48 protein-coding genes (2 of these 48 only partly in view) are annotated in these 57,180 nt (G+C 71.9%); 18 read left to right on the top strand and 30 right to left on the bottom strand.

Annotated elements, in window-relative coordinates; all coding sequences use genetic code 11:
* A protein-coding gene (locus IFY26_RS09875; RefSeq protein WP_232548838.1) for an FAD synthase family protein crosses the window boundary here: on the bottom strand, positions 1-380 show its 5' portion. Its footprint begins 67 nt before the window's first position; the window shows 380 of its 447 coding nt (coding positions 1-380); it begins with the start codon at positions 378-380; its stop codon lies off the left edge, out of view.
* Positions 381-809: 429 nt separating this feature from the next.
* On the bottom strand, positions 810-1,031 hold the full coding sequence (locus IFY26_RS09870; protein ID WP_269779364.1) for a DUF1972 domain-containing protein: 222 nt from the start codon (positions 1,029-1,031) through the stop codon (positions 810-812).
* A gap of 325 nt (positions 1,032-1,356) precedes the next feature.
* On the opposite strand from IFY26_RS09870, the gene IFY26_RS09865 reads away from it, so the two are divergent.
* Positions 1,357-2,832, top strand: a complete 1,476-nt coding sequence (locus tag IFY26_RS09865) for a sugar transferase (RefSeq protein WP_232548837.1) — start codon at positions 1,357-1,359, stop codon at positions 2,830-2,832.
* A 795-nt stretch (positions 2,833-3,627) separates the two neighbouring features.
* On the opposite strand, the gene IFY26_RS09860 is transcribed toward IFY26_RS09865, so the two are convergent.
* From IFY26_RS09860 to IFY26_RS09845, 4 genes are read right to left on the bottom strand one after another with little or no spacing between them, the layout of a single operon-like run.
* A complete protein-coding gene (locus tag IFY26_RS09860) occupies positions 3,628-6,120 on the bottom strand; it encodes a glycoside hydrolase family 65 protein (RefSeq protein WP_232548836.1) in 2,493 nt (830 codons plus the stop codon).
* Positions 6,117-6,839: a beta-phosphoglucomutase family hydrolase gene (locus IFY26_RS09855; RefSeq protein WP_232548835.1), complete on the bottom strand. Its 723-nt coding sequence runs from the start codon at positions 6,837-6,839 to the stop codon at positions 6,117-6,119. Before IFY26_RS09855 ends, IFY26_RS09860 begins: the two co-directional genes overlap by 4 nt.
* 58 nt (positions 6,840-6,897) lie before the next feature.
* Positions 6,898-7,599 carry a ThuA domain-containing protein gene (locus tag IFY26_RS09850; RefSeq protein WP_232548834.1) on the bottom strand — a complete coding sequence of 234 codons (702 nt, stop codon included), beginning with the start codon at positions 7,597-7,599 and terminating at the stop codon, positions 6,898-6,900.
* On the bottom strand, positions 7,596-8,564 hold the full coding sequence (locus IFY26_RS09845; protein ID WP_232548833.1) for an aldo/keto reductase: 969 nt from the start codon (positions 8,562-8,564) through the stop codon (positions 7,596-7,598). Before IFY26_RS09845 ends, IFY26_RS09850 begins: the two co-directional genes overlap by 4 nt.
* 294 nt (positions 8,565-8,858) lie before the next feature.
* On the opposite strand from IFY26_RS09845, the gene IFY26_RS09840 reads away from it, so the two are divergent.
* Positions 8,859-9,182, top strand: a complete 324-nt coding sequence (locus IFY26_RS09840) for a hypothetical protein (protein ID WP_232548832.1) — start codon at positions 8,859-8,861, stop codon at positions 9,180-9,182.
* A 15-nt stretch (positions 9,183-9,197) separates the two neighbouring features.
* Here the strand turns inward: IFY26_RS09840 and IFY26_RS09835 are convergent, their stop codons facing one another.
* Positions 9,198-9,425, bottom strand: a complete 228-nt coding sequence (locus IFY26_RS09835) for a hypothetical protein (RefSeq protein WP_232548831.1) — start codon at positions 9,423-9,425, stop codon at positions 9,198-9,200.
* Between the two features lie 218 nt (positions 9,426-9,643).
* Between IFY26_RS09835 and IFY26_RS09830 the strand changes: the two genes are divergently transcribed.
* The 4 genes from IFY26_RS09830 to IFY26_RS09815 all read left to right on the top strand — a co-directional run bounded on the left by IFY26_RS09830 (position 9,644) and on the right by IFY26_RS09815 (position 13,341).
* A complete protein-coding gene (locus IFY26_RS09830) occupies positions 9,644-10,249 on the top strand; it encodes a TMEM175 family protein (RefSeq protein WP_232548830.1) in 606 nt (201 codons plus the stop codon).
* Between the two features lie 91 nt (positions 10,250-10,340).
* Complete coding sequence (locus IFY26_RS09825) at positions 10,341-11,135, top strand: histidine phosphatase family protein (RefSeq protein WP_232548829.1); 795 nt, start codon at positions 10,341-10,343, stop codon at positions 11,133-11,135.
* Positions 11,135-12,022 carry an NAD(P)H-hydrate dehydratase gene (locus IFY26_RS09820; protein WP_232548828.1) on the top strand — a complete coding sequence of 296 codons (888 nt, stop codon included), beginning with the start codon at positions 11,135-11,137 and terminating at the stop codon, positions 12,020-12,022. Before IFY26_RS09825 ends, IFY26_RS09820 begins: the two co-directional genes overlap by 1 nt.
* 59 nt (positions 12,023-12,081) lie before the next feature.
* On the top strand, positions 12,082-13,341 hold the full coding sequence (locus IFY26_RS09815; protein ID WP_232548827.1) for a glucose-1-phosphate adenylyltransferase family protein: 1,260 nt from the start codon (positions 12,082-12,084) through the stop codon (positions 13,339-13,341).
* 48 nt (positions 13,342-13,389) lie between these two features.
* Here IFY26_RS09815 and IFY26_RS09810 read toward each other — a convergent pair whose 3' ends face one another.
* Positions 13,390-14,859, bottom strand: coding sequence for a DUF1593 domain-containing protein (locus IFY26_RS09810; protein WP_232548826.1), 1,470 nt, complete (start codon positions 14,857-14,859; stop codon positions 13,390-13,392).
* Positions 14,860-15,044: 185 nt separating this feature from the next.
* Between IFY26_RS09810 and IFY26_RS09805 the strand changes: the two genes are divergently transcribed.
* The 3 genes from IFY26_RS09805 to IFY26_RS09795 are packed head-to-tail and all read left to right on the top strand — an operon-like array spanning position 15,045 to position 18,186.
* Positions 15,045-15,392 (top strand): hypothetical protein, encoded by a 348-nt coding sequence (locus IFY26_RS09805; RefSeq protein ID WP_232548825.1) that lies wholly within the window; start codon positions 15,045-15,047, stop codon positions 15,390-15,392.
* Entirely contained in the window at positions 15,392-17,872 is a 2,481-nt protein-coding gene (gene nirB, locus IFY26_RS09800) for a nitrite reductase large subunit NirB (protein ID WP_232548824.1), read from the top strand. The genes IFY26_RS09805 and nirB overlap by 1 nt, the downstream gene beginning before the upstream one ends.
* A complete protein-coding gene (locus IFY26_RS09795; RefSeq protein ID WP_232548823.1) occupies positions 17,869-18,186 on the top strand; it encodes a Rieske (2Fe-2S) protein in 318 nt (105 codons plus the stop codon). The genes nirB and IFY26_RS09795 overlap by 4 nt, the downstream gene beginning before the upstream one ends.
* 52 nt (positions 18,187-18,238) lie before the next feature.
* On the opposite strand, the gene amaB is transcribed toward IFY26_RS09795, so the two are convergent.
* From amaB to IFY26_RS09770, 5 genes are all read right to left on the bottom strand, one after another.
* Positions 18,239-19,846, bottom strand: coding sequence for an L-piperidine-6-carboxylate dehydrogenase (gene amaB / locus IFY26_RS09790; RefSeq protein ID WP_232548822.1), 1,608 nt, complete (start codon positions 19,844-19,846; stop codon positions 18,239-18,241).
* The gene (gene hglS / locus IFY26_RS09785; RefSeq protein ID WP_232548821.1) at positions 19,847-21,238 is read right to left on the bottom strand and encodes a 2-oxoadipate dioxygenase/decarboxylase; all 1,392 of its coding nucleotides are present in this window, start codon (positions 21,236-21,238) and stop codon (positions 19,847-19,849) included.
* 11 nt (positions 21,239-21,249) lie between these two features.
* Positions 21,250-22,563 (bottom strand): L-lysine 6-transaminase, encoded by a 1,314-nt coding sequence (gene lat / locus IFY26_RS09780; protein ID WP_232548820.1) that lies wholly within the window; start codon positions 22,561-22,563, stop codon positions 21,250-21,252.
* A 281-nt stretch (positions 22,564-22,844) separates the two neighbouring features.
* A complete protein-coding gene (locus IFY26_RS09775) occupies positions 22,845-23,678 on the bottom strand; it encodes an aldo/keto reductase (protein WP_232548819.1) in 834 nt (277 codons plus the stop codon).
* A 64-nt stretch (positions 23,679-23,742) separates the two neighbouring features.
* A complete protein-coding gene (locus IFY26_RS09770; RefSeq protein ID WP_232548818.1) occupies positions 23,743-24,291 on the bottom strand; it encodes an NADPH-dependent FMN reductase in 549 nt (182 codons plus the stop codon).
* A 94-nt stretch (positions 24,292-24,385) separates the two neighbouring features.
* Between IFY26_RS09770 and IFY26_RS09765 the strand changes: the two genes are divergently transcribed.
* Positions 24,386-25,333: a DNA-3-methyladenine glycosylase family protein gene (locus IFY26_RS09765; protein ID WP_232548817.1), complete on the top strand. Its 948-nt coding sequence runs from the start codon at positions 24,386-24,388 to the stop codon at positions 25,331-25,333.
* 230 nt (positions 25,334-25,563) lie between these two features.
* On the opposite strand, the gene IFY26_RS09760 is transcribed toward IFY26_RS09765, so the two are convergent.
* The 3 genes from IFY26_RS09760 to IFY26_RS09750 all read right to left on the bottom strand — a co-directional run bounded on the left by IFY26_RS09760 (position 25,564) and on the right by IFY26_RS09750 (position 27,596).
* Positions 25,564-26,157 carry a DUF4870 domain-containing protein gene (locus IFY26_RS09760; RefSeq protein ID WP_232548816.1) on the bottom strand — a complete coding sequence of 198 codons (594 nt, stop codon included), beginning with the start codon at positions 26,155-26,157 and terminating at the stop codon, positions 25,564-25,566.
* Positions 26,158-26,261: 104 nt separating this feature from the next.
* Entirely contained in the window at positions 26,262-26,978 is a 717-nt protein-coding gene (locus IFY26_RS17860; RefSeq protein WP_269779331.1) for a transglycosylase family protein, read from the bottom strand.
* A gap of 336 nt (positions 26,979-27,314) precedes the next feature.
* The gene (locus tag IFY26_RS09750; RefSeq protein WP_232548815.1) at positions 27,315-27,596 is read right to left on the bottom strand and encodes a cell division protein SepF; all 282 of its coding nucleotides are present in this window, start codon (positions 27,594-27,596) and stop codon (positions 27,315-27,317) included.
* Positions 27,597-27,798: 202 nt separating this feature from the next.
* Between IFY26_RS09750 and IFY26_RS09745 the strand changes: the two genes are divergently transcribed.
* The 4 genes from IFY26_RS09745 (at position 27,799) to IFY26_RS09730 (ending at position 34,585) form a co-directional block, all read left to right on the top strand.
* On the top strand, positions 27,799-31,188 hold the full coding sequence (locus IFY26_RS09745; protein ID WP_232548814.1) for a hypothetical protein: 3,390 nt from the start codon (positions 27,799-27,801) through the stop codon (positions 31,186-31,188).
* A 137-nt stretch (positions 31,189-31,325) separates the two neighbouring features.
* Positions 31,326-31,979 carry a YiiX/YebB-like N1pC/P60 family cysteine hydrolase gene (locus tag IFY26_RS09740; RefSeq protein ID WP_232548813.1) on the top strand — a complete coding sequence of 218 codons (654 nt, stop codon included), beginning with the start codon at positions 31,326-31,328 and terminating at the stop codon, positions 31,977-31,979.
* Between the two features lie 14 nt (positions 31,980-31,993).
* Complete coding sequence (locus IFY26_RS09735; RefSeq protein WP_232548812.1) at positions 31,994-33,124, top strand: hypothetical protein; 1,131 nt, start codon at positions 31,994-31,996, stop codon at positions 33,122-33,124.
* A 12-nt stretch (positions 33,125-33,136) separates the two neighbouring features.
* A complete protein-coding gene (locus IFY26_RS09730; RefSeq protein ID WP_232548811.1) occupies positions 33,137-34,585 on the top strand; it encodes an MFS transporter in 1,449 nt (482 codons plus the stop codon).
* Positions 34,586-34,654: 69 nt separating this feature from the next.
* Here IFY26_RS09730 and IFY26_RS09725 read toward each other — a convergent pair whose 3' ends face one another.
* Entirely contained in the window at positions 34,655-35,668 is a 1,014-nt protein-coding gene (locus IFY26_RS09725; protein WP_232548810.1) for a zinc-binding dehydrogenase, read from the bottom strand.
* 101 nt (positions 35,669-35,769) lie between these two features.
* Here IFY26_RS09725 and IFY26_RS09720 point away from each other — a divergent pair, with 101 nt between their 5' ends.
* Both IFY26_RS09720 and IFY26_RS09715 read left to right on the top strand, forming a co-directional pair.
* On the top strand, positions 35,770-36,639 hold the full coding sequence (locus IFY26_RS09720; RefSeq protein ID WP_232548809.1) for a helix-turn-helix domain-containing protein: 870 nt from the start codon (positions 35,770-35,772) through the stop codon (positions 36,637-36,639).
* A 54-nt stretch (positions 36,640-36,693) separates the two neighbouring features.
* Complete coding sequence (locus IFY26_RS09715; RefSeq protein ID WP_232548808.1) at positions 36,694-38,064, top strand: carboxylesterase family protein; 1,371 nt, start codon at positions 36,694-36,696, stop codon at positions 38,062-38,064.
* 9 nt (positions 38,065-38,073) lie between these two features.
* On the opposite strand, the gene IFY26_RS09710 is transcribed toward IFY26_RS09715, so the two are convergent.
* The 3 genes from IFY26_RS09710 to IFY26_RS09700 form a co-directional block, all read right to left on the bottom strand.
* Positions 38,074-38,904 (bottom strand): SDR family oxidoreductase, encoded by an 831-nt coding sequence (locus IFY26_RS09710; protein WP_232548807.1) that lies wholly within the window; start codon positions 38,902-38,904, stop codon positions 38,074-38,076.
* A gap of 126 nt (positions 38,905-39,030) precedes the next feature.
* Positions 39,031-39,342, bottom strand: coding sequence for an AzlD domain-containing protein (locus tag IFY26_RS09705; protein ID WP_232548806.1), 312 nt, complete (start codon positions 39,340-39,342; stop codon positions 39,031-39,033).
* Entirely contained in the window at positions 39,339-40,061 is a 723-nt protein-coding gene (locus tag IFY26_RS09700; RefSeq protein WP_232548805.1) for an AzlC family ABC transporter permease, read from the bottom strand. The genes IFY26_RS09705 and IFY26_RS09700 overlap by 4 nt, the downstream gene beginning before the upstream one ends.
* A 103-nt stretch (positions 40,062-40,164) precedes the next feature.
* Here IFY26_RS09700 and IFY26_RS09695 point away from each other — a divergent pair, with 103 nt between their 5' ends.
* Entirely contained in the window at positions 40,165-41,895 is a 1,731-nt protein-coding gene (locus tag IFY26_RS09695; RefSeq protein WP_232548804.1) for an outer membrane protein assembly factor BamB family protein, read from the top strand.
* 49 nt (positions 41,896-41,944) lie between these two features.
* On the opposite strand, the gene IFY26_RS09690 is transcribed toward IFY26_RS09695, so the two are convergent.
* From IFY26_RS09690 to IFY26_RS09680, 3 genes are all read right to left on the bottom strand, one after another.
* A complete protein-coding gene (locus IFY26_RS09690) occupies positions 41,945-43,897 on the bottom strand; it encodes an ABC transporter ATP-binding protein (protein ID WP_232548803.1) in 1,953 nt (650 codons plus the stop codon).
* The gene (locus tag IFY26_RS09685) at positions 43,890-45,731 is read right to left on the bottom strand and encodes an ABC transporter transmembrane domain-containing protein (RefSeq protein ID WP_232548802.1); all 1,842 of its coding nucleotides are present in this window, start codon (positions 45,729-45,731) and stop codon (positions 43,890-43,892) included. The genes IFY26_RS09690 and IFY26_RS09685 overlap by 8 nt, the downstream gene beginning before the upstream one ends.
* A gap of 138 nt (positions 45,732-45,869) precedes the next feature.
* Positions 45,870-46,265 carry a cupin domain-containing protein gene (locus IFY26_RS09680; protein WP_232548801.1) on the bottom strand — a complete coding sequence of 132 codons (396 nt, stop codon included), beginning with the start codon at positions 46,263-46,265 and terminating at the stop codon, positions 45,870-45,872.
* A 460-nt stretch (positions 46,266-46,725) separates the two neighbouring features.
* Here IFY26_RS09680 and IFY26_RS09675 point away from each other — a divergent pair, with 460 nt between their 5' ends.
* The gene (locus tag IFY26_RS09675; protein ID WP_232548800.1) at positions 46,726-47,358 is read left to right on the top strand and encodes a Type 1 glutamine amidotransferase-like domain-containing protein; all 633 of its coding nucleotides are present in this window, start codon (positions 46,726-46,728) and stop codon (positions 47,356-47,358) included.
* A gap of 355 nt (positions 47,359-47,713) precedes the next feature.
* On the opposite strand, the gene IFY26_RS09670 is transcribed toward IFY26_RS09675, so the two are convergent.
* The 7 genes from IFY26_RS09670 to IFY26_RS09640 form a co-directional block, all read right to left on the bottom strand.
* On the bottom strand, positions 47,714-50,932 hold the full coding sequence (locus IFY26_RS09670) for a hypothetical protein (protein ID WP_232548799.1): 3,219 nt from the start codon (positions 50,930-50,932) through the stop codon (positions 47,714-47,716).
* Positions 50,933-50,937: 5 nt separating this feature from the next.
* Positions 50,938-52,707: a glycoside hydrolase family 3 protein gene (locus IFY26_RS09665; RefSeq protein WP_232548798.1), complete on the bottom strand. Its 1,770-nt coding sequence runs from the start codon at positions 52,705-52,707 to the stop codon at positions 50,938-50,940.
* 64 nt (positions 52,708-52,771) lie between these two features.
* Positions 52,772-54,298: a glucoamylase family protein gene (locus tag IFY26_RS09660; RefSeq protein ID WP_232548797.1), complete on the bottom strand. Its 1,527-nt coding sequence runs from the start codon at positions 54,296-54,298 to the stop codon at positions 52,772-52,774.
* Positions 54,299-54,338: 40 nt separating this feature from the next.
* Positions 54,339-55,160 carry a carbohydrate ABC transporter permease gene (locus IFY26_RS09655; protein ID WP_232548796.1) on the bottom strand — a complete coding sequence of 274 codons (822 nt, stop codon included), beginning with the start codon at positions 55,158-55,160 and terminating at the stop codon, positions 54,339-54,341.
* Positions 55,160-56,098 carry a carbohydrate ABC transporter permease gene (locus IFY26_RS09650; RefSeq protein WP_232548795.1) on the bottom strand — a complete coding sequence of 313 codons (939 nt, stop codon included), beginning with the start codon at positions 56,096-56,098 and terminating at the stop codon, positions 55,160-55,162. The genes IFY26_RS09655 and IFY26_RS09650 overlap by 1 nt, the downstream gene beginning before the upstream one ends.
* A gap of 5 nt (positions 56,099-56,103) precedes the next feature.
* A complete protein-coding gene (locus IFY26_RS09645) occupies positions 56,104-56,940 on the bottom strand; it encodes an extracellular solute-binding protein (protein ID WP_232548794.1) in 837 nt (278 codons plus the stop codon).
* Between the two features lie 159 nt (positions 56,941-57,099).
* Positions 57,100-57,180, bottom strand: partial view of a TRAP transporter large permease gene (locus IFY26_RS09640; RefSeq protein ID WP_232548793.1) — the 3' end only. Its footprint extends 1,233 nt past the window's final position; 81 of the gene's 1,314 nt are visible here — the last part of the coding sequence; its start codon lies off the right edge, out of view — the gene reads right to left on this strand; the stop codon is at positions 57,100-57,102.

The following is a 57,180-nucleotide window of genomic DNA, read 5'->3' as shown; positions in this document are numbered from 1 at the left end:
ACGCGCGCGCCCACCTCGGCCATCTGCTCTTCGAGCTGACGGCCCTTGACGGTGCCTCGCCAATCGTCGCCCTTGAACAGGACGTCGAAGTGGACGGCACGCCAGGCGTCCCGTTTGTCGAAGGAATGGTCGAGGATCGCGTGATCGACGATGCTCAGCGCCGTGACGATCTCCAGCCGCTCGTGCTCGGGGATGATCGGCGCGCGACCCTTGCCGGTGAGGAGCGCGTGATCGTCGGTGACGCCGACGACGAGGGTGTCGCAGTACTCGCGCGCCCGGCGCAGGATGTTGAGGTGGCCGATGTGGAACATGTCCCAGGCGCCGGGAACATAGCCCACGACACCGGGCCGCGGCGCCTCCCAGCGGCGGACGGTCGTCACGATCCTCACAACTCCCTTTCATCAAGCGCGCCAACCCTCGGGGCTGGCGAACCGAGGAGGTACCGGGCCAGGTGTTGTGGTCAGGACGAAGCGCAAGCGTCCCTCTGTCGTTTCCCTCGGTGGCAACTCCATCATGGAGACGCTCAGGGGGAAGTCTCCCTCGCGGAAGCTATCTGCGTCAATCAGATCTGGCCGCAAGAGGGGGTGGCATACCCCCCTTTCGGAGGAGGGTTGTCGTCAAGTCACCCACGCGGGCGACACCTGATGGACACCTTCTGGCAACCTTGTTGCCCAACCGGCCAGGATCAGCGGCCCAGCTCGGTCCCCAGGCCGGCCTCGGCCGCGGTCCCTGTCACGGCGTCGGCCACGTCGAGCAATTCGGCCGGGGGGTGCCCGCTGGCCACGCCCCGGCACCCCCAGGCCAGCAATTCAATGTCTTTGCGGCCGCCCCCACCGCCGGCGCATCGGAGGCGTCGATCCCCATCCGGCCCGACACGCGGGCTCCATGCCCTTGCGCTCGCGTTGGGCGGGGTCGCCGTGACGGCGGAACACGGTCACCCGGTGCCCGGAGTCCGCCAAGCGTGAGCCAACCTCCTCGATCGCCGTCTCGAAACCGCCGTACCGGGCCGGGACGCCGCGGGTGCCGATCAGGCCGATGTGCTTACGGGGAGGGCTCCTTCACATTCATCACTTCTCGCACGCGCGGCGTGCCTCGCAGGGGGATTCAGCGGGCGGCGACGTCGGTCACCCGCCTGAGGTCTTCCGCCGTGGCGCGGGACGAGCCAAGCTGGCTGTCGGACGGGACCGTCCGTCAATCCGACGGGCGCCGTCCCACAGATCCAGGCCCGGTTGCCACGTGTTGCCGCGCCCTGCCCAACTGGTGGAAACAGTTTGCTCCCCCAGTGGGTGCGTGAAACAATCGCTCGCGGAGAGTTGCTGGGGGGCAGTTCTCAACTTTGGGGGGGAATCCAATTTCATGACGACCGCATCAGTTCGGGGAAGGTCGGCCCAGTCACGCTGGCTGCGGCAGCTCGACGCCCGCCTGCTGTGGCCGAGCAAGGCACTTCGCAAGTCCGCGCTCGCAGCCATCGATCTCATCATCATCGCCATCTCCGTGACGCTGGCCGCTGTCGGCCGTTTCGGGATGGACCTGTACATCCACACCGTGAGCGGCGAGGTCACCGGTTGGCACTACGCCAGCATCGCCGCCGGTTGGCTCGTCGCCCTGTGGGTCATGGGCTCCTACGGCCTGCAGCTGCTGCAGTCGGGCACCGATGAGTACCGCCGCGTCATCAGCGCCAGCGCGCTGCTCTTCGGTGTGATCGGCACCTTCTGCTACCTCACGCAGAATGATTTCGCGCGCGGTTTCTTCCTGCTGCTGTTCATCGTGGGCGTTCCCCTGCTGTTGCTCGGACGTTTCCTGCGCCGGCAGGTGATGAACAACGTGCGACGCCGCGGCATGCTGCAGTCGCCGATCATCGTGGCCGGCTCGCCGACGTCCGTGGACGAGATCGCCAACGTCCTGCGCCGCGAGCGCTGGCTCGGCTACCGCGTCGTGGGCGCGCTGACGGCGGACGCGGTCGACGAGACCCCGGCCGGCCTGCCCGTCCTGGGCCGCGTCGACGATGTGGCCAACATCGTGCGCGGCACCGACATGTACGGCGTCGTGTTCACCGAGGGCGCCTTCCCCGAGGGCAGCAACAGCTTCCGGCGCACCGCGTGGCAGCTCGAGCAGATGGATGTCGAGATGATGGTCGTCCCGGCCATGACCGACATCAGCGCCGAGCGCATCACGCCGCGTCCGATCGCCGGGCTGCCGCTGGTCATGATCGACCGCCCGCAGGCCCAGCAGGCCGGCCGGTGGGTCAAGCGCCTCTTCGACGTGGTCGGTTCCGCCCTGTTCCTGCTGCTTGCGTCGCCGATCCTGGCGCTGGTCGCCCTGGCGGTCAAGATCGAAGACGGGGGCCCAGTGCTCTTCAGCCAGGTGCGCGTGGGACGCAACGGCGAGCTGTTCAACTGCCTCAAGATCCGCTCGATGGTCGTGGACGCCGAAGCGCGCAAGGCTGAGCTCATGAAGCAGAACCAGGGCGCGGGCGTCCTGTTCAAGATGGCCAAGGATCCCCGCATCACCAAGGTGGGCTCGTTCATCCGCCGCTTCTCCATCGACGAGGTGCCGCAGTTCTGGAACGTCCTGCGCGGCGACATGAGCCTCGTAGGCCCCCGCCCCGCGCTGCCCACCGAGGTGGCCCGCTACGACCAGGACACGAGCCGCCGCCTCGACGTGCGGCCCGGGCTGACCGGCCTGTGGCAGGTCTCCGGCCGCTCCAACCTGTCGTGGGAGGAGACGGTGCGCCTCGACCTCTACTACGTCGACAACTGGTGCTTCATGCAGGACGTGACCATCATGGCCCGCACCGCCAAGGCCGTCCTTGGCTCCAGCGGCGCATACTGAGCCCTCCCAAAGGGCCCGCCCCGGTCGAACTTCGGTTCGGCCGGGGCGTGGTGCGTTGTGGGGCTGCAGCCATCGCCCAAAGCTGACCTGGCAAGAGCCGCGACGCCCCACCCCCGCCGGCGATCTCTGCCTCCCTGCCGGAGTGGTTGCCTCCCTGCCGGAGTGGCCACCTCCCTGCCGGACCGGTCACCTCCCTGCCGGACCGGTCACCTCCCTGTCCGGAACCGACGACCCCAGCGTTGCACCGGCAGGGTCGTCGGGCTGGGATGGGGTGGCGCCAGATGCGGTAGGGAGGCGGCCAGCTCCGGACGGGCACCCAGCGCCCGCCGGCGTCGACAAGTCCGACATGTGCATGGGTACTCGACACGTTCACACCCCTGGGCGACGACAAGGGCCACATGTGCCTGGGTTGTCGACGCGCCATGGCACCGGACGAATCCGCTTGTGTCATCGACGCGGAACCCTGTGGCCAGGGCTGCGAGTCTCGAGCAAACCCAGCATGTAGTTCTACGGCGAACTTCGGCTTTCTCTCGTGACGGCACGGGAGTGGTGCGTCGACGTGCGAGTGTTCACCCAGGCAACAAAGTCGGCCGTCGCAGCGATTGCTGTCAAACGTTGTCGACAACGTTCCAGTTGCTGTGGAGCCGCTTCGGTGATCGCACCTCGACGGCGGACCGGGCGCCGCAGCGTCGACAACCCGGGCTTGTGCACGGGTTGTCGACGCAGATCTGCGCTGTGCCGTCGACAACCCATGCGTGTGCATGGGTTGCCGACAGCGAGGGCCCCCCGCAGCGCTCAGGCGTGCACGACCGGTTCGTCGGCGGGCACGGTGGGCACGTTGGCCACGATGGTCGACCCGTCGGCGCGGACGCCGGGGCCGACCTCGGACGGTGCCCGGCGGACGGGGCCCTGGTCGGCCAACGCCACGCGCAGGGGCGTCCCGGGCTCGACGACGTGGGCCACCCCGCGCACCGCGAGCGGAACCGGCGCGTCACCGGTCACGTCGAAGGTGATGGCGTCCGGCGCCAGGTCGACCCCGAGCCGTTGCCCCCGGAGCCGCAGGCTGAAGCGCAGCCCCTCCCACTCCCCCGGCAGACGCGGGTCGAAGGTGAGGCGTCCGCCGTGGTCGCGCATGCCGGCGAAGCCGTGCACCAACGCGGCCCAGGTGCCGCCCGCCGCGGCGATGTGGACGCCGTCGACGGCGTTGGCGTGCAGATCGGCCAGGTCGACGTACAGGCTCGACCAGAAGTACCGCAGCGCGAGGTCGGGGTACCCGACCTCGGCCGCCATGATCGCCTGCACGGCGGCCGAGAGCGACGAGTCGCCTGTGGTGATCGGGTCGTAGTAGTCGAAGTCGGCCTTCTTCTCCGCTGCGGAGAATTGGTCGCCCTGCAGGAACAGCGCAAGCACCACGTCGGCCTGCTTCAGCACCTGGAACCGGTAGATGACGAGCGGGTGGAAGTGCAGCAGCAGCGGCAGCTTGTCGTCCGGGGTGTTGGGCACGTCCCACAACTCCCGGCTCAGGAAGTGCTCGTCCTGGGGGTGGATCCCCTGACGCGCCTCGAAGGGAATCACCATGCGCTCGGCGCACGCCTCCCACTCCGCCACCTCGTGAGATCCGAGGCCCAGCCGCCCGCACAGGCGGGCGTGGGCGTCCGGGTCGTCCTCGGCGAGCTGGTGCACGACGGACGCCGCCTCGCGCAGGTTCGCCCGGGCCATGACGTTGGTGAACAGGTTGTTGTCGACGACCGTCGTGTACTCGTCGGGGCCCGTGACGCCGTGGATGTGGAACCAGCGCCCCTCGTCGCTCTCACGCCAGAACCCGAGGTCGGCCCACATGCGGGCCGTCTCGACCAACACCTCGACCCCGTCTCCGTGCAGGAATTCGACATCACCGCTGGCGCGGGCGTAGGTGAGGAGGGCGTGCGCCACGTCGGCGTCGATGTGGTACTGCGCGGTGCCGGCCGCGTAGTAGGCGGACGCCTCCTCGCCGTTGATCGTCCGCCACGGGAAGAGGGCCCCGCGCTGGTTCAGCTCCCGCGCACGGCGTCGCGCCGCGGGGAGCAGGCCGATGCGGAAGCGCAGGGCGTTGCGGGCCAGCCGCGGATGGGTGTAGGCGAGGAACGGGACGACGTAGATGTCGGTGTCCCAGAAGGAGTGCCCCTCGTACCCGTCACCGGTGAGCCCCTTGGCCGCAATGCCCAACTGGTCGGTGCGCGCGGCCGCCTGCGCGAGCTGGAACAGGCTCCACCGCACGGCCTGCTGCTCAGCCGGCTGCCCGGGCAGCTCGATGTCGGCGTAGGTCCAGAATTCGTCGAACCAGGCGCGCTGGCTCTCGAAGTAGGCGGACGCCGATCGCTCACGCACGCGGTCCAGCGTCCGGCGGCAGCGGTCGAAGAGCTCCCGGACGGGGGCCACGCGCGACGTGTGATAGGCCACGGCCTTGGTGACCCGGATGGTCTGGCCGGCCTTGGCGTCCACCCGGTAGACACGCTTGCCCACGTCGGGCTCGGTGGCCATGAGCGCCTCGTACTCGTTGTCGGTGTCGATCGTGTGGTCGGCCCCGACGGACAGCGTCATCTGCGAGTTCTTGGTGCGGAACCCCAGCAGCATCCGGCGCTCGCTGTGCCAGTGGTTCTCGCTGTGCAGCACGCGGCCGTTGCCACTGGAGCGGCGCGGGTCGCTCATGGCCCCCTGCCCGGTGGGGTCCATCTCCGTGCGCCCACCCTGCCGGTTCAGCACCTGGGAGCTGATCACCACCGGGGCGTCGCCGTCGAGCAGCGTGACCTCGAGCACCATCAGCGCGAGGTGACGGTCGGTCATCGAGATCATGCGCTCGGCCGTGATCTGGACCCGCTTGCCGGCCGGCGTCCGCCAGACGATGGAGCGGCGCAGGACGCCGTCGCGGAAGTCCAGCGCCCGCTCGTACTGCTCCAACTCCGCGGTCGACAGCACGAGCGGCTCGTCGTCGACGTAGAGCTTCATCACGGTCGAGTCCGGCACGTTGACGATCGTCTGGCCGGTGCGCGCGAAGCCGAAGGCGTTCTCGGCGTGACGGATCGGCCAGGTCTCGTGGAAGCCGTTGACGAACGTGCCGTGGGTGTGGGCGTCCCGGCCCTCGACGGGCGTACCGCGCATGCCGAGGTAGCCGTTCGCGACGGCGAACACGGTCTCGGACCAGCCGAGGTGATCGTGGTCGGAGCGGTACTCCCGCTCCACGAGGCGCCAGGGGTCGGCAGGGAAGCGGAGCCGGTCGAGCGGGTCGGGGCCGGCGGGGTGACGGGTCAACGTCGATCCTCCAGCAACTGCGTGAGGTCGCTGACGGTGATGTCGGCCCCGGCGCCACGCAGGGCGTCCGCCCCGGCGCCGCGGTCGACGCCGATCACGAGCCCGAACCCGCCGGCACGGCCCGCCGCGACGCCGGCGAGGGCGTCCTCCAGCACGACGCACCGGGCGACCGGGATGTCCAGCTGCGTGGCGGCGGCGAGGAAGGTGGCCGGATCGGGCTTGCCGGGCAGGCCTCGCTCGGCCGCGACGTTGCCGTCGACGACGAACGCGAACCGGTCGGAGAGCCCCGCCGCGGCGAGCACCGCCGTGGCATTGCGCGAAGACGACACGACGGCCCGCGCGACCCCGCGCGCCGCCAGGTCGTCGAGCAGGTCGAGGGTGCCGGGGTAGGGATCCATGCCACCGGAGGTGAGCAGGTCGTTGAAGAGTTCCTGCTTGGCGTTGCCCAAGCCGTGGACGGTCTGGGCCTCCGGCCCGTCGTCCACGCCGCCCTCGGCCAGCCGGACGCCCCGGGAGGCGAGAAACGCCCGCACCCCGTCGAAGCGCGGCTTGCCGTCGACGTGGGCGTAGTAGTCGTCCTCGGTGTACGGCTCCGCGAGGCCGTGCCGCTCACCGAAGGCGGTGAACATCTCGCCCCACGCGCGCCGGTGCAGATCGGTGGTCGGGGTCAGCACCCCGTCCAGATCGAAGAGGGCTGCGTTCCAGTCTTCCCAGTCCATGGCTCCAGCCTAATGGGGGTGACGCCCGCCCCCTGTCCCTCCGCCGGGCGACGCACCCTCACCGGGCGGCGACGAACTGCAGCGCGTTGGCGACGAACCGGCGTCGCGCGGCGGACTCATAGGAGCGGGCGTCGTGGCCGAGCCCGTCGTACACCACGCGGCCGAGCGTCCAGGCGCACGTCTCGTACGCCTCCCCCAACTCGTGCCGCAGCACCGGTTCGGACGCCGCCGCCAGCGTCAGCCGGCTGTAGCGCTCGTCGAAGCAGGTGATGCAGGGGGTGTCCGTCAGCGCGGGCAGCCCCACCGGCGGGTCGATGCCCGCCAGGAGGGGGTGGTTGGCCGTGCCGGGAACCGCCTCGAATGTGGCGAGCGACCGCTCCGGGTGCCACGACTCCCCGCGCACCCAGCGCCCGCCCAGCACCGACGGCCACGCCGGCCAGTCGGAAAAGGTGTTGGCCGCGGTGTGGACGCCCAGCAGCCCGCCGCCGGCGGAGACGAACCGGCCCAGCGCCGCATGGGCCTGCGCCCACGCGGCGTCGGGCGCGGGTGGGGCGTCCGGATCGCCGCCGCCGGAGTTCACCACCACGACGTCGACACCGCCGAGGTCGAGCAGGGACGCCGGCTCGCTCGGCCGGACCTCGGCCTCCCACCCCAGCTCGCGGGCGATCTCGGCGAGCGCCGCCGAGGTCTTGCCGAAGGGGTGCCAGGGGTCGGCGTACCGGCCCGAGCCGCTGACCACGACGGCCCGGCGGGCGGTCACCACGCGTAGGCCTCCGGAGCGGCGCCACCCGGCCCGGGGAAGATGTCGTCGAGCTCGGCCAGGGCGTCGTCGTCCAGCTCGATGTCGAGCGAACGGAGGTTGCCCTCGAGCTGCTCCATCGTGCGCGGGCCGACGATGGGGCCGGTCACCCCGTCCTGGTGGAGCAGCCACGCGAGGGCCACGTCACCGGGCTGCTGGCCACGGTCGTCGCAGAAGTCCTCCCAGCGCTGGAGCTGCTCACGCTTCTCCTCCACCTCCTTCGCCATCCGCTCGGCGCTGCGGCGGCCCTCGGCGGCCTTCTTGAGGACGCCACCGAGCAGGCCCCCACCGAGCGGCGACCAGGGGATGACGCCCAGGCCGTAGTGGCGCGCCGCCGGGAGCACCTCGAGCTCGATGGTGCGGGCCGTCAGGTTGTACAGCGACTGCTCGCTGACCAACCCGAGGCCGTGCCGGGCGCGGGCCGCCTCGGAGGCGGCGGCGATGTGCCAGCCCGCGAAGTTCGACGAGCCGACGTAGGTGATCTTGCCCTGGGCGACCAGGGTGTCCATGGCCTGCCAGATCTCGTCCCACGGCGTGTTCCGGTCGACGTGGTGCATTTGGTAGAGGTCGATGTGGTCGGTCTGCAGCCGCTTCAGCGAGGCGTCGACGGCGCGGCGGATGTTGAACGCCGAGAGCTTGGACTCGTTGGGTCGCGCGGTCATCTCTCCGTACACCTTGGTGGCGAGCACGATCTCGTCGCGTCGGCCCGAGGCGGCGAACCAGCGGCCGATGATCTCCTCCGTCCAGCCCCGGCGCTCCGCGCCGCCGTAGACGTTGGCGGTGTCGAAGAAGGTGATCCCCGCGTCGAGCGCGGCGTCCATGATGGCGTGGGCGTCGGACTCCTCGGTGTGCGGGCCGAAGTTCATGGTGCCGAGAACGAGCCGGGAGACCTTGAGCCCTGTGCGGCCGAGTTGGGTGTACTGCATCGTGCATCCTCTCGTCGGTTTCCCCATCGACCCTAGTCCCCCGGCCTGGGTTGGCGGCGGGACCGGCGGGGATCAGGGCCATCTCGGCTGGGATGCCTCTTCGCCGCGCCGGGGCCTCGGCGGAGGACCGGGGCTGCCGCGACGAAAACGTGACACTCGATTCATGTGCGTGCGCACGGGCACGCTCAGCGGCCGACCGTCGTGCAATCGAGTGTCATGTTTTCGTCGCCCACCCCGGGTACCGGAGGGTGACGGCGCCCCCCGGCGGGTTCTCGCGGTCCTAGACTGGCCGGCATGAGCACCGCGTACGAACCCGGCCACGACGACGACGCAGCCTGGTGGGCCGGGCTGTCCCCGGAGGCCCGTCATCTCACGATCGAAACCGTCCGCCTCGGCGAGGACGCCGACCTGCCGGGCGGTGAGGCGCCGACCGGGGAGCGCGCCGCGTTCGTGCGCCGCCAGCCGGAGTACTTGGAGCGCTTCGCGCACGCCGATCACAATGCCCGCGTCGACGACGCCGGCTTCGGGCGCGACGCGGTTCCCGACAGCCACGCGGACACCGCTCCGCTGGCCGACACCGCCCAGACGCGCACGGCGGAGTTCCGCCGCGACGTCTGAGGCGCTGGGGAGCCCTCAGACCTCTTTGCCGAGCGGGCCTCCGTCGCCGTGACCGGTCTCGTCGTCGATGAGGCCGTCCTCGGCGTCGTCCTGATCCGCGGCGGTGACGTCCTCATCACCCACCAGGGGGTCGGGCAGATCCGCATCCGTTCGGCGAGCGGCCGGCGCTGTGTCGCCGCCCATCCCGAGTTCCTGGTCCGTGGCGGGCCCGTCGGCCCATGCCTCGCTGTCACGTCCGGTCATGGCCGCCTCCTCCGCAGGTGGAGCTCCAGCATGGCGAATCGCCGCACCCCCTGACAAGGGGTGACGTGAACGGCGGTGGACAGCTCTGGGCCGACCCCCTCCTCCTGACTTAGATTGCCGGCCATGGACGACGCCACCGCCCCCACCGCTTCCGGGACCCCCGAGCTCTTCAGCGCCGAGCGCATCAAGTTCTTCAAGACGCGGTCGTCGCGATTGCGATGACGCTGCTCGTGTTGCCCCTCCTGGAGTCCATTCCGGAGGCGGCCGCCGAGCACATGACCGGCGGCGAGTGGCTGGAGGGGGGCTTGCCCCAGCTGATCGGGTTCGCCGTCAGCTTCGGCGTCGTGGCGTCGTTCTGGGCCGAGCACCACCGATTGTTCGAGCACGTGCGCGCCTACACCCGGCGCCTCGTCGGGCTGAACTTCGCCTGGATGTTCACGATCTGCTTCCTCCAACTGCCCAGCGCGATGGTCTACAGCCTGCCGAGCACACGTTCGGTCATCGGGCTCTACATCGGCACCATGACGGTCAGCGCCGTCGTCCTCACACTGCTGGTCGCGCACGTCCACGCCCACCCCGAGATCCAGGAGCCGGGCCACCCGCTGCCCCGGGCCAGGGTCTCGGCCAACGCGGCCGTCGCGGCGCTGTTCGGACTGGCCTTCGTCATCGCGATGATCGCCCCGCAGATCAACTACTTCGCCCTCTTCGTGCTCTTCCTGAGCCCCGTGGTCGAACGCCTGTCCCGGCGGGCGGCAGCCCGGCGCGACGCGTCTCTCGCGGCCGCCGCGTCCCCCGAGGACGCGCCGGAACCCGCGGCCACCTGATCCGAACCCCCCGGGACGCGCGGAACACACCCGCCCGGGGCGCGCCATGCCTAGGCTGTGCTGGCAAGCACTGACACCGAAAGGAACCCCCATGAGCCCCGAAACGGTCGCCAGCGAGGGCACGGCCCACGGCCCCGTCGAGCTGGTCCTGGTCCGTCATGGCGAGAGCCTCGGCAACGTCGCCGACCGCGCCGCGATCGCCGCCAAGGCCCACCGCCTCGACGTCACCGACAGCGACGAGGACATCGCCCTCTCCGAGGAGGGTGAGGCCCAGGCGGACGCCCTCGGTGAGCGGGTCGCGTCCCTCCCGGAGGACGAGCGCCCCACGGTCGTCGTCAGCTCCCCCTACCGCCGCGCGCGCTCCACCGCCGAGCGCGCCCTCGCGCAGCACCCGATCGACGTCCTGCTCGACGAGCGGCTGCGCGAGCGCGAGCTGGGCATCTTTGACGGCATCACCTGGTACGGCATCAAGGCCGACCACCCCGAGGAGTCCGACCGGCGCGACCGCGTCGGCAAGTTCTACTACCGCCCGCCGGGTGGCGAGAGCTGGGCCGACGTCGTCCTGCGCATCCGCAGCCTGCTGCTCGAGCTGCAGGCCCGCTACCCCGGCGAGCGGGTGTGGCTGTTCAGCCATGAGGCCGTGATCATGGCGTTCCGCTACGTGATCGAGGGGCTGGACGCCGCCCGCGTGGTCGCGCTGCAGAAGGAGGAGCCGATCGCGAACTGTTCGATGACCCGCTACGTGCTGACCGACGGTGCGCTCACCCTGGTGACGCGGGACGACACCTCCGCCGTCGAGGAGGGTGGTGCGGACGTCACGCACGAGGAGGGCGCGGCCCGCGAGCCGGACGCCGACGCCCCCGACCGCGCCGCCGGGGCGTCCTGATGCCCGACATCGCCGGGTCCGCCACCGTCGTCACGCCCGCCGTCCTGCGCGACTGGCCGCTGCCGCACGGAGCGGACAACAAGAACTCCCGCGGCCGCGCCCTCGTGGTGGGCGGCAGTGTGCCGAACCCGGGCGGTGCGCTCCTGTCGGCGCGCGCGGCCATGCGCGCGGGTGCCGGCAAGGTGCAGCTCGTGGTGCCCGAGCCCGTCGCCGTCGCGTTGGCGGTGGCCATGCCGGAGTCGCTGGTGCGCGGGGCGCCGCATTCCCCGCAGGGTGACCTGACGCCCGCGGCCGCTGCCGCGGTGGAGACCTGCGCGGAGAAGGTGGACGCCGCGCTCGTCGGCCCCGGCATGCTGGACGCCCGCGGCGCACCCGCGTTGGTCGAGGCCATCGCCGACCACCTGCCCGAGATCGTGGTGCTGGACGCCCTCGCCCTGGCCTGGCTGACCGAGGATCTCTCCCGTGGTGGCCGGTTCGGCTCATTGGTGCTGTCGCCCAACCTGAACGAGTTGGCCCTGACCCTCGGCGACGACCCCGACGAGGTGGAGGACGCCCCCGCCGCCGCCGTGCTCCGCCTGGCGGAGAAGACGGGCGCGGTGGTGACCTCGGGGTCGAGCAGCACGTGGATCGGCACCCCCGACGGCCGCCTGTGGCGCACCGACGAGGGCAACGCCGGCCTGGGTGTGAGCGGCTCGGGCGACGTGAAGTCCGGCACCATCCTCGGCCTGTGCGCCCGGGGTGCCGACCCGGCGCAGGCGACCGTGTGGGCGTCCTACCTGCACGGCACCGTCGGCGGACGCCTCGCCTCCCGCTACGGGGCCACCGGTTACCTGGCCAGCGAGCTCCCCGGGGAGATCCCCCAGGCGCTGCTGGAGCTGCGGGGCTGAGCGGCGGCGTCCGGGCGGCGGGGCGTCCCCGTGAGGGGCAACCGCCTAATCTGGAACCCATGCGTGGCTTCGGACGGGTACTCGGCATCGTGCAGGCGGGCGGCAGCGGCAGCCGGATGGACGTGCTGACCCGGGAGCGCGCCAAGCCTGCCTTGGCCTTCGCCGGTTCGTACAAGCTCATCGACTTCGCCCTGTCGAGCTTCGCCAACGCGGAAATCGCCGACGTGTGGGTCTCGGTGGCCTACCTGGCCTCGACGCTCGACGACCACATCGGCCACGGCCGGCCCTGGAACCTCGACCGCACCCGCGGCGGCTACCGTCGGCTCGTGCCCGAGCAGGGCCGGGCGAGCAGCGAATCGGGCTTCGCGAGCGGCAATGCCGACAATCTCGTCCAGGTCGCCGGCCAGATCCGCGACTTCGAGGCCGACGTCGTGATCGTGATGAGCGCCGACCACGTCTTCCGGCTCGACCTCGCGGACGTCATCGCGGACCACCTCCAACGCGGTGCCGAGTGCACCATCGTCACCGCGCAGGCGACCGCGACCCAGGCCTCCACCAAGGCCGTCGTCCAGGTCGGCGACGACCGCCGCGTCACGGGGTTCGACTACAAGCCCGACGAGCCCGAGGGGCGCACCGTCGCCACCGAGATCTTCGTCTACGACCCCGAGGTGCTCCTCAGCGAGCTGACCCGGCTGCGGCACGAGCTGGCCCATGCGCACGACAACGACGAGGCCGCGGACGAGGGGTGCGACGACGAGGGCTCGCGGCTGGGTGACTTCGGCGAGCACCTGGTGCCGGCCCTGGTCGCCCGCGGCAAGACGTTCGCGCACCCGATCGGCCACTACTGGCGCGACCTCGGCCGCCCCGAGGAGTACTACCAGGCCCACCGCGACGTGCTGGCCGGGCGGGTCGACGTCTTCGACGACCCCGGCTACCCCATCGGCTCGCGCTGGCCGGAGCTGCCGCCCGCGATGGTCCGCGCGGAGGGCGACGTCACCGACAGCCTGCTGTCGCCGGGCTGCGTCGTGCGCGGCGAGGTGGTGCGCTCGGTGCTCGGCCCGGGCGTCGTCATCGAGGCGGGGGCGGTGGTGCGGGACAGCATTCTCGGTGCCCACGTCCGCGTCTGCGGGGACGCCCACGTCCGCACCGCCATCCTGGACGAGTCCACCTGGGTCGGACGCGGCGCCCAGGTCGGCGCCACCCCGGCGGCCACCCGCGTCCGCGACGCCGACATCGCGCTGGTCGGGCGCGACAGCCGCATCTCCGGCGGATCGGTCGTGGACGCCGGCGCCCGGCTCGAACCGGGTTCGAGCGTCTGACCGACCCCCGCCCCGCGCGCCCCGCGCCGTCCCCGCGGGCGGGGCGGCTCAGCCGATCGTCACCACGACGCGCTGCCAGCGCGTGAGCGCCGGGGCGCCGACGTCGGTCACCTCCAGCAGCACGTGGATCGTCTGCCCCGCCCGCGCGTCGTCCGGCACCACGAACGAACAACTCAGCCCCGCCGCGCTCCAGGAGCTCTCCAGCGCCACCTCGCCCGGGTAGGTGCCAGCTTCGCGGTACTGCCACCAGCGCGCGCTCAGCGAATCGCCGTCGGGGTCGGACGCCTCCGCGACCACCCGAACCTCGTCCCCGGCCGACACCGTCCGGTCAAGATCCCCCTGCACCGCCACGACGGGATGGTGGTTGGCATCCGCGTACCGTTCGGTGACGCTCCAGCGCAGCCGCGCCGCGAAGTCGCGCTGGATGAACTCCCACCAGCGCGCCGCCGCGTAGTCCCGCCGCGGCTCGCCGTCCGGCCCCGCGTCCAGGGACGCCGCCGGCGGCTCCGGCACGGCGTCCGGCGGGCCCAGAACCAGGTGGTTCGTCCAGGTGTGCGGGTCGGTGTCGCTGCGCACCTGTCGCCCGCCCCACCCGCCCCACGTCGGGTCCTCGTGGGCGCGCAGGCCGTTGTCGACGAGCAGCGCGAACGTCGAGGAGTCCCCTTCCGAAATGAAGGCCCCCGCCGGCTCGGGGTCGATCCAGACCTCATAACCCTGCGCGCGCAACTCATCGGCGGTCTTCCCCGCGTGGCCGAAGTAGTCCTCCGTGTCGCCCGGTGCCATGAACTTCCCGTCGCCCCAGACCCGGTAGGCGGCCCCCATCGGGCCGACCTCGGAGACGTTCTGCCGCGTCCAGTCCGGTGCCAGGTAGTGGTGGTGCTCGGCGAGCACGCTGCGCCGCGTCCCGTACCCCCAGGCCATGGTCGCCATGTCCCGGAATTCCACGGCGGGCCAGTTCGGGCGGATGTACTCGGCGAAGGACGCGTCCTGCTCCCAGAACGCGGTGATCACCAGGGCGGCGCTGATGCGCGCATGCAGGGCGTCCCAGCCGTCCGTGCCCTCGAACTCGGTCTGGATCGAGCGCAGCGCGGACGCCAGCGTGGCCGGCCCGCCCCACACCTGCACGAACAGCCGCCGCGGGTCGTCGGCCAGCAGCGCCTCGCGGATCAGCAACGAACCCGGGGTGTCGGTGGCGTACTCGCCCTCCTGCGCCACGTTGCCCATCGCGATCAGCGAGCGCAGGTGGCCGGGGCTCGGGTAGCCCTCGGCGTGGACGCGCAGCCGGTCGTACACCTGCGCGTAGGCGTCCACCGCCTCGTCGATGTGCAGCCGGTCACCCTCGGCGGGCCAGCGGTGGGGCGCGACGCCGGCGTCCGGATCGCCCGCGTAGTGGAAGCGGCTCGACGCGTACACCAGCCCAAGGATCTCGACCTCGTTGCTGTACAGCAGGAACCGCAGCATCGAGTTCAGGTCGTCGAGCTCGGGATCGGTGGTCACGATGGTGCGCGGCGGGGCCACGGCGGGTTCCTCTCCTCGGCGGTTAAGGGGTGCGCCAGTGAGCCTAGCCGCCGCGGGTCGCCGGTGCGCCGCGTCCTCGTCCGGGGCGGCATCACTCCCCGCGCCGGCGGGGTGTGAGCCGCCCGTAACACGCACACAACACGGACGCCCCCGCCGCGTAACGCGTACCCAGCACGATGAACCGCATGGAATCGACCAACGTCTTCCTCCAGGGCGTGCGCACCGTCACCGGTGCCGGCCTGGACGCCCCCGCCCCCGCTAATCCCCCGCTGACCCACACCGTGGCGGGGGGATCGACGGCCCAGGCGCTGTACTTCCGCGGCGGCAACAGCACCGACGAGCTCGTGCTCGCCGTGCTGCTGAAGGACGGTGAGCCCATGCGCTACTTCCCCATCGGCGCGAAGGCGGACACCCACGTGCCGCTGCGCGTGGTCGAGGACGTGATGGGCGACTCCGTCCTGGAGCTCCAGCTCGCCGCCCCGGCGGGGGTGAGCGGCGCCGTCGTCGTCGACCTGGGCCTGGTGGAGTACTGATGGAGCGCCAGCGGCTCGTCGTCATCGGCAACGGCATGGCCGGGGCCCGGACGGTCGAGGAGATCCTGACGCGCGCGCCGGACCTGTTCGACATCACCATGTTCGGCGAGGAGCCGCACGGCAACTACAACCGCATCGCGCTCTCCCACGTGCTCGCGGGCGAGGAGGACTTCGACTCGATCTTCCTCAACTCGCTGGCGTGGTACGCGGCGAACGGCATCACGTTGCACGCCGGCGTCCGGGCCAAGCGGATCGACCGTTTCGCCAAGGTCGTCTACGCCGACGACGGCTCCGAGACGCGCTACGACAAACTCATCATCGCGACCGGGAGCCGGTCGTTCATCCCCGACATCCCGGGCATCCGCGACCGCTACTCCGAGCTGCGCTCGGGCGTCTTCGGCTTCCGCACCATCGAGGACACCCGCGCCATGCTCGAGCACGCGCGCGGCGGCGAGCGCCGCGCGGTCGTGATCGGCGGCGGCCTGCTCGGGCTCGAGGCCGCCCACGGGCTGCACAAGCAGGGCACCGAGGTCACGGTGCTGCAGCGCTCGGCGACGATCATGAACCAACAGCTGGACGCCGCGGGCGGCGAGGTGCTCGCCGGCATCCTGCAGAACATGGGCATCAGGGTGATCACCAACGCGCGCACCGTGGCGGTCGACTACGTGCCCCGCGTCGGCATCCAGGCCGTGCAGGTGGAGGGCCAGGATCCGATTCCGTGCGACATGGTGGTCGTCACCGCCGGCATCCGACCCGAGACGTCCGTCGCGCTCATCTCGGGCTTCACCGTCGCCCGCGCGATCGTGGTGGACGACCTGATGCGCACCGTGGACGACGACGACGTGTACGCCGTCGGCGAGTGCGTCCAGCACCGCGGCGAGGTGTACGGGCTGGTCGCGCCCCTGTGGGAGCAGGGCGCGGTGCTCGCCGCGAACATCACCGGCACCGACCCGTCCGCCCGCTACAGCGGCACGAAGACGACGACGAAGCTCAAGGTCGCCGGCATCGACCTGGCCTCCATGGGCGTCCGAACCCCCGAGCGCGAGGGGGACGAGCAGATGGTGTTCTCCGAGCCGAAGCGTGGGGTGTACAAGTCGGTCATCGTCCGTGAGAACAAGGTGATCGGCGCCACCATGCTCGGCGACGCCAGCCGCGTCCCGTTCCTCACCCGCGCGTTCGACCAGGGCCTCGACCTGCCCGAGACCCGCGCCGAGCTGCTGTTCGACCTGGGCACCACGCCCGAGCAGTCGGTGGCCGACCTGCCCGACGATGCCCAGATCTGCAACTGCAACGGCGTCACCAAGGGCACGATCGTCGGGGCCGTGCACGACGGCTGCACCTCGCTGGGTGCGGTGATGGACGCCACCCGCGCCGGCAAGGGGTGCGGGTCGTGCAAGGAGCAGGTCTGCGCGATCCTCGCGTGGGCCGCCGGCGACGCCGTCACGGTGGACGCCTCCGCGAACTGGTACGTGCCGGGCGTCCCGATGGGCAAGCCGGAGCTGATGGCGGCGATCCGGGAGCAGAACCTGCGCTCGGTGTCGTCGGTGTTCGCCGCGCTGGCCCCGGACGGCCAGCCGGACGCCCGCTCGAAGATGGGGCTGGCGTCCCTGTTGAAGATGATGTGGGGGCCCGACTACGTGGACGAGCGCGACGCGCGCTTCATCAACGACCGGGTGCACGCCAACATCCAGAAGGACGGCACGTTCTCGGTGGTGCCCCAGCTGAAGGGCGGCGTCACGTCGCCGGAGCAGCTTCGCCGCATCGCCGACGTCGCCGAGAAGTACGACGTGCCGATGGTGAAGCTCACCGGTGGTCAACGGATCGACCTGCTGGGCATCCGCAAGGAGGACCTGCCGAAGGTGTGGGCCGACCTCGACATGCCGAGCGGCTATGCCTACGGCAAGTCGTTCCGGACGGTGAAGACGTGCGTGGGCCAGGAGTTCTGCCGCTTCGGCACCGGCGACTCGACCAGCCTCGGCATCGACATGGAGACCCGCTTCCAGGGCCTCGAGTCGCCGGCCAAGATCAAGCTGGCCGTGTCGGGCTGCCCGCGCAACTGCGCGGAGAGCTTGGTGAAGGACGTGGGCGTCGTCGCCGTCGAGGGCGGCCGATGGGAGCTGTGGATCGGCGGCGCCGCGGGCGCCCACATCCGCAAGGGCGACCTGTTCGTCACCGTCGACTCGCGCGAGGAGGCCATCCTGCTCGCCGGGCGCTTCATCCAGTACTACCGGGAGAACGCGAAGTGGCTGGAGCGCACCTACACGTTCGTGCCGCGCTTGGGGCTGGAGGAGCTGCAGGCCATCCTCGTGGCCGACCGCGACGGGGTGTGCGCCGGGCTGGACGAACGGCTCCAGGAGTCGGTGGACAATTACGCCGACCCGTGGCTCGACCGGGACGCCCCCGCCACGCCGGGCCAGTTCCGCACCGCGCTGCCGCTCGTGGCGCTGCCGCTCGTGCCGGTGCGGGGCGGTGACGCATGAGCGACGCCATCGAGATCGACGTCTGCGCCCTGGGTGACCTGGCCATCGAGGAGGGCCGCACGTATGTGGTGGCCGACGAGCAGCTCGCGCTGTTCCGCATGCGCGACGACACGGTTCACGCCCTCGGCGCGGTCTGCCCCCACCGCGGCGGCCCGATCGCGGACGGCCAGTGCGACGAGGCGGTCGTGTGGTGCCCGCTGCACGCCTTCGGCTACGACCTCGCCACCGGCGCGTGCGTGAACGGCGACTTCCGCCTGCCCCGGTTCGACGCGCGCGTCGAGGACGGCCGGGTCGTCGTCACGGTTCCGGAATGACGCCGCGCCGACCTGAAGTGACGCCGCGCCGACCCGGGGTGACGGGGCCGGGTCAGCCGAAGTCGACACCCTGGGCGAGCTGCACCGACCCGGAGAAGTTGATCGTGTTGGTCGCACGCCGCATGTAGGCGCGCCAGGCATCCGAGCCGGACTCGCGCCCGCCGCCGGTCTCCTTCTCCCCACCGAACGCGCCGCCGATCTCGGCGCCCGAGGTGCCGGCGTTCACGTTCGCGATGCCGGTGTCCGCGCCGGAGGCCCCCAGATAGCGCTCGGCCTCGCGGACGTCGTTGCTGAACAGCCCGCCCGAGAGCCCCTGGGGGACGGCGTTGTGCAGCGCCAGGGCCTCGTCGAAGTCCTCGTAGGTGACGACATACAGGATTGGCGCGAACGTCTCGGCCAGCATGACGCCGTCCTGCGCCGGCAGCCGCACCAGCGCGGGGCGTACCCAGACGCCGCCCGCGTCCGCGCCGGTCTCTGCTTCTGCCTCTGCGTCGGCGCCGGCGTCCGGCTGGTTCCCCGGCACGATGCGCTCCCCACCCGTGATGACCTCCCCACCCTGGGCGCGCGCCCGGTCGAGCGCGGCCTGCATCGCATCGAACGACGCGTCGTGGATCAGCGGGCCAAGCAGGACGCCGTCGTCGAACGGGTCGCCGGCCGGCAGGGAGTCGAAGCCGCGCGCGACGCGTCCGACCACCTCGTCGGCCACGGACGCGTGCACCAGCAGCCGCCGCGTGCTCGTGCACCGCTGCCCCGCGGTGCCCGCAGCGCCGAACACGACCGAACTGACCGCCTGGTCGAGGTCGGCCGACGGCGTGACGATCACGGCGTTGTTGCCGCCCAGCTCCAACAGGCAGCGGCCGAAGCGGGACGCCACCCGCGGGCCCACCTCGCGGCCCATGCGCGTCGAGCCGGTCGCCGACACCAAGGCGACGCGGGGGTCGTCCACCAGGGCCTCACCGACCGCGCGCTCGCCGAGCACCACGGCGTGGAGCCCGGCGGGAGCGTCGTGCTCGCGCAGCGCGCGCTGCAGCAGGGCGTCGCAGCCGAGGGCGCAGAGCGTGGTGAGTTCCGAGGGCTTCCACACCACCGGGTCGCCGCACACGAGCGCGATGGCGGTGTTCCACGACCAGACGGCGACGGGGAAGTTGAACGCCGAGATCACCCCGACCACCCCGAGCGGCTGCCACGTCTCCTGCAGCCGGTGGCCCGCGCGCTCCGAGGGCATCGTGCGCCCGTAGAGCTGGCGGCTGAGCCCGACGGCGAAGTCGCAGATGTCGATCATCTCCTGCACCTCGCCGAGCGCCTCGGTGTGGATCTTGCCGGCCTCGATGGTGACGAGCGCGGCCAGATCCTCGTTGTGCTCGGTGAGGAGCTCGCCGAGGCGCTTCACGACCGCGCCGCGCTGGGGCGCCGGGGTCTCGCGCCAGGCGACGAAGGCATCGGACGCCGCCGCGACGGCCGCGGCCACGGCGTCCGCATCGTCGACCCGGACGCCGCACAGCGCCCCGCCGGTGATCGGTGATCGCGCGACGAGCCCGTGCGCCGCGTCGCCGGGCCGGCCGGCCGACCGGTCGTCGAGCGGGGTGGTGCGCGCGGGGTCGACGCCCAGGCGCTCGAGGGCGCCGAGGGCCAGGGCGGTCAGGTCGGCGGTGGTCCGCATTCAGCTCTCCTTGATGATCGTGGTGCCCAGGGAGGCCGCGGCGGCCTCGATGGATGCCTCCTGCTGGGCGGCGTACAGCGCCAGGGGGTCGTGCACGGGGCGTCCCATGGCCTCGGCGAGCCAGGCCTCGTCGCGCGCGGATCCTTCGCGCGAGGCGTCCCGGCTGCCCGAGGAGTCCAGGTTGGAGGCGAAGATACCCGCCGCCGAGCGGGGCAGGAAATCCTCGTAGACGATGGGTGTGCGCTCCAGCACCCCGGACGCGACCAGCTCCGACAGCGTGGCCGCGCCCCCGGCGTCCCAGCGCGCCCCGGGGGCGGGGGCGTAGGTGAAGAACGCCAACCCCGCGTCGGCGAGCCCCTGTTCGGTCGCGGGCAGGTGCGCGCGCCACACGTCGAGCTTGACGTCGTTGCGCTGCTCTCCAGAGAGGCCGGCGGAGCGGGCGTCCACCTCGGCGAGCATGCGGTCGTAGCGGTCACGCCCGGCGCGGGTCAGCGCGATGCCGCGCTGCTCGACCTCGCCGAAGCGCACCGACAGCGTCCCCTCGACGACGGTGCCGTCCGCTTCGCGGAAGCGGCGCCGCTCGGCCAAGGCCTTGAACGAGGTCTGGCGCAGCAGCACGTCGGGGCCCTCCCAGCGCGGCGGGCCCTGGATCTCGTCGATCATCGTGATGCCGAGGGCCGTCATGCGGGCGAACAGGTCGTCGATGTCGAGCACGCGCGGCGTCAGGTGGTTGATGTGGGTGGTGGTGACGCCGCCGATGTCGGCGGCCACGCCGGAGATCTCGGCGAGCTTGTCGTACCAGCGGCGGTCGACCGGCTCGTCGGAGAGCTCGAAGCACGCCGTGGCGCGCCGGAGGAATTCCTCGGCGTCGGCGTCCGGCAACCCGCCGTCGGCCTCAGCGCGGGCCGCGAGCTCGACCACGGCGTCGTCGAAGAGCTCACGGCAGCCGAGGAAGGCGTCCAGCTCGTCGGTGAGCTTGGCGTCGAAGTAGCGCCGGTCGTCGGTGACGAGCACCGAGGTGAACACCCGGAACGGGTTGATCGCCAGGGCCTCCGGCGTCGTCGGGCGGAAGGCGGTGGACACGATCGGGAGCGAGGTCGCGGCGTCCCCGCGCAGGTCGTAGAAGCCGACGGGCTCCATGCCCAGGGCGGCAAACACCTGGGCGACCCGGCGCAGCTCGGACGCCGTGCCGACGCGGATGGCACCGTGGCGTTCAGCCGTGACGCGATCGATGCGGCCGAGGCGTTCGGCGGTGTCGGGGTGGGCGCCGAGGTGATCGGAGTTCACCGCCGTCGAGACCTCCACGAGGGTCGTGTAGGCCGGCACCTCGGTGCCGTACATCGCCGAGAGCGAGCGGGCGAACGCGGCGCGCAGCGCGTGGGTGTCGTACATGGCGGGCCTCCTCACCGGTCCATGGCGGTCAGGACGCGGTCGAGGGCGTCGAGCGCGTGGTTGAGCGCCGCCCGGGTCACGGTGAGCGGCGGACGGAGCCGCAGCGAGCGGCGTCCGCAGCCGAGCATCAGGACGCGCTCGTCGGTCTGCAGGCGGCGGATGGCCTCGTCGCGGGTCGCGGTGTCGGGCAGGGAGATCGCGCACATGAGGCCCAGCCCGCGGGCGTTGGTGACGCCGGCGTGCCGCGCCTGGAGCTCGCGCAGGCGTCCGAGCAGGTGGACGCCCTCGGTGCGGGCGCGCTCCATGAGGTGATCGGCCTCGATGACCTCGAGGATGCGCCGCGAGCGCACCATGTCGGCCAGGTTGCCGCCCCAGGTGGAGTTGATGCGGCTGGGCACGGCGAAGACATTGTCACGCACCTCGTCGAGGCGTCCGCCGGCGGTGATGCCGCAGACCTGCAGCTTCTTGCCGAAACTCATCACGTCCGGGGTGACGCCGAGCTGCTGGTAGGCCCAGGGCGTCCCGGTCATGCCGCCACCGGTCTGCACCTCGTCGAGGATGAACAGGGCGTCGTGCTCGTGGCAGAGCGCCTTCATCCGCTGCAGGAACTCCGGCCGGAAGCGGTGGTCACCGCCCTCGCCCTGGATGGGCTCCATGATGAACGCGGCGATGTCGTGCGGGTGGGCTTCGAAGGCGGCAGCCGCCTGGGCGAGCGTGGCGGCCTCGACGGCGTCCATGTCGCGGCCGTCGGCGCAGTAGGGGGTGTCGATGCGCGGCCAGGCGAACTTCGGGAAGCGGGCGATCTTGTTCGGGTCGGTGTTGGTGAGGCTCATCGTGTAGCCCGAGCGGCCGTGGAACGCCTCGGTGAGGTGCATGATCTGCGTGCCGAGCTCGGGATCGCGGCCGTGGGCCTCGTTGTGGCGGGACTTCCAGTCGAACGCCGTCTTGAGCGCGTTCTCCACCGCGAGCGACCCACCCTCGATGAAGAAGTAGTGCGGCAGCCCGGGGTCACCCATCACGCGGGCGAAGGTCTCCACGAACCGGGCCATCGCGACGGTGTAGATGTCGGAGTTGCTCGGCTTGTTGAGCGACGCCTCGAGCAGCTCGTCGCGGAACGTCTCGTCCTGCGCCAACGCCGGGTGGTTCATGCCGAGGGCATTGGACGCGAAGAACGTGAACATGTCGAGGAACTCCGTGCCCGTCTCGGCGTCCACCAGGGTGGTGCCGTGCGAGGCCGTGAGATCGAGGACCAACGGCATGCCGTCGATGAGCAGGTGGCGACCCAGTGTTTCGTGAACCCGGTCAGCAGCGATCGGTGCGAGCATTTGTTCACAGTAGCGGCGTTCTGACGCAATGATCAACCGTTTCGCGACGGCATCGGGCCAATATTTCCACCGGGGTGCGGGGGTGGGCGCTGGGCACCCGGGGCGCCGGGCTGCCCGGGGGTGGCGGGGCTGGGGGTGACGGGGCGGCCACCTCGAGGCACTGCGCTCCCCGGCCGTAGCGGGGCTCCTCGTGCACGAAGGGGGCCGCTACGGCCGGGGAGCGAGGTGCCGTGGAACGAGAGCACCGCTATGGCCGGGGAGCGAAGTGGCTGGCCCGTGTGTCAGCGCCCCCGGCCCAGCTCGACGACGTCGGGGTCGCTGCCGCTGCGTTCGTCGCGGTTGAGGGCGTCGATCGAGGCCATCGCCTCGGCGTCCAGCTCGAAGCCGAAGACGTCCAGGTTCTCCGCAATGCGCTCGCGGTGCGTCGACTTGGGGAACACGACGTCGCCGCGCTGCAGGTGCCACCGCAGGACGACCTGGGAGGGCGTCCGCCCGCATGCGTCGGCGACCCGCCGCACCACCGGATCGTCCAACACCCGGCCGCGCGCCAGCGGCGACCAGGCCTGCGTGACGATGCCGCGCTCGGCGTGCAGCGCACGCAGGGGCTCCTGGGTCAGGTAGGGGTTGATCTCGATCTGGTTGACGGCCGGCACAACGCCGGTCGCGTCGATGACGGCCCGCAGGTGGGCGGGTTGGAAGTTCGAGACCCCCACCTCGCGGACGCGACCCGAGTGCTGCAGCTCCACCAGGGTCTCCCACGTCGCCACGTAATCCGTGGTCGCCGCGAGCGGCCAGTGGATGAGGTACAGGTCGAGCACGTCGAGGCCGAGGTCGTCCAGCGAGCGCTCGAAGGCCGCGCGGGCGGCGTCCGGCGCGTGGTGGGGATTGTCGAGCTTGGACGTGACGAACAATTCATCACGAGGTAGACCGGACGCCGCGAGCGCGCGTCCGACATCGCGCTCGTTGCCGTACATGGCCGCGGTGTCGACGTGACGATGGCCGAGCTCGAGCGCAATCGAGACGGCCCGTTCGGCGTCCGCGGGATCGATCTTGTATGTGCCGAACCCCAGCTGCGGGATCGGCGTGCCGTGGGCGAGGGTCAGCGTGGGGATCACCCCTGCAATGTAACCCCGCCCGGCGCCCCCGCACCGCGGGGGCAGACGGCCCGCCCGGCTCGGGTCAGGACGCGAGGCGTCCGCCGACCTCCTCGAGGGCGTCGAAGAGTCCGGCCAGGTTCTCACGGTGCCGAGGGTCGGGGGTGGCCTGCCCGTCGGTGAAGTCGGTGAACAGGTTCAGGTTCACCTCGGGGCGCACGTCGTACATCTGGAAGTTGGCGAGCACGGTGCGCCAGTTCTCGATGGCGCGGACGCCGCCCACCGAGCCGTAGCCGACGAACGCGACGGCCTTGCCCATCCACTCCCCACCGAGGACGTCGACGGCGTTCTTGAAGGCGCCCGGCACACCGTGGTTGTACTCCGGGGTCACGAACACGTAGGCGTCGCAGGCGTCGATCGCGTCGCTCCACGCCTGCACCCGCTCGTCGTCGTAGGACTTGCCCATCGACATCGGGTGGCGGGGGTCGGTCAACAGGGGGACGTCGAAGTCCTTCAGATCGATGAGTTCGTAGGAGGCACCCTCGCGCTTCTCGGCGTCCTCGAACACCCAGGCGCCCACCGACTCCCCCGCGCGTCCCTCCCGGATCGACCCGATGATGATCCCGATCTTCATGCTTTGCTCCCCCAGATTTGATTGACGTCTCAATCATACCCGCTCGCGCGGGCGTCGGGGGGTGTTCCACAATGGTGGGCATGACGGTCCCCCCGTGCGACGCGGCCGTGGCGCGCTGATGGTCGCCACCCGGATCTGGACGCCCGCGTGGCCCTGCCCGGTGGGGCAGGTGTGGTCGACGTGGCGGCGCGGCGCCGGCGACCCGACGTACCGCATCACCGGCGCCGACGGCGTCCGGCACCACTGGCGCGGCCTGCGGACGCCGGAGGGTGCGGCCACGCTGGCCGTCCGGGTGCGGGGCAGCGAGGGCGTCGTGGAGGCGTCCGCCTGGGGTGAGGGCGCGGCTTGGGCGCTGGAGCACGTGCCGGCGATGCTGGGGGCGGACGACGACCCGACGGGCTTCACGCCGCGGCATCCGCTGCTCGTCGCGGCGCACCGGGCACACCCGCACTTTCGCGTCGGCCGGGGCGGGGTCGTGATGGCCGCGCTCGTGCCTGCGGTGATCGAGCAGAAGGTGACGGGCCAGGAGGCGTTCGCCGGTTTTCGGCGGCTGGTGCGCCGCTTCGGGACGCACGCGCCCGGGGCTCCGGAGGAGATCGACCTGTGGCTCCCCCCGACGCCCGAGGAGCTGCGGCACATTCCGAGTTGGGAGTGGCTCCGCCTCGGCATCGATCATGCGCGGAGCACCACCGTGCTGCGGGCGGCGTCCGTGAGCGCCGGGCTGGAGCGGACGCTGGCCGGCTCGTTCAGCGCCGCCGATGCCCGGCTGCGGACGGTGCCGGGCATCGGGGTGTGGACGTCGGCGGAGGTCCGTTCCCGCGCCCACGGCGATCCGGACGCCGTGGCCTTCGGCGATTACCACGTGGCGCGGAACATCGGCTGGGCGCTCATCGGGGAGCAGATCGACGACGACGCCCTGCTCGAACTGCTGGAGCCGTACCGGGGTCAGCGGTACCGGGTGCAGCGCTTGCTGGAGCTCGCGGGCCACCACCACCCGCGCCACGGTGCCCGGATGGCGCCGCGCACGCATCTACCGCGCTGAGGGAGTGACGACGCTCGCCCGGCCGGCGTCGACAACGCGGGCACGTGCATGGGTTGTCGACACAGATCCGGGGCGCCGCGTCGACAACGCGGGCACGTGCATGGGTTGTCGACGCGCCTGCGGTCCTGCGTCGCGCGCCTCCAGGCTCACACTCCGGTTTGGGTCTCAAACTCCGCTACCGAACCTGGAGTTTGAGACACAAGCGAGCGTGTCGCGGCCGCCAGGGGCGGTCAGGAGAGGATGCGGATCTGCAGGGGGTAGGTGTAGGGCTCGTCCTTGGCGGCGCGGAGGGCGCCGATGATGCCGAGCACCAGGGATCCCAGGCCGCCGACCACGATCATCGGGATGCCGATCACCGCGCCCACGAACGTGAACGTGAGGATCCACCCGAGGATCGACACGATCGCCATGCTCACCGCAAAGTTGAACGCCCCCGACGAGGCGTTGCGAACGAATCGCGAGCGGTCCTTCTGCAGCAGGTAGATGACGAGCGGGCCGACGAAGCTGAGCCAGCCCGCCGAGACCGCCCAGGCGATCACCGAGGACAGGTGGGCGACCACGGCCCACGTCCGCTCCTGGGCGTCGATCGGCTGGCGCCCCGCCAGGGGCACCTGACCCTGCGGACGCCCCGCGTACAGGTTGCCCGGGTGCCCCGCCGCGAACGGGGGCTGCGTCGACTGCGGCTGCGTGTACTGCGGCTGCGGGAACGGGGGCGGCGCGTCCGCGGGATTCTGCCAGGCGGTCTGCGCCGACGGGCGCCGCTGCTGGCCGTGTTCCGGATCGGGCGATTGCGGGTCGTGCGGGTGGGGCTGTGACTGCGTCATGGCTCGATCCTCCCCCACCCCCTGTCGAGCCAACAGGGGGTGGGCCCGCTTTCAGGGATCGCTCCGGGCGGCCCTGATGCCGCCCGCCACCGCGGGCGTCCGGGTCAGCCCTGCTGGTTGAGGTAGCGCTGCAGGGCCAGGGTGGTGCTCGACCCCCACACGCCGGTCTGCGGGTGGCCGATCAACGCCTGGGTCTTGCGGGTGGTCTCGGGCCCGCGGCGTCCGTCGACGCGCGCGCCGACCTTCGCCTGGAGGGCCCGCGTGGTCGCCGGACCCCACCGGCCGTCCGGGCTCGCGCCCACCCACCGCTGCAGCGCCCGGGTGGTCGCCGGGCCGAGCTTGCCGTCCTCGGCGAGCTTGCCGGTGGCCGGCGCCGGGGCCGGTGCAGGCACCGGGGGGCGGTCGACGCCCCGGCTGGGCGCGCTGCCGGAGTCGACCGGCACCGCGTTGCGGTCGGCCCCACCGTTGTCACGCGTCAGGCCGGCGCGTCGCGAACAGGTCGGCCAGGCCCCCGGCCCCTGCGCGGCCAGCGTGCGCCGCGCGATCGCGATCTGCTGGGCCTTGCTCGCCTGGTGGGCGTAGGACGCGTACTCGGCGCCGCCGTAGGCGCGCCAGGTCGACGCCGAGAACTGGAGCCCGCCGTAGTAGCCGTTGCCCGTGTTGATGGCCCAGTTGCCGGTCGACTCGCACTGGGCCACCCGATCCCACACCGCCAGGTCGAATGCTTGCGCGCTGGGGGCGGCCACCATGCCGCCCAACACCAGCCCGCCCGTCGCCGCGGCGGTCACGGTGGTGCGGGTCACGAACCTGCGCATGCTCATCGTCGTCATCCTTCCGTCGAGGTCCCGCTCCGGTGCGTCCCTGCAGTCCCGGTCCGGCGGCTGCTGCGGTGCGGGGGCACACGGTCGCGGGGGTTTCCGCTGACGGTACGGGGCCGGGCGACGCGATGCAAGAGTTCGCCAAGAATCTCTCAGGCAATCCGGGCCTCCTCGACACCCGGGGCGTCAGCAGCCAACCCCCGCTCCCATCACAGCCCCTAGCCACAGCCCCCTGCCACGGCCGGGCCACGCCCTCGTCCCACCTGCTCCGCTCGGCCGGCATGCCGAGCACCGCTGGGGAATTTTCTCAGGAAAGGACTCAGGGCTCCCCCGCGTCGGTCAGCTCTGGTTGTAGAAGGAGCCCGTGAGGTGCTCGGCGTCGTCCAGCACGGTCACCCCCGGGGGCGCCAGGACGAGCACGTGCGCGGTCACCTTGTCGATGTTGCCGCCGAGGCCGAACACCAGCCCGGCGACGAAGTCCACCAGGCGGTGCGCCTCGTCGGGCTCCAACCAGCTCAGGTCGCACAGGACGACGTCGCCGTCGCGGAACCGCTCCCCGATGGGGCGCGAATCCCGGTACGACGTCGGGTGGAACACCACGATGCTGCGTCCGTCCGCCATGCCTCTCCTCGCCTGCTCTGTTTCCGGCCCCCACCCGCGGCCTGCCGGCCCGGGCACGCGTCCATCCTCCCAGACCCGTCGCCCCGCCCGGCACCACCGGTGCCGCGCGGCTCGCGGCATCGGTGCCGCGTCCCGTGTGACTGTTCGATGACAATCCGCCCAACGGTGCCCGGAGCCGGCGCCGAGAAGGGAGGATGGACGCATGAGCTCTGCTTCCACCGCCGCCCTGAACCTCCGCCTCGCCCTCATCGGCCAGTCGCCGGTGAACGCCGAGGGGGACGAGGGTCAGCACGTCGTGGCCCCGTTGCTGGCCCGCCAGCGCGAGATGGCCCGGCGCCTCTCCGAGCGACTCTCCCCCACCGACGGCCGCATCCAGCACTTCCTCGACGACTACCTGGCGGACGCCTCCGGCTCGCCCCAGCTGCCCCGCCGCACCCTCGTGCTCGACCAGCCGGGCCTGGCGCGCGAGCTGTCCCTGCCCCTGGACGCCGACGAGTTCAACTCCAGCCTGCTCTCCAGCTACCGCCTCGTGAACGGCGTCCTCCACAACCCGGCCAACGACCGCCGCACCACGGCCGGCGTCTTCCACATCGCCGAGGGCGGCCTGCCGATCCCCGACGACAAGATCGCCGTCAGCAAGGACGCCGCCTCGCGCATCTTCGAGGCCGCCTTCGACGCCCCCGCCGAGTGGATGCGCCTGCCCTGGACGTCCGCCACCGACCAGCCGGCCGAGTGTTTCGTCTCCCTGCTGCTGCGCCCCCTGGTGCAACCCGAGGTGCCCGGGGTCATGCACGAGCGTCGCCTCGAGGTGCGGTTCATCGTGCCCGGCGGCCTGGTCTCCAACCTCGACTTCGTCGAGGCGATCTTCGGCAACGCCGGGGATCCCTACCTCCCCGAGAACGACGCCTCCCTCGACCCCCGGCACTGGACCGGCCACACCGGCCTGGTCGTGCTCGCCCCGCACCTGACGAAGCTCACCAAGAAGGAGCTGGGCCTGCCGCACGTCAGCGAGGCCACCGAGCGCCAGCAGCGCGACGGGCAGTGCTGGGAGTCCGAGGACGAGCTCTACAACAACGGCAGCGCGTTCAAGCTGTGCATCCGCGACGAGCGCGGCGTCATCGCGACCGTGATCGCCGACAACTACTTCGGCTACTGCAAGAAGGAGGTCAAGACCCAGATCTCCTACTCCGCGAACCTGCTGGGTGCGGCGGAGGAGGAGCACGCCGGCGGTGCCCTGTGCTTCCCGGCCTACAACCTGGGGACGACCTGGACCGACGACCGCACGCCCGAGGACTACACGGTCGCCGACGTCGTGGCGCGGGATCCGGAGCGGTTCCAGCTCCAGCCCGAAGGACACGCGCTGGACGCGCACTGGCCGCACATCACCATCGTGCCCGCGCGGGCGACCTTCTCCATGGGCGACCAGACGATCAGCTGGGACACGGCCGAGGGCGCCGGTCAGATCCCGCTGCTCGCCAATCACCACTACCTGTTGCCGAACGGTTACCGCATCCACGCCAAGCACCGGGAGACGGACAAGACGAGTTGGCACCTCGTCGGCACCACGCCCAGCCCGACGCACTGCCACAAGCCGGCCACGGTCTCCGGCGGCGGCAAGAGCGAGATCAGCAAGTCCATCCTCGACGCGTTCGTGTTCGGCACCAGCTTCGTGTCCGACTTCGAGGAGGACATGGACGCCGTCCAGGCCCTCATCGACCGGGACTACTCGCAGCGCTTCGCCGATGCGGCCGCCAACGGCGTCGACCACCGCGGCGTCCTCAGCACCGAGCGGAGCCTGGGCTCGGTCATCAAGCTGATGACGCCGTCGTCCGCGTTCTCCGACGCGCACAACAAGCGTCTCGAGCGCATCCCCGCGCACATCAAGGAGCTGTTGTTCACGGTCAAGCGGTTCCACCGGCCCGAGTGGGGTGAGGACTGGCGCGAGCACTTCAGCGTGCGGATGCTCAACGGACGCGAGGGCAACGCCCTGCGGCTGGACGGGGAGGAGATCGTCGCGAACTACCTGCGCGTCGGCTTCGAGGCCGACGGCAGCTGGCGCCTGTTCAGCCTGCGGCCGGACTTCTCGGCTGCGTACAAGGTGCAGACCGAGGACGACATCACGGCGTCCGTCGTGGTGCCCGCGGGCTCGGTGTCGACCGTGGACGCCTCGGCGTCCGACCGCCCGCGCAAGGTGTTGCAGAACTGCGAGATGAAGCTGTTCCAGCGCCCCGACGACGCGATCCACCGCGGCTACGACAAGCAGACCGAGAAGGACATGGCGGAGCCGGGGACGTTCATCTCGAACTTCCAGCCGCTGACGTCCGACGACGCGCGGGCGATGGTGCAGGACGTGCAGGCGTTCAGCGAGTTCACCGAGCCCATGGCCGACCTGATCGCCGACGTCGCGAACCGCCCGGAGGGTGAGGGGCCCACCTACTTCGTGTGCTCGGCCAACCCGCGGCTGGTGAACGGCCAGCGCTCGAAGAACCCGCGCTACCTGCAGACGCGGCCCGACCTCACCGACCCCACGGGCACGGCGAGCGCCGTCACGTCGCTGGCGATGGGTCTGCGGCGTCCGACCTCGGAGCCCTGCCCGGCACCGGTGGACGTGGTGGCCGCCGGGCGTCGGAACAACCCGGCCGAGCCGGGCGTCCCGCCGTTGTGCACCTACAACCCGCTGCACTACATGGAGTTGCCGGAGCTCTTCATGGAGTTCATCAGCTCGATGACCGGCAAGTCGCCCTCGACGACGGGCGCCGGCTCGGAGGGCGCCATGACGAAGGCCCCGTTCAACGCGTTGCCGGCCATCTTCGACCTCAACGCCGCCTTCCTGTCCTTCGCGCTGACCGGCTATGACGGCTGGCTCAGCTCCGCGGGGTACATCGGCCCGAAGATGCGCATCGACCACGACTTCTCGATGCTCGTGCCCGAGCTGTTCAGCCGCATGACACCCCAGGAGCGGACGGCCGCCAACCTCATCGAGCACGGTTTCCTCGAGCGCCTGACGGACTTCGAGCACCAGGGGGCGACCGTCGCGGCGAGCCGCTTGGGCTACCGCATGAACGAGGCGTTCGCGACGACCTACTTCGGGCGCATCTTCCTGCACCCCAACGTCGTCTTCACCCCGGAGATGCTGCAGCCGGAGCTGCAGGACGTCGACACCTTCGCCGAATCGATGGCCACGATCGTGAAGACCCACGAGCGGGTCGCGCGCGCCTACTTCGATGACGGAACCGTCGAGTTTGCGATCCCGCCGCTGCGGGCGCTGCTCGAGGTGATGGCGAACGGGGCGACGGCGGACGGTCTCACGCTCGCCGACGACGCCTTCCGGGCCCAGTTCGAGCGCGACGCCATCGCGTCCAGCGACTGGTACGCCGCGCGGCTGGACGCCAAGCAGGCCGAGGACGTCCGTCGCTCCGACCGGGCCGTGGGGGCGCTCGAGGATTTCCTCGAGAACCCCGACAACGAGGAGGCCGCCGAGCGGCTCGGGCTCGCCGAACGGCTCGAGGACACCCGCGCGTTCCTGGCCGACCGGCAGTCCTCGGACTACCGTCAGCGACTCGTCGGCACCCTGGGTCGCCAGCCCTTGTGAGCCCCGTTCCGGCGTCTCGTTAGCTTTCAGCCAGTCTCCGACCGCAGCCCTTCCGGCTGCGGTCGGAGCCGTTCTAGCGTGCTCGCAGGTCGTCCCGCCGACGTCCCCCAGCTGCGAACACCCGAACGGAGCCCCCCATGAAGCAATTCCTCGCCAAGCTGACCGTCGGCCTAGGGCTGGCCCTGGCCGCCCCCCTGGCCCTCCCCGCCGCCGCGCATGCCGCCCCCGCACCGAACGCGATGAGCGCCAGCGACGCGGCCACCACCGCCGCCCTGGTGGCCCGCGCCGACACGCTGCCCGTCTCGATCGATCCGAAGGCGTCCGTGCGTACCGGAGCCGCCTCGCCGCTGGCCTCCTACGGCAGCTACCCGACCCGCAAGGGCGTCATCCTCGTCACCCCGGACGCGTTCAAGAACCTGATCCCCACCGGCCACGCCGCCATCATCTACAGCTCCTCCACCGTCGTGGAGGCCGTGTCCGGCGGCGTCGTCACCGGCTCCAACAACTGGAACTCCACGAAGTCGCAGGCGTACGCCGTCACCACGAAGGCCACCTCGAGCGCCCAGGACGCGACGGCCGCCGGGTGGGCCTACGGCCAGCGCGGCAAGCCCTACAACTGGAACTACTTCAACACCGGCACCCGCAACAGCTTCTACTGCTCCCACCTCGTGTGGGCGTCCTACAAGGACAACTTCGGCATCGACCTGAACACCTCGGCCTACTGGGGGGCGGTGCACCCCATGGAGCTGGTCAACAACAACCAGGTGTCGCTGCTCTGGCGCAAGTCCTGAACGGGGACGCCCCCATGAGCACCCCGGGTTCCCTCGCCCGCGCCCTGGGCGTCGCCGTCGCCCTCGCGGCGGCGACGCTCACCGCGTCCTGCGGCATCATGCCGGCCACCCCGACGACGGCCGCCGACGCCGGCTGCCCCGCGGGTGGCTGGGACGCCGCGCTGCTCTGGTCGAGCCAGGACGCCCGGACGAGCACGGTGGTGTTCGTCCGCGACGGCGCCGTCGTGGGGGAGCAGACCCTGCCCCACCAGGGGCTGGAGGCGGCCCCGGGTGAGGTCATCGCCCGCGGCGACGGTCACGTGTGGCTCGCCGCCAACGGCGACGCCCAGCGCAGCAGGACCGAGCTGGTGCGCTACGACACGGCCGCCTGCAGCTCCGCGGCGCTGGCGGTCGACGAACCGGTGATCCGCGCGATCGTCGAGGTGGACGGCGACATCGTCACCACCAACACCCGCAACGGCGCCGCCGAGGTGCGGCGGCGCACGACCGCCGGCGCGGTGGTGGCCGAGGCGTCCTTCGCCGAGCTCGACCTGACCCACCTCGTCGCGCACGGCGAGGTGGTGTACGCCCTCGGGCGGACGATGGGGCGCGCGCGGGACGTCGGCGTCCTGCTCACCCTGGACGCCGCCACGCTCGCCGAGCGTGATCGGGTGGAGTGGCCCGACACCGTGGCCTTCGGCGGCGCCGTCGTGCAGGGCGACACCCTCCACCTCACCGGCACGCTCGGCCAGGCCGGCGACGCGGAGGTCGAGGGCGATGCGCTCATCTCGGTCGTGCCGACCACCGGCCAGGAGACCCGGGTGGCCCTGGATGCGCCCGCGCCGAGCCTGCTCCTCGACGTGGCGGGCGACCTGTACGTCACCCACACCTTCATGAATCCGGCCTTCCGCCCGACGCGCGACTACCGGACGGTGAGCCGCGTCGGCGCCGACGGCGCGGTGAGCGGCGTCGACGTCGGCGAGGGGCTGCTGACGGCGGCCGCCACGCCCACGGCGTTGTTCGTCGTCACGCAGGTCGAGCAGGGGCCGGCACGCCTGTCCACCCGGACGCTGCCCGATCTCGCAGAGGCCGCAACAGTCGCCCTGCCGCCCCCGGAGGGCCCCGACCACCACTACGTCGCGGGGGTGCTGACACCACCCGCGTGATAGAACGACGGCATGACCGACCGCAACGCGATCCACGTGCCCGGCACGGCCCGCACCTTCGACCGGCGGCGGATCCTCTTCGTGTTGCTGCTGGCCATGGCCATGTCGCTCATGGCCGTGTCGTCGGTCAACGTCGCGCTGCCCACCATCGAGGAGGGTCTGGGCGCCAGCCCGTCCGACATCCAGTGGGTGCTGTCCGGCTATGCGCTGGCCCTCGGTGTCACCCTCATCCCGGCCGGCCGGGCCGGGGACGTCCTCGGCCGCGGCTCGCTCTTCTGCGTCGGCATGGCGGTGTTCGTCGTGGCCTCGTTGGCGTGCGGCCTGGCCGGTTCACCGCTGGCCCTGAACGCGGCCCGGCTCGTGCAGGGCCTGGGCGCCGGGCTGTACTCCCCGCAGGTCACCGGCATGATCCAGCAATACTTCTCCGGCGGCGGGCGTGCCCGGGCGTTCGCGCTGCTCGGGCTGGTGGTGGCGGCGTCCGTGGCCGTGGGCCCGGTGCTGTCGGGGGCGATCATCGAGGCCGTGGGGCCGACGTCCGGCTGGCGCTGGACGTTCTTCACCTACCTGCCGGTCGGCCTGGCCGGCATCGTGCTCGCGTGGCGGTGGTTCCCCTTCGAGACCGAGCGGACGCGGCGGGCGACGGCCGGGCCCGACCGCCGCCGCGTCGACCTCGACCCCGTGGGAACCACGCTGGCGACGCTGACCGTTCTGGGCCTCATGTATCCCTTCATGGCCCGCGCGGCCTGGGCCTGGCTGCTGCTGCCGCTCGCGCTGGGTCTGGGCTTCGGGTGGACGCGGTGGGAGCGCCGCTACGCGGCGCGCGGCGGGGAGCCGTTGATCGACCTGGACCTCTTCGCCTACCGGTCGTTCCGCAACGGCATCGCCGTCTCGGGGGCGGTGTTCCTGGGCGTGACGAGCACGTTCGTCGTCGTCGCGCTCTTCCTGCAGTCCGGCCTGGGCGTGGGCGCGCTGGCGGCGGGCCTGATCGGCCTGCCGAACGCAATCCTGTCGGGCTGGGCGGCGATCTGGACCGTCCGCTTCGTCATGGAGCACGGCCGCCGGCTCGTCGTGGTCGCCATCAGCGTCATGATCGGCGCCACGCTGCTCAGCCTGGTCGTCGGCTGGCTCATCGGGGCCGCCGGCATCTCGTTCTGGTGGCTGGCGGCACCCCTGGCACTGATCGGCCTCGGCATGGGGACCCTGGGCTCGGCGAACCAGACCCTGAGCATGCAGGACATCCCGCCCGCCCACGGCGGCGCGGCGTCCGGCCTCAAGCAGACCGTCGAACGCACGGCCACCGCCATGGGCAACGCGGCGATCACCGGGGTGTTCTTCCTGACCGTCGGCCTGGCCGACTGGGCGGACGCCTTCATCGCGGCCTTCGCGGCCGTGACGGTGTGCCTCACCGGTGCGCTGCTGCTCGCTGTGCTCGACCTCCGGCAGCACCGCGCCACCCGGTGAGGCCGAGCGACGCGCTGGCGAAGTGATCCGTTTCCGGATCACTTCGCCAGCGCCGCTCAGGGTGGGGGCTCAGGGGCGCACGAGCGTCTTGATGGCCCGGCGCTCGTCCATGGCGGCGTAGGCCTCGCCGATCTCGGCGAGCGGCAGTTCCAGGTCGAAGACGCGGCCCGGGTTGATCTGGCGGCTGAGCACGAGCTCGAGCAGGTGCGGCAGGTAGGCGCGCACGTGGGCGGGGCCACCCTTGAGGCCCTTGTTCTGCCAGAAGAGCTGGTCGACCGGCAGATCGCCGTGGGGCACCCCGAGCAGGCCGATGTCGCCGCCGACCCGGCAGGCGTCCACGGCGGTCAGGCGGGCGTCCTGTGTGCCGACGCACTCGATGACGCAGTCCGCGCCGATGCCGTCGGTGAGCTCCTTGATCTGGGCGATCGCCTCCTCGCCGCGCTCGGCGATGATGTGCGTGGCGCCGAACTCGGTGGCCACGGCCTGACGATCGGCGTGGCGGCTGAGCGCGATGACCTTCCCGGCGCCCATCGTCGCCGCGGAGAGCACGGCGCACAGCCCCACGGCCCCGTCGCCCACGACGACGACGTTCGCGCCGGGCTCCACGCGGGCGCTGACGGCGCCGTGCCAGCCGGTGCACATCACGTCGGAGAGGGCGAGCAGGCTCGGCACGAGGTCGTCGTCCACCGGCCCGGGCACCGTGAGCAGGGTGCCGTCGGCGTTCGGGATGCGGATCTTCTCGGCCTGGCAGCCGGCGTAGCCGCCGCCGTTGAGGCAGTTGCAGGTGGCGCCGGCCCGGCAGGCGGCGCAGGTGCCGCAGCTGTGGGTGAAGCCGCCGACGACGAAGTCGCCGGGCGCGACGGTGGTGACGTCGCCGCCGACCTCCTCGACGACGCCGACGTACTCGTGGCCGATCGGGGTGGGCTCGGTCACCTCGCTGATGCCGCGGTAGCGCCACAAATCGGAGCCGCAGACGCAGGCGGCGACGGTGCGGATCACGGCGTCGGTGGGGTGTTCGATGACGGGGTCGGTGCGCTCCTCGTGGCGGACGTCGCCGGGGGCGTGGATGACAGCTCCAAACATGCCTCCATTCCACACCCCGCCCGCCCGCGCGGGGAAGGCCCCGCCGTTCGGGGTACTGGCAAACCCTCCCTCGCGGAGGCGTCGGCTCGTACGGTGAACGCATGGACACCAAGGCCGAGGTCAGCGACTTCCTGCGCACCCGCCGCGACCGGCTGACCCCCGAGCGGGCCGGACTGCCGCTGTGGGGCGGCAATCGGCGCGTCAGTGGGCTGCGGCGCGAGGAGGTCGCGATGCTCGCGGGCGTGAGTGTCGACTACTACACGCGGCTGGAGCGGGGGAACCTGGCCGGCGTCTCCGAGGGGGTTCTGGCCGCGCTGGCCGATGCCCTGCAGCTCGACGAGGCCGAGCGCGCCCACCTCGCCGACCTGGCGGCCACGGCGAATGCGTCCGGCCGCAACCGGCCGCGGACCACCACCCGCCGCGTCCGCCCCACCGTGCAGTGGTTGTTGGACGGCATGCGCGACACCCCGGCCTACGTCCGCAACGCCCGCGCCGACCTGCTGGCCGCCAACGCGCTCGGCCGGGCCCTGTACGCGCCCCTGTGGGAGATGCGGCGTCCGAACGTGGCACGGTTCGTGTTCCTGGACCCGGCGGCGCCGGAGTTCTTCACCGACTGGGACGAGGTGGCCGACGCCTCCGCCGCGCTGCTGCGCTCGCTCGGCGGCCAGTACCCCCACGACCGCGGCCTGCACGACCTGGTGGGCGAGCTCTCGACGCGCAGCGACGCGTTCGCGCAGCGCTGGGCGGCGCACAACGTCCGCCAGCACCGCACCGGCACCAAGCGGATCCACCACCCCGTCGTCGGGTCGCTGACGCTCAGCTACGAGGCCATGACCCTCACCGCCGACGAAGGGCTCACCCTCAACGCCTACATGGCCGAGCCGGGCACGGCGGACGCCCAAGCGCTCGGCCTGCTCGCCAGCTGGGTGGGCAACCAGGCGAGTGACCCGGTGGCGGCCGAGGCTGGCTAGCCTTGATGCGGGACGCCGCGTCCCTTCTCGACCGCACCGCGCAGAAGGCTGACGATGGACATTCCCCCTCCCCCGGCGCACGCCCCCGAGCCGTCGCGGCTGGACGCGCCGGTGTGGACGACCCCGGCCGGTGAGATCCGCGGCTGGACCGACCGAGGTGTCGCCCGGGCCACCGGCATCCCGTACGCGAAGGCCGGCCGCCACGAGCGCCCCCGGCCGGTGACGACGCTGCGGCGTCCGTTCGAAGCGACGCGCTGGTCGCCGTCGTGCCCGCAGGTGCCGATCAAGCAACCCAGCGTCATCCTGCCGCCGACGCTGCAGCCGCAACCGGTGAGCGAGCACTGCCAGAACCTGTCGATCACCCTGCCGATCGACGCGTCGCCGTCGGACCGGCTGCCCTTGATGGTGTGGATCCACGGCGGCTCCTACACCACCGGGGCCGGCGACATCAGCATCTTCGACCCCTACCCGCTGGTCATGGAGCAGCGGGTGGTGGTGGTCTCGGTGACCTATCGGCTCGGCATGTTCGGCTACCTCGGCGCCGAGGCGTGGCGCCCGGCGAACCTGGGGCTGCTGGACCAGGTCGAGGCCTTGGCGTGGGTGCACCGCAACATCGCCTCGTTCGGCGACAACCCCGGCAACGTGACGCTGTTCGGCCAGTCGGCGGGCGGGGACTCCGTCGCGCACCTGATGATCGCCGAGGGCACCCGCGGGCTGTTCCAGCGGGCCGTCATCGCGAGCGCGCCGTTCGGCCTCACGCTGGAGCGGGCCGCCATGAGCGCGGCGATGGCTGAGGAGGCGTCCGGCATCGACGAGGACTCCTCGGCCGACGAGATCGTGGCCGCCCAGGCCCATGTCGAGGCCGCCGCCCGCCCCTTCGGCCTCCGGGCGGCGATGCCGTTCGGCGTCCAGTACGGGTTCGACCCGCTGCCCGCCGAGGGCGAGCGCGACGAGGCGTGGTCGGACGTGGCGCACGACGTGGACGTGCTGGTGGGCTGGACGGCGCGGGAGGTGGCCCTGTTCACCGACGAGGTGCCGGCGCTGCGCCGGGCCGGGACCGTGCCGGGCCTGGGGCGCGGCGTCCGGGAGGCGGCCGTCCGGTCGCTCACCGAGGTGGTGTACGGACGCGGCGCGCGGGCGTTCGGCCGCCGCCACCACCGCGCCGGGGGGCACGGCTACCAGTACGTGCTCGACTGGGGGCCGCCGCGCAACCCGTACCGGGCCGCCCACACGATCGACCTGCCGCTGCTCTTCGGCGACGAGGACGCCTGGCGCGGCTCGGCGATCCTCGCCGGCAGCACGTGGCGCGACGTGGATGTCGCCGGCCGCACGGTGCGCGGCATCTGGGGCGACTTCGCGCGCACCGGACGCCTCGCGCCGCGGCGTCGGCCCGGATTGATCACCGTGGCGGCGCTGGCGGCCTGAGGCGTCCGCTCACTCCTGCGGGCGCAGCGGGCCGTAGAACCAGGAGGCGGTGACCCCGCCGTCGACCAGGAAGTCGCTGCCGGAGATCCAGCGGCCCTGGGGCCCGAGCAGGAAGGCGCCGAGGTCGCCGATCTCGTCGGGGGTGCCGGCGCGGCCGGCCGGGGAGAGCTCGAGCATGCGCCGGTAACCCTCGCCGCGCGGCCCGGTGAGCTCGTCGCGGGCCAGCGGGGTGATGACGATGCCGGGGCTGATCGCGTTCACCGTGGCGCCCCTCTCGCCCCAGCGGACGGCCTCGCCCTTCACCCGGAGCGCGTTCGCGCGCTTGGAGAGCTGGTAGGCGTGCAGGGTGTCGGTGACGGCGTCCTCGGCGAGGAAGGGCAGGCCGAGCAGCTCGTCGGCGGGCGTGGTGGCGAGCAGACGATCCTGCTCCGGGGTGAGCGCGGGCAGGCGATGCCCCGACTGGGAGGCGATCACGACGCCCGAGCCGCCGGGCGCGATGACCTCGCCGAACTCCTCCAGGACGACGGCGGTGCCGTAGAGGTCGACGTGGAGCACCGCCGCGACCGGTGCCTGCGACGGTGACACCCCGGCGGCATGGATGACGGCCTTGACGGCGCCCGCCTCGGCGGCGCGGCGGGCCAGGGCGGCGACATCGTCGCGGGACGAGACGTCCACCGTCGCCGCCTCGGCGTCGAAGCCGTGGTTGAGGAACGTCTCGACGGCGGCGTCCGCATTCTCCTGGCGCAGGTCAGCCAGGATGATGCGGCGACCCGCTCCGACGCGGCGGGCGATGGCCTGGCCGATGAGCCCGGCTCCGATGACGACGACAACCTCGGTCATGAGGTGCTCCTTTCGGTTCCGACGTCCAGTCAACCGCCCCGGCGCCTCCCGTGGAAAGGGCCCCGTGGCACCGGTACCGGCAGTGCCCCCGTCCCGCAGGGCTTCACCGCCCCGCCCGCCGGGGCCTCACAGGCCGGCGAGCCGCGCCAGCGCCGCGGCGAGCGCGCCGACGAGCACGACGACCAAGTAGGGCGCCCGCAGCCACAGCGCCACGGCGCCGGCCGCGAGGGCCGCCACGCGGGCGTCCACCACGAGCGACTGCCCGGAGACGACCGTGTTCGTGACCACGAGGGAGGCCAGCAGCCCGGCGGTCATGCCGGTGCTGACGGTGTGGACCCACGGGCGGTCGAGCCAGCTCTCGGGCAGCAGGTAGCCCGAGAGCTTGATCAGCCAGGCGAGGGCGCAGGCGGCCAGGAGCCACCCCCACAGATCGGTCACGGGTTCCTCCGGTGGTGGACGAGCGACAGCGCGGCCGAGACGACCGCGGCCAGGATGATCGGGACGCCGGGCGGCACGAACGGCACGGCGACGAGGGTCACGAAGGCGGCGGCCACCGCGGTGACGACGGGGTCGCGGTCGCGCAACCGGGGCCACAGCAGGCCGAGGAACGCGGCCACTGCGGCGCCGTCCAACCCCCAGACGGTCGGATCCCCGAGGGCCTCACCGGCGAGGGCCCCGACCAGCGTGAACAGGGTCCACAGCAGCCAGACGCCGACGCCGGCCGTCCAGAAGCCGCGGCGTTGCTCGTCGGGGTCGTCCTGGGCGACGGCGGTGGCCGTCGACTCGTCGATGGTCAGGTGGGCCTGGAGGGGGCGCAGCCGCGCGGGCGGCCGCAGCAGCGCGTTGAGCTGCACCGCGTAGACGGCGTTGCGCACGCCCAACAGGGACGCGGCCGTGACCGCGGCCGGCAGCGTCCCTCCCCCGCCCAACACGCCGATGAAGGCGAACTGCGAGCCGCCGGTGAACATCAGCGCGCTGAGCGCCACGGCCTGCCAGACATCCAGCCCGGCCGCCACGGCCAGTGCCCCGAACGACACCCCGTAGAGCCCGACCGCCACGGCGATGGACGCGCCCATCCGCTCGGCGGGCGTCATCCGGCGGCCCCACCGCGCGGGGGCGTCCGGACGCATTCCGGGGCTCGTGGGCGGGGTGGGCACGGGTGCAGGCTAACGGAGAAGTAGGCTGGGGGCGCCCCCGACCCCGGGGACACCAGCCCGGCGCGCCACCCGACGCCCAGCCCGTCCCCCCGAGGAGCACGCGATGCACCAGCCCCGCCGCCTGGCCGCGATCGGCCTCGCCCTGACCCTCGCGGGGTTGACCGCTTGCTCGACCGACGCGGTGGTGGCGACCGGCGATCGGCCCCACCGCCCCGAGGCGCCGGTGACGCGCACCGTCGACCCCGAGACCGACCCGGCCGCGCTGTCGATCGCGCTGGAGTCGCTCCCCGGCTATGAGCCCCCCACCGATCTCGGCGACGGCCGCTGGGAGCGGCCAATGGCCGACGGCTCGGGCGTGGTGACGTGGGAGGTGCTGGACGGCGACGGCGCGGTGATTCCCGACTACGCGCCGGACGAGGAGGTCGCCTTCGGCGACCCCGCGACATACGCGCAGCTGCCGGGCGTCCTCACCTTCCGCGGCAACCCGTGGCGCACCGGTGGGGCGTACGGGACGCCGGCCGTCACCGAGCGCACGCTCGAGCCGGTGTGGGAGCAGCAGATCGGGTCGATCCGCGGCGAGGGGTCCTACTGGCCCGGCGCCGGTTGGACCGGCCAGCCCCTGCTCGTCCAGTGGCCCCGGGAGACCAAGGTGGCCATGGGGTTGGCGCAGCAGTTCGTCGACGACGACGCGTTCGTCGAGGTGATCTACCCGGTGTTCGAGGGCAAGATCTACCGCTTCGATCTCGCGACGGGCGAGCCGACGCGTCCGCCCATCGAGGTGGGTTGGGGATTCAAGGGCACGGCGTCGGTCGACCCGCGCGGCTACCCGTTGCTCTACGCCGGCCAGGGCCTGAACGACACCAACGGCACCATCGGGCCGTGGCGCTGGCGCGTGTTTGACCTGATCCGCAACGAGGAGGTGTGGCACCTCTCCGGGCTCGACCCCGCGGCGCCGCGGGCGGATTGGGGCGCGTTCGACTCCTCCGCCCTCGTCAATGCCGAAACCGACACCGTCATCGCTCCGGCCGAGAACGGCCTCATCTACAAGGTCAAGCTGAACTCGGCCTACGATCCGGCGGCCGGCACGGTGTCGGTCGACCCCGAGGTGACGCGGCTGCGCTACGCGGCCAGCACGAGCGACAAGTTCGGCATCGAGAACTCCGCGGTCGCCTACCGCAACCTCATGTTCGCCGCCGACAACGACGGCAACGTCTTCTGCTGGGACGCCACGACGCTCGAGATCGTCTGGATGGTCAACGCCGGCGACGACACCGACGCGTCCCTGGTGCTCGACGAGGAGGCCGACGGCCGCGTCTTCGTCTACACCGGCAACGAGGTCGACCGGCGCGGCTCCGAGGGCGGCGAGCACATCACGAACATCCGCAAGCTCGACGCCCTGACCGGCGAGCAGGTGTGGCAGTACGACATCCCCACCTACTTCCAGGCCATCAACGGCGGCCTCATGGGGTCCCCCATGATGGGCAGCGGCCCGACCGCCGACCTGGTGTTCTTCAACATCGCCCGGACGACCGCGCCGCGCGAGGGCACGATGGTGGCCCTCGACAAGGCGTCCGGGGAGGTCGTGTGGCGACGCCACCTCTCGAACTACTCGTGGAGCTCGCCCGTGCTGGTGACCGCGGAGGACGGCCAGCAGTACGGCGTCCTGCCCGATTCGGGCGGGGTGCTGCACCTCTTCGACCCGCAGACGGGGGAGGACGTCGCGACCCTCGACGTCGCCGACGGCAACAACATCGAGTCCACCCCCAGCGTCTTCGGCGACACGATGGTGTTCGCCGGCTACGACGCGAAGATCCACGCCGTCCGCATCCGCTGACACCGGTCGCCGTCAGCTCCGTCGACCGCTGACCGTTGACCCGACGGGCTCAGCTCCGCCAGGTGCGCCACAGGTGGGCGTACTCGCCGTCGGCGGCCAACAGGTCGTCGTGGGAGCCGAGCTCGGCGATCCGGCCGTCGATGACCACCGCGATGCGGTCGGCGTCGTGCGCGGTGTGCAGGCGGTGCGCGATGGCGACGACCGTGCGGTCGCTGAGCAGGGCAGCCATGGAGCCCTCGAGGTGACGGGCGGTGCGCGGGTCGATGAGCGAGGTCGCCTCGTCCAGCACGAGCGTGTGCGGGTCGGCCAGCACCAGCCGGGCCAGGGCCACCTGCTGGGCCTGCGCCGGCGTCAGCCCCGTCCGGCCCTGCCCGAGGCGGGTGTCGAGCCCGTCGGGCAGGCGGTCGGTCCAGCCCTGGGCATCCACCGCGGCGAGCGCGGCGCGGACGTCGGCGTCGGTGGCCGCGCCCTCGCGGGCGAGCACGATGTTGTCGCGCAGCGTGCCGACGAACACGTGGTGCTCCTGCGACACCAGGCACACCTCGCCGCGCAACACGGGTAGCGGCAGGTCCATGACGTCGACGCCGCCGACCGTCACCGCGCCCGTCCGCGGCCGGTTGATGCCGGCGAGGAGGCGTCCGAGCGTCGACTTGCCCGAGCCGGAGGGCCCGACGATCGCCAACCGCTCCCCCGGGCGCAGCGCCACGTCGACGCCGTGCAGCACGTCGTGGCCCTCGCGGTAGGCGAACCGCAGGTCGCGGCCCACGAGATCGGACGCCGCGGGCGTGACCTCCCCGGGCGTGCGGTCGTCCGGCACCTCGGCGACACCGAGCAGACGCGAGGTGGCCGCGATGCCCACCTGGAGGTGGTCCAGCACCTGGATGAGGCGGTCCATCGGTGAGACGAGCTGCTGCAGGTAGATGGCCGCCGTGGTGATCTGGCCCACGGTGACCAAGCCCTCGCTGTAGCCCCACGTGCCGAGGAGCACCACGAACACCAGCGGCACCTGGAAGGCGAAGTCGAGCCAGATGAAGAGCAGGTTCCGCAGGCTCATCGTGTAACGCTCGGCCTGGGACGACTCGGCGATGTCGTCGTCCAGCCGCTGCTGGCGGTGGGCGGCGAGGCGCAGCGCCTCGACGGTCCGCGCCCCCTCCACCGTCTCGGTGACGGTCGCGTTGATGCGCGAGTAGGTCGCCGACTCGGTGATGTAGCCCGCGATGGCCCGCTTCAGGTAGGAACGCACGGAGAAGAACAGCATCACTGCGCTCAGGACCAAGGGCAGCGTCAGCAGCGGCGAGTTCAGCAGCAGCGCGACCACGGTGAGGGCGACCATCGTGGCCGACGTCATGAGGTTGGGCAGCGACCAACGCACCGCGTTGCTCATCTTGTTGACGTCGGACGTGATGCGGGTGATCAGGTCGCCGCTCGAGGCCGCCTCGACCTTGCCCAGCGGCAGGCGCAGCACCGTCTCGACGACATGCTCGCGCGCGGCCGCCAGGAGGTCGTACCCCACCACCGCCGACGCCCGCCGGGCCGCGAACGTGAGCACCCCGTGCGCCAGCACGACGCCGAGGACGAACAGCAGCACTGTGTCGGTCTCGCGGAGCGTGGCGCCGCCGCCGGTCGCGTCGTCGACGAGATCGCCCAGCAGACGCGGGATCACCAGCGCGGCCACGGCGGCCAGCGCGTTGAACACGATCATGGCCGTCACGCCCAGCCGGCGGGTGCCCAGCAGGGATCCGATGAAGCCGAGGGCGCTGCGCATGCGTGCCACCGGCAACCCGCGCTCGGGGTTGCGTGAGGCGGCGAACACGGCGCGCGCATGGTCTTGCCGCTCGCGGTGCCGTGCGACCCACCGGTCGAGGCGGTGCCGGGGTGGCAGGGTGCGGTCCACGTGCAGGGACGCGGGGATGCGCGCGGCCTCCGGCTCCTGCCGCCAGGTCGCGGCGGACCCGGGCAGCAGCTCGTCGGCGGCGCCGACCACTGCGGTGCGGTCAGTCATCGTCACCCTCCTCCCCACGGGCCACGATGCGGCGGTAGTCGTCGCGCTGCCAGAGGTCGGTGTGCGTGCCGCGGGCCACCTCGCGGCCGTCCACGAGCAGGGCCACCTCGTCGACGGCGTGGAGCACCAGCGGCGACACCGTCGTGACGACCGTGGTGCGGCCCTGCCGGTGCGCGGCGAGCCGGGGCGCGATGCGGGCCTCGGTGTGGGCGTCCACGGCCGAGGTCGGCTCGACGAGGCAGAGCACGTCGGCGTCCGCCACCAGCGCGCGGGCGAGGACGACCCGTTGCCGCTGGCCGCCGGACAGGCCGCGGCCGCGCTCGTCGATCCGGCCCTGCCACCCGCCGGGGAGGGCCTCGAAGACGTCCTCGGCGCAGGCGGCGACGAGCGCCGCCTCGGCCTCGGCGCGCGTGTGGGTGCCCCACGGGTCGACGGCTTCCTGCAGGGTGCCGGCGAACAGCATCGAAGAGGTGTCGGACACGAGGATGCGTTCGCGGAGACTCGCGAAGTCGGCGTCGGCGAGGTCGAGGCCGTCCGCCGTGACCCCCCAGGCCTGGGCCGCACGCTCGTCGTCCGCCCGGGCGATCTCGTCGCGACGGGTGGCGCGCGCGGCCAGTGCGCGCCGGCGGGCGCGTCCGGTGAGTTCGTCGACGTCCTCTTCTTCTTCGGACGGCGCGCCGGCCGGCAGGTAGCGGCCGAGCCGATCGACCAGGGCGGCGGCGGCGTCCGGATCGGCGGAGACGACACCGAGGAACCGACCCGGCTCGACGACGACGCCGGACGCCGCGTCGCGCAGCGTCGGGTGGGCGGAGACCGGCCTCCCGGTGGGGCGCCACGGCGACGGCTGGGCGAACAGGGTGGCGGACTTGGCGGCGGCGACGCGGCCGGCGATCCACTTCTGGGCGAAGTCGAAGAACGTCTGGAGGGGGAACAGCATGTAGAGGGCGTAGCCGACGAAGCTGATCAGCTGGCCGACGGTGAGGCGTCCGGCCGCGAGCTCGTGCGTGCCGAGCCAGACGAGCAGCACGAGGAGTGCCCCGGAGAGCAGCACCGAGATGGCCTCGACCACGCCTTGCCACGTGGCGACCGCCGCGCCGAGGAACCGCACGCGCTGGCTCTGGGTGCGGTAGTTGGCGCCGAAGGTGGCCTCGCCGCCGATGCCGCGCAGGATGCGGAGGCCGGCGACGATGTCGGTGGCCTGGCTGGTGAGTTCGGCGTTCTGGGTGCGCTCGGCGCGCTGGGCCCGGCTGAGCGGGCGCAGCACGGGGAGGGACGCCGCGAGCATCAGCGGCGAGACGAGCAGAACGACCGTTGCCAGCAGCGGCGACGTGGTGAACATGAGGGCACACACCAACCCGAACGCGACCAGCGAGCCGATCAGCCGGGCCAGCACCTCGAGGGTGGCGCCGAAGGTGTCGGAGTCCGAGGAGCTGACCGACAGCACCTCCCCGGTCGGCACGCGGCGTCCGAGAACGTGCCCGAGCCGCCCCGCCGTCCGACCGACCCGCTTCTGGGTGGCGTAGAGCGCGATGAGCCAGCTGCGGACGACCATCGTGTGCTGCAGGATGCCGCCGGCCGCCCCGATGAGGATCGCGAGCAACAGCAGGCCCGCCCACCCGAGCGTGGCCCACATGTCGCGGTCGATGACGCCGGTGTCGATGGCCCGGCCCAGCAACCACGGCGACACCACGCTCGGCACCTGCCACGCGACGAGCAGCGCCGACGTCCACGCGAGCACCCCAGCCTGCTCGGCGGCCATCTGGCCGAGGAAGCGGCTGGGGTTCGCAGTGGGAGGAGAATCCGAGGCGTCCACCTCGGGCGGGAAGTCACGCATGGCCGACCCACGCTATCCCGGCGCCGGAACCGGGTCAATCAGGGTGACGTGCGCGCACCGGGTTGCCGGGGCGGGGGCGGCGGGGCGACTGCAGGTGGCGTCCGAGGGCGGCTGGGCGGCCGGCGTCCGAGGGTGGCGTCAGAGGGCGTCGTACTCCTCGTCGCTGACCGGCTCGAGCCACTCGTTGGAGGCGTCGTCCTTCGGCACCATGACGGCGAGGTGGGAGAACCAGCTGCCCGCCGCGGCGCCGTGCCAGTGCTTCACCTCGGCCGGAACGGTCACGACCGTGCCGGGCTGGAGCTCCTGCGCCGGCTCGCCCTCGGCCTGGTACCAGCCCGTTCCCGCGGTGCAGATGAGCACCTGCTGGGCACCGTGGTGGATGTGCCAGTTGTTGCGGCACCCGGGTTCGAACGTCACGTTGTTGACGTTGGCGTCACCGCTGGCCAAGGGGGCCAGGTAGCTCTGACCGGAGAAGTACTGTGCGTAGGCGTCGTTGGGCTCGCCGGTGGGGAACATCTGCTCGAACTCAGTCATGCCTCCATTCAACGGCCTGATCCCGGGCCGCGCCAGACCCTGTCAGCACCCCCCTCCCCCGGGGTGTCCGCCTCCCTGCCGTGGTCGCTGCCTCCCTGCCCTCGGCGTCGCCTCCCTGCCGTCGCGGGCGCCTCCCTGCCCTCGGCGTCGCCGCCCTGTTCGAAACCAACCACCCTGCCGTTGCAACAGCAGGGGGGAGCAACACGGACAGGGCGGCGCCCACAACAGCAGGGACGCCGGCGCACTCGAGACCGGAGTGTGCGTGTCGGCGCCCTCCGAGTCACTTCTCGAGCCACTTGGCGCACCCGAACCCCACGTGGCGCAGCGCGGCTCACGTGGAGGGCCTTGCACGGGCCGCCACGTGAGCTCCCCCGCGCCACGTGTCAAGGACGTGCGCCACGTGAACGTGAAATGCGCCAGGTGAACGTCGCGAGCGGGCGGACGTGGGGATACTGGGCCGATGCGTCTTTACCTCTCCTCCTACCAACTCGGTGACCACCCCGAGCGCCTCACCGGGCTGGTGCGTGGGGACGGACGCGGAGCGGTGATCATGAACGCGCTGGACGGACACGACGAGGACCGGCGTCGCCGGGACCTCTCCGCGCAGGTGGCCGCGCTGCGCTCGCTCGGCCTCGACGCCGTCGATCTGGACCTGCGGGTGACCCGGAGTGACGAGCTCGCCGCGCGGCTTGCCGGGGTCGACTTCGTGTGGGTGCGTGGCGGCAACGTGTTCACGCTGCGCATGGCGATGGCCCGCTCGGGCGCCGACGAGGCGCTCGTCCACGCGCTGGCAGACGACCGGCTCGTCTACGCCGGTTTCAGCGCCGGGCCCTGCGTGCTGGCGCCGTCGCTACGAGGCCTGGAGAAGTGCGACCCCGTCAGCGACTGCGAGCGTGCCTACGGCGAGGTGCGCTTCGACGGGCTGGGGATCCTCGATCGGCCCGTCGTGCCCCATCTCGACACGCCCACCCATCCCGAATCGGTGGTGCTGGGCGAGGTCGCCTCCGCCTACGCGCGCGCCGGCCAGCCGTTCTGGGGGTTGCGCGACGGGCAGGCTCTGGTCATGGACGGTGACGTGACGGAACTCGTGTGACCCGCGCCCCCCTGCCGTCGGCGTCGCCGCCCTGTTCGAAACCAACCCCCCTGCCGTTGCAACAGCAGGGGGGAGCAACACGGACAGGGCGGCATCCACAACGGCAGGGACGTGACGCCAACGGCAGGGCCGCGACGGCAACGGCAGGGACGCCGGCGCACTCGAGTCCGGAGTGTGCGTGTCGGCGCCCTCCGAGTCACTTCTCGAGCCACCTGGCGCACCCCAACACCACGTGGCGCAGCGCGACTCACGTGGAGGGCCTTGCACGGGCCGCCACGTGAGCTCCCCCGCGCCACGTGCCAGTGAACTGCGCCACGTGATCGTGCGACGCGCCCCGGTGGAGCGCGGAACAGCGTCAGCTCGCGCCGACCTCGATCGTGATGGCGAGGTCGCCGTCACCCCAGGCGTCGCGGGAGATCCGGACGCCTCCGGCGCGGTACCTCCGCTCAACCGGAGCGGTCCCGTCCGCCGGGAACACCACGCGGCCGTTGATCTCCACCCGCCCCACACCGCAGCCCGGGGCGCGGACGCGGTAGGTCACCCGGGCCGTGCGGTCCCCCAGCGGAACCGTCGCCACCAGCCCGTCCAGCGCCGCGGGCAGCACCGGATCCAGCTCCAGGCCGTCAGCCACCACCCGCATCCCGAGGAATCCCTCGGTCACCAGCCGGAGCACCAGCCCCGAGCCCGACGAGTACACCCGCCAGCCCCCGGCGAAACCGAACGTCGGGTCGAACAACCGCTCGGCCTCGTCCTGGGCCGCGTAGCGATCCGGGAACAGGGCGTCCACCGACGAGTGATAGCAGTTCGACTGCATCGGCACCGCCCCGGGGACTGCCGCCCGCAACCCCTGCGGCAGCACCAGCTGCAGCGCGGCCCAGGCCCGTTCGGCGAGGCCGAGGCGCAGCAGCGCCTCCACCCAGCGGATGTGCGCGTGCATGTACATCAACCCGATCTTGCGGCCCCAGAACGACGCCGCCTCGGCCCGCAGAAACGTGTGGGTCTCGCCGCCGTAGTACTCCACCGGCCGGTCGAACAAGTAGATGCCGGTGGGCCCGTCGAGGTGTTCGTCGATCACGGCCAGGTGCGCCGAGGCCTCCTCGGGCATCAACAGCTCGTCGGCCAGCGCATGGATCATCTGCAGCGACCCATGCCGCAGCCCGGTCCGGGTGTCCGCGGGGTGCACCAGCGGCTCCAGACCGTCGTCGCTCGCCACCGCGTATCCGCACAGCTCGCCGTCGACGACGAGCCGCTCGCGCAGCGCGTCGGCCGTGGCGGACGCCTGCACCGTCGCCTGCTCCACCGCAGGGTCGGTCGCCCGACCTGCGGCCCGCAGCCCGTCGGCCAGGGCGCGCAGTGCCTTGATCTCCAGCGTGGCCGTCCACGCCGACACCATCGAGCGCGCCAACGCCGGGCTGGCCGGCTGCAGCGCGTCGTTCCAGTCGCCGTGCCCGTAGGCCGGCAGCCGCGGATCGGCGGAGCGCTCGCCCGCGAGGTGGCCCAGCGCCGCCTTGACGTGCGCCCGCACGCTGGACGCCGGCGCCAGCGCGTCGTCGGCCACCCAGCCGACCTCCTCGTCCAGGATCCCGCCGTCGCCGGTTGCCGTCAGGTATTCCCCGAGCGCCAGCAGCGGCCAGTAGACGACGTCGCCGTGGCTCTCCCGGTACCCCGGCCCGGCGTGGCTGGGCAGGTACTGGAACCACTGCGGCCAGTCGCCGTTGTCCTGCTGCGCCGCGAACGTGGCGAGCAGCACGGCGCGCTGCACGTCCCACCGGCCGGTCGCCACGAACAGGCCGACCGGGCCCTGGCACACGTCGCGCGTTCCCCACGCCCCGCCGGTGAACTGCTCCAACCCACGCGGTGCCTGGTAGTGCACCAGCGCGTTGTCCGTGAACCAGGGGAGCATGCGATTCAACCGCTGGGCGCCGACGTCGTCGGACGCCAGCGTGACGGTCGGCCACGCCGCACCGGTCTCCGCGGGGGCGTCCCGGTGGCCCGCTTCATCGTCGAACGCCACGGTGTGGGTGAGCGCGGTGGCCCTCTCCTCGGTGCGGATCACGTCGCCGCCACTCGCCCGGGCGAAGAGCCGCAGGTCGAGCGGGTCGCCCTCCGCCACCTCGATCGACACCGTCAACCCCGCCAAGCCCAGCTCTGAGCGCACCACCAGCAGCCGGCCGCCCCAGCGGTACCACCAGGTGCAGCGCTCGTCTTCCACCGCCCACGCGCTGGGGACGCCCAACAGCCGCCAGGCGCCGCCGTCGCGCACGAAGATCCGGACGCCCTCGGCCTGGGTCAGCCCGAGGTAGCTGCGGCGCACCGACACCAGCGGGGCGGCGCACGCGTGACCCACCGTCACCTGCGCGGCGAACGTGCCCGCCATCCAGGCGGTGGAGGCGACCGTGAGGTCGGTGGGCATCGGTCCGGCCGCGACGCGCTGCACGTGCCCGTGCGGCCGCAGCACGGCATGCTCCTTGGTTCCCCGCACCACGTGACGGCGGCCCGACAGCGCCGCCCAGGGCCGGCCATCGGCGTCCGTCTCGAGCTCGGCATCCCCGGCCCAGGCCGCGAACTCCTCATCGGGCACGTCCTCGCCGTGCGCGAAGGTCACGGGGCTGAACAGCGTGGTCCCCACGGGTTCCTCGCCAGTGTCGAGGGGGTCGAGGGGGTCGAGGGGGTCGAGGGGGTCCGGAGTGTCGAGGGAGTCGAGGGCGTGGGGCGCGTCCGGGCCGTCCGTCCCCGCTCCCCCAAACTCGGGCGCCGCCTCCGGCGGGGGCGCGAACAGGGCGTCCTCCAGCGCGGTGCGCACGACCCGCAGGTCGGCGTCGGAGGACCGCTCCGGGTGGTCGGCCACCGCGAGGCCGCCGAAGCAGAGCATCGCCGACGCTCCCGGCGCCAGCGTGACCGGCTCGGTCTGCAGGCCGAGCAGCGTGTGCTCGTGCTGGAGCCGCTGGCCGGGCAGGTCGCGGGTGAGGTCGAGCCCGGTGCCCGGCACGGCCCCCCGCAACTGGAGCGCATCGGTGCACCACCCCACCACGGGCACCGATGCCATCACCGCGAGCCAGGGGTGGACGGCGCCCGGCATGTTCTGTCGGACGGCCAGCGCGAACCCCTCGGCGTCGGTCAGCGGCGTGACGTCGAGGTACTGAGCCACGTAGTTCTCGCTGCGCTGCAGGGCGTCCAGCTCGGTGAGGGCGGCATCCACGGTCCACACGGCGTCCACCACGACGGGGTCGGCACCCCTGTTGACCAGGCCCACCACCCACCCGAACACCCCCGGGGCGGGCTGCCGCCAGGTCAGCGTCCAGGCCACGCCGCCGTGGTCGCCGGCCAGCACCACACCGTCGTTGCTGCGCCGGATCCGCCCCCCGCACGCCGGCCCGGTCAGCGGCAGCGGATCGGTGCCATCGTCGCGCCGCACCCGCAACCACACCTGGTGGGGGCCGGCCTCGTGATCGCTGGCCGGGTACTGCACGAGGCTCAGGTCGTCGGCCGTGAGGGACGCCAGCGCCCCGGCCTGCGTGAACGACGCCCTGATCGTCGGAGCGCCGGTGGTCGGGGAGGGAATTTCGGGCAGCATGGCGGTCACCTCGTGGGGAGTCGGAGCCCGTGCCCGGCACGGAAGAGCGCGTGGGGGGTGTCACCGGGGACGTCCTCGGCCGACGCCCGGACCTCGTCCATCGACGACGGGAGGTCGATCGGCAGGCGTCCCTCCGGGGGCACGCGCCCGGTGACGGCATCGAGCCAGGCGGCGTCGGAGACGCCGAACGTCATGGTCAGGGAGTCCGCCACGGCGAGCAGCGGGGTGCAGACCGCCGGGCGGTCGGCGGAGACGTCCACCACGAGGGGGCAGTGGGCGGCGATCCGACCGAGCCGGTGGGCCAGGCCGGGAGGGAAGTCGAGGCTCCCCGCGCGGAACCACTGCTCCAGGAACAGGTCGGACCGCGGCTCGAACGGCGCCCGGAGCCGGACGAGGGCGACGTCGGCGTCCTCGGGTCGCTCGACGACCGTGACGTGCCCGGCCGCCGCGGCGGCGTCCAGCCCCTCGCAGTACGCCCGCACCCCGGCGCGCAGCGGCAGCGCGTCGCCCACGGCGGCCAGCACCACCGAGCGCGCCTGGGTCCGCAGCCCGAGGGCCACGGCGTCCGGGGCCCCAACGAGGCCCGGGGCGGCGTCGACGTCCACGAACGGGTCGTCGAACAGGCCGAGCGCGAACTTCACCCGCAGCAACCGCCGGGCGGACGCCTCCAGGCGCTCGCGCGTGACGCGTCCCTCGGCCAGCAGGGCGAGCAACAGGTCGGTGCACTCCTCGCCGCCGAACTGGTCGATGCCGGCGTCCAGCAGGCGCAGCATGCGCTCGGCGGGGTCGAGGTGCTCGACGCCCCAGGCGCGGGCGGGCAGCACCTGATCGCCCACGTGGTTGTCGTTGACCAGTTCCCAGTCGCTCAGGATGACGCCGTCGTACCCCAGCTGCTCGCGCAGCAACCCGGTGAGGATCTGCCGGTTGTAGCCGAAGCCGACCTCCTCGATCGCCTCGCCGTCGATGCTCAGCCCGATGGGACGCCCGTAGTACGGCATGATCGCCGCCGTCCCCGCCGCGATGGCGGCCCGGAAGGGCTCGAGGTGGTCGGCGAACCGGCCGCCGGGGTACACCTGGTCGCGGCCGTAGGGAAAGTGGGCGTCCTCACCGCCGGCCTGCGGGCCGCCGCCGGGGAAGTGCTTGGTGGTCGCGCTGACCGAGCCGGGCCCCAGCGCCTCCCCCTGCAGCCCCCGCACCGCCGCTCGGGTGAAGGCGGTGGCCCGGGCGAAGTCCTGGCCGAACGTCTCGCGCTGCCGGCCCCAGCGCGGCTCGGTCGCCACATCGGCCGTCGGGTGGAGCGCGGCGCGGATGCCGACCGCGACGTACTCCCGCCGGACGATGTCGTTGTAGGTGCCGATGAGCTCGAGGTCGTCCAGTGCCGCCAGCCCCATCGGGTCGGGCCACTGGGAGAAGAACACCGACGCCCACGACGTGCCCGCGTTCTGGGCCGCCGCATGCCGGGGATCGGTGGAGATGGTCACCGGAATCGAGTGGGGCTGCTCGCAGGCCAGCTCCTGCAGCCGGTTGCTCCACGCCGCCGCCGTGCGCGCGTCGGCCAGCGCGTGCACGTTGAAGTGGTTCATCGCCTTGCCCACGACGACGTCGCGGGTGGCCGACTTGGCGATGCGTCCGGGCCCGTCCAGCAGGGTGCCGTCGGGCCCGCACTCGATGACGGTGTGGAACAGGAGGCCGACCAGTTCCTCAGCGCTGAGGCGCGGCAGGAGGTCGTCCACCCGCTCCTCGATGCCGAGCGACGGATCCTCGAAGGGATCCATGCGCCCGTTGTGGTTCAGGTCACGCCAGGCGGGCGTGGCGGTTCCGGTCGGCCTCGCGCTCACCTCAGGCCTCCGCGCTGAACGACTCGAGGCCGATCACGGGGCGGAGCGCGCGCTCCACCTCGGTGGTGGCGAACCAGCGCCGCATGCCGTCGGGCCGGATCACGTTGCCCAGCGCACCCATGATCATTGACTGGTCGAGCGAGAGGTGCCGGTGGGCCACCTGGCCGCTGCGCACGGCGACGGCATCGTGGAAGCCGCCGGGGCCGTAGGCGTCGAAGTTCGCCTCCAACCGGGTGAGGTTGGCGATGGCGGCGTCCCGCTCGTACATCATGGCAAGGAAGGCGGCATGGGGCGTCACCACCCCGTCGCCGTACGCCGTGGGCGGGTTGCGCCAGTCGTAGTTGGTGCGCTCCTGGTCGGAGAAGTAGCCGTCCGGGTTCAGGCCGAGGGCGTCGACGCCGTACTCGCGGTACCCGCCGGCGGGGTTCGAGCACGGCGAGAAGCCCCAGTAGCCGTAGCGGGCGTCGTCCAGACCGTGCTCGCGCTGGGCCCGCACGTGCAGCGGATGGTTCTGGCCCCAGCTGTTCGGCGCCCAGGCCGCCTCGGGCACGAACAGATCCGGCATGAGCTCCTCGAACATCGAGCCGCCCCAACCGGGCACCACGTGCATGCCGCGGTAGGTGTAGGCCCCCTCGTAGACGGGGATGCCCACGTACTCCTCCCGCTGCCCGACCGGGGGCATCTCCTGCCAGTCCCAGTCCGGCGGGAAGGTGCGGAAGGTGGCGAAGTAGGCCTCGGGCGGGATCTGGCCCCGGATGATGCCGAGGTAGTTCACCATGCGCGCCTCGGAGATCGCCGTGTCGTAGTGGTGGCCCACGTGGTACCACAGATCGGGACCCTCACCGGTCGTCGGCGGCAGCAGGCCGGCGTCCGAGCGGCCGGGATCCTCCACCCAGAAACCGCCATAGTTGGCACCGCCGGGCCGCCACCAGCCCCGGTCGTAGAAGATGTCCCACCGCATGGCGTCGTACAGGCGCAGCGCCGCCTTGCGGTTCGACGAATCGGCCTGGGCGACCAGGTAGAGCGCCGCCCCGAGCCACCCCATGTCCACGCTGGAGACGAAGGGGTGCACCGCGTTGCCGTCGTCGGGCCACACCCGCAGGACGTCGCCGGTCGCCTCGTCGTACCAGTTGAAGAACATGCCGCTGGGCTCGTGCTTCTCCATCCGATCCAGCGTCGCGAGCGTGCGCGCGATCCGCCGACGACACTCACCGGGGTTGATGATGCGCAGGTCGCGGGCCACGACGCAGCTCCACAGGTACCCGCCGATGTTGGTCGGCGAGGTGTAGCCGCTGCGCGTCGTCAGGTCGGCGTCGATGTTGTCGGCCACCAACCCGGTGCTCTCGTCGGCCATGGCGGCGATCGAGGTCCAGGTGTCGGACGCCCACCGCATCAGCTGGGCGTCGTGGCGGCCCGGACGGCCACGGCCCCCGGGGTTGGCGGACGCCGGCGTCCCGCCGAGCGCCATGGCTGCGCCCGCGCCGGCGGCGGCGCCCAGCAGGGTGCGGCGGGTGAGGAGTGCACTCATGTCTGTCTCCTTTGATGTGACTGCGTGCGGATGGGTGGGATCACTTGATGCCGGTGCTGGCAATGCCCTCGATGAAGAAGCGCTGGAAGAACAGGAACACCAGCAGGATGGGCAGGACCACGACGCACGCACCCGCGAGGAGCAGGCCGTAGTCCGTCTGGTTCTGCCCCGTCGAGACCAGCGCCAGGGCGACGGGCAGGGTGTAGGTGCGCTCGGTGGCGGCGACCACCAGCGGCCAGAGGAAGTTGTTCCAGGACGCGAGGAACGTGAGGATCCCCAGGGTCGCCATGGCCGGGCCGGCCAGGGGCAGGAAGATGCGGAAGAAGATCCCGAGCTCGCTCGCCCCGTCGATGCGGCCGGCCTCCAGCAGGTCGCGCGGCAGGCCGAGGAAGAACTGCCGCATGAGGAAGACGCCGAACGGCCCCACCAGGAACGGCAGGATCAGCGCGGCCAGGGTGTCGGCCAGGCCGAGGTTCACCACGAGCACGAACTGCGGGATGAACACGACCAGGCCCGGAATCATCAGGGTGCCCATCACGGCGCCGAAGATGATCTTCTTGCCCGGGAAACTGAGGTGGGCCAGGGCGTAGCCGAGCATCGAGCAGAACAGCAGGTTGCCCGCCGTCACGCACACCGCCACGAAGGTGGAGTTGAAGAAGTAGCGACCGAAGGAAAGCCGGTCGAACAGGCGCGTGAAATTGTCGAGCGAGGGATTCTCGGGCAGCCAGGTGGGCGGCACCTGGAGGAGTTCCGCCTGGGACTTGAGGCTGCCGAGAACCATCCAGAGGAAAGGCGTCATGACGATCAGCAACAAGATCGTCAGCACGACGTAGAGCCAGGCTCGGGCACGGGTGCGCTGCATCATGACTCCCGGGTGATGCGGAACTGGATGATCGTCACGACCACGATCACGAGGAACGTGAGGTACGCCATCGCGCCGGCCAGGCCGTAGTTGCCGAAGCCGAACTGCTGGTAGGTGTACATGGACGCCGACAGCGTCGAGTTGAGCGGGCCGCCCTGGGTCATCACGAACGGCTCCTCGAAGAACTGCAGATAGCCGATCGTGGTGGTGACCATGACGAACAACAAGGTGGGCCGCAGGATCGGCAGGGTCACGTTGAGGAAGCGGCGCCACGGGGACGCCCCGTCCAGCATCGCCGCCTCGTGCAGCGACCACGGCACCGCCTGCAGGCCGGCCAGGAAGATGATCATGCTGGTGCCGAAGTTGCGCCACACCGCCATGACGATGAGGGACAGCAGCGACGTGCGGGTGTCGCCGAGCCAGTTCGGCCCGTCGAGGCCCACCCAGGCCAGCACGTTGTTGACCAGCCCGCGATCGGGTTCGAGCAGGAACCGCCACACGACGGCGACGGCGACGATGCTCGTGACGACCGGGGTGTAGAAGCCCATGCGGAACACGCTGCGGAAGCGGGTGATGCCCTTGTCGAGCGCCACGGCGGCGGCCAGACCGGCGGCCATGGTGAGGGGGACGCCGACCACCACGAAGATCGCGGTGTTGAGCGCGGCCCGGCGAAACACCGGGTCGCTGAGCGCCTGGGCGTAGTTGTCGAAGGCGACGAAGTTCACCGCGAAGGGCGTCCTGATGTCGGTGATCCGGGTGTCGGTGAAGCTCATGAACATCGACTGGAGCACCGGCCACACGGTGAAGACCGCGAAGAGCAGCAGGAACGGTGTCGCGAGCAGGAGGCCCGCCCGGGCCTCGCTCGCGTTCCGCCGGGTGACGGAACGCGAGCGAGGCTTGCGCGGGGCCCCCGCGGCTGCGGGAGCGGAGGCGGCCATTCCGATCAGCCCATGCCGATCGAGGTGGCTTCCTGCTGCAGGGCGGACAGGCCTGCGGCGGCGTCCGACCCCGTGATCGTGACGCGCTCGACCTCGGCATCGAAGGCGTTCGCGACCTGCTCCCACGTCTGGATCGCCGGCGGCGCGTAGGCCGTCTCGAGCTGCGCGCCGAACGTGGCGAGCTTCTCATCGGACTGCAGGGCGGCGTCGTCCCAAGCGGACTGGACCGACGGCAGGTCCGAGGTCATGTCGAACCACTCGATCTGGGTCTCCTCCTGGGTGAGGTAGTCGACCAGCTTCCAGGCCGCGTCCCGGTTCTCGCTCGCGCTGAACACTGCGAGGTTGGAACCGCCGATGAAGGACGCGTTCGTCACCTTGGTCGGCATCTCAGCCACCGCGTACTGGTCGGCGAAGCCCTCGCCGCCGAGGTTCTCGACCGAGGACATCATCCACGGCCCGGAGATGAACATCGGCACGGCGCCGGAGACGAAGTCGGCCTCCGTGGTGCCGGACGTGGGTGCGGTGTTGGCCAGCCCTTCGGTGAAGAACGACTGGTAGTACTGCTGATGCTGACGCCTCCCTGCCGTTGCCGTCGCGTCCCTGTTGTTGTGGACGCCGCCCTGTCCGCGCTGCTCCTCCCTGTCGTGAGACAGGACGCCGCACCCCCACTTCGCGCCATGCAGCTCACCTGGCGCACCCCAACTCCACCTGGCGCCGTACTGCTCACCTGGCGCACCCCAACTCCACGTGGCGCCGTGCTGCTCACTTGGCGCACCCCAACTCCACCTGGCGCAGTGCCACTCACCTGGGGGCCCGTGCAAGACCCTCCACGTGAGCTCCATTGCGCCACGTCATCGCCAGCTGCGCCACGTGAGGTCCACTGCGCCACGTCATCGCCAGCTGCGCCACGTGAGCTCCACTGCGCCAAGTGGTCGCCAGCTGCGCCACGTGAGCCCCGCCCCCCACTCAGCCCAACTGGGCGGCGTCCGAAGCGGCGCAGGTCAGACCAGACCCATCAGCTCCGGCAGCCACATCGACAGTCCGGGAGCGAACACCACCAGGAAGAGCCCGACCACCAGGGC

This window comes from Propioniciclava soli (assembly GCF_014858005.1).
Classification (GTDB): domain Bacteria; phylum Actinomycetota; class Actinomycetes; order Propionibacteriales; family Propionibacteriaceae; genus Propioniciclava; species Propioniciclava soli.
The sequence above is the reverse complement of the archived record's forward strand: the minus strand, read 5'-3'. Positions and strand labels throughout refer to the sequence as shown.

Bases quoted from the DNA above. Each gene is read 5' to 3' on its own strand.
- IFY26_RS09690 (WP_232548803.1), bottom strand. From the start codon at position 43,897: ATGACTGACCGCACCGCAGTGGTCGGCGCCGCCGACGAGCTGCTGCCC.
- IFY26_RS09795 (WP_232548823.1), top strand. From the start codon at position 17,869: ATGAGCGACGCCATCGAGATCGACGTCTGCGCCCTGGGTGACCTGGCC.
- IFY26_RS09710 (WP_232548807.1), bottom strand. From the start codon at position 38,904: ATGACCGAGGTTGTCGTCGTCATCGGAGCCGGGCTCATCGGCCAGGCC.
- amaB (WP_232548822.1), bottom strand. From the start codon at position 19,846: ATGCGGACCACCGCCGACCTGACCGCCCTGGCCCTCGGCGCCCTCGAG.
- nirB (WP_232548824.1), top strand. From the start codon at position 15,392: ATGGAGCGCCAGCGGCTCGTCGTCATCGGCAACGGCATGGCCGGGGCC.
- IFY26_RS09665 (WP_232548798.1), bottom strand. From the start codon at position 52,707: ATGGATCCCTTCGAGGATCCGTCGCTCGGCATCGAGGAGCGGGTGGAC.
- IFY26_RS09720 (WP_232548809.1), top strand. From the start codon at position 35,770: ATGGACACCAAGGCCGAGGTCAGCGACTTCCTGCGCACCCGCCGCGAC.
- IFY26_RS09865 (WP_232548837.1), top strand. From the start codon at position 1,357: ATGACGACCGCATCAGTTCGGGGAAGGTCGGCCCAGTCACGCTGGCTG.
- IFY26_RS17860 (WP_269779331.1), bottom strand. From the start codon at position 26,978: ATGAGCATGCGCAGGTTCGTGACCCGCACCACCGTGACCGCCGCGGCG.
- IFY26_RS09680 (WP_232548801.1), bottom strand. From the start codon at position 46,265: ATGACTGAGTTCGAGCAGATGTTCCCCACCGGCGAGCCCAACGACGCC.
- IFY26_RS09835 (WP_232548831.1), bottom strand. From the start codon at position 9,425: ATGACCGGACGTGACAGCGAGGCATGGGCCGACGGGCCCGCCACGGAC.
- IFY26_RS09650 (WP_232548795.1), bottom strand. From the start codon at position 56,098: ATGGCCGCCTCCGCTCCCGCAGCCGCGGGGGCCCCGCGCAAGCCTCGC.
- IFY26_RS09695 (WP_232548804.1), top strand. From the start codon at position 40,165: ATGCACCAGCCCCGCCGCCTGGCCGCGATCGGCCTCGCCCTGACCCTC.
- IFY26_RS09750 (WP_232548815.1), bottom strand. From the start codon at position 27,596: ATGGCGGACGGACGCAGCATCGTGGTGTTCCACCCGACGTCGTACCGG.
- IFY26_RS09675 (WP_232548800.1), top strand. From the start codon at position 46,726: ATGCGTCTTTACCTCTCCTCCTACCAACTCGGTGACCACCCCGAGCGC.
- IFY26_RS09760 (WP_232548816.1), bottom strand. From the start codon at position 26,157: ATGACGCAGTCACAGCCCCACCCGCACGACCCGCAATCGCCCGATCCG.
- IFY26_RS09815 (WP_232548827.1), top strand. From the start codon at position 12,082: ATGCGTGGCTTCGGACGGGTACTCGGCATCGTGCAGGCGGGCGGCAGC.
- IFY26_RS09745 (WP_232548814.1), top strand. From the start codon at position 27,799: ATGAGCTCTGCTTCCACCGCCGCCCTGAACCTCCGCCTCGCCCTCATC.
- IFY26_RS09820 (WP_232548828.1), top strand. From the start codon at position 11,135: ATGCCCGACATCGCCGGGTCCGCCACCGTCGTCACGCCCGCCGTCCTG.
- IFY26_RS09845 (WP_232548833.1), bottom strand. From the start codon at position 8,564: ATGCAGTACACCCAACTCGGCCGCACAGGGCTCAAGGTCTCCCGGCTC.
- IFY26_RS09805 (WP_232548825.1), top strand. From the start codon at position 15,045: ATGGAATCGACCAACGTCTTCCTCCAGGGCGTGCGCACCGTCACCGGT.
- IFY26_RS09670 (WP_232548799.1), bottom strand. From the start codon at position 50,932: ATGCTGCCCGAAATTCCCTCCCCGACCACCGGCGCTCCGACGATCAGG.
- IFY26_RS09685 (WP_232548802.1), bottom strand. From the start codon at position 45,731: ATGCGTGACTTCCCGCCCGAGGTGGACGCCTCGGATTCTCCTCCCACT.
- IFY26_RS09855 (WP_232548835.1), bottom strand. From the start codon at position 6,839: ATGGACTGGGAAGACTGGAACGCAGCCCTCTTCGATCTGGACGGGGTG.
- IFY26_RS09830 (WP_232548830.1), top strand. From the start codon at position 9,644: ATGACGCTGCTCGTGTTGCCCCTCCTGGAGTCCATTCCGGAGGCGGCC.
- IFY26_RS09655 (WP_232548796.1), bottom strand. From the start codon at position 55,160: ATGCAGCGCACCCGTGCCCGAGCCTGGCTCTACGTCGTGCTGACGATC.
- IFY26_RS09660 (WP_232548797.1), bottom strand. From the start codon at position 54,298: ATGAGTGCACTCCTCACCCGCCGCACCCTGCTGGGCGCCGCCGCCGGC.
- hglS (WP_232548821.1), bottom strand. From the start codon at position 21,238: ATGTACGACACCCACGCGCTGCGCGCCGCGTTCGCCCGCTCGCTCTCG.
- IFY26_RS09740 (WP_232548813.1), top strand. From the start codon at position 31,326: ATGAAGCAATTCCTCGCCAAGCTGACCGTCGGCCTAGGGCTGGCCCTG.
- IFY26_RS09735 (WP_232548812.1), top strand. From the start codon at position 31,994: ATGAGCACCCCGGGTTCCCTCGCCCGCGCCCTGGGCGTCGCCGTCGCC.
- IFY26_RS09730 (WP_232548811.1), top strand. From the start codon at position 33,137: ATGACCGACCGCAACGCGATCCACGTGCCCGGCACGGCCCGCACCTTC.
- IFY26_RS09715 (WP_232548808.1), top strand. From the start codon at position 36,694: ATGGACATTCCCCCTCCCCCGGCGCACGCCCCCGAGCCGTCGCGGCTG.
- IFY26_RS09770 (WP_232548818.1), bottom strand. From the start codon at position 24,291: ATGAAGATCGGGATCATCATCGGGTCGATCCGGGAGGGACGCGCGGGG.
- lat (WP_232548820.1), bottom strand. From the start codon at position 22,563: ATGCTCGCACCGATCGCTGCTGACCGGGTTCACGAAACACTGGGTCGC.
- IFY26_RS09645 (WP_232548794.1), bottom strand. From the start codon at position 56,940: ATGGAGCTCACGTGGAGGGTCTTGCACGGGCCCCCAGGTGAGTGGCAC.
- IFY26_RS09825 (WP_232548829.1), top strand. From the start codon at position 10,341: ATGAGCCCCGAAACGGTCGCCAGCGAGGGCACGGCCCACGGCCCCGTC.
- IFY26_RS09840 (WP_232548832.1), top strand. From the start codon at position 8,859: ATGAGCACCGCGTACGAACCCGGCCACGACGACGACGCAGCCTGGTGG.
- IFY26_RS09725 (WP_232548810.1), bottom strand. From the start codon at position 35,668: ATGTTTGGAGCTGTCATCCACGCCCCCGGCGACGTCCGCCACGAGGAG.